Below are 57,671 nucleotides of genomic sequence, written 5' to 3'. Positions count from 1 at the left end.
CCAATAAAACCGGGGCCTATGCCGAAAAAGTCTTCCCCCGCATAAATTTCAATAGAGGGTTGAAACTCAGAGCGGTAGCGATAGCGATACTGGGCACGAAACTCGCTTTCCCATTCATTTTCAATATCAGCTCCCCACTCATAAACTAAAAAAGCATTCAACGTTAAGCTGGTGCGGCCAAACTCTTTCTCCCACAGAAAACCACTTGTCGCTTCATATGCATCTAAAGTGTGCTGTTTTTCAAGCTCAAATAATGCGCCCCAATCTGCCCATAAGCGACCTTGCTCTACTAGCTGCCAACGCAGTTCAAGCTCATAAGAAGCGAGACCAAAATCACCATTGTCATCACGCTCTCCTACTACATACCCCTCTAAACTCATAGTATCGTTAATTGCACCACCAAAACCGGCACGCTGAGCCAGCACATTACCTGAATCAGTTTGCCTTGATACAAGTCGCCATTCAACTTCTCGCTCAAAGGGAAGCACATAGGGGTGATATACTTTATCAACCACCATACCATCGGCATACGCGACTTGGCTAATGCCTGCTAATAGCAAGCAACTTAAGCTAATAATTAAGAACCGCATACTGGCTCCTCTATCTTTTTAATTTTTAAAACACGCACCAAGGCGATAAATGTAACTGCTGCAATCACATATACCCAAAGCGCAGTTTTACTGGGTGTTGCTTCGTAGCCTGCTAAAGCTTTTAATACACGGCCAAGCTCTGAGTTTTCGACTAAAAACCCACGCCAATCTAAATAATTTGCGGTCACGTCAATTAAGTCGACCTGACTTGCTAAATCAAGAAGTACCAATAACTTTGCCGTTGCATTTAAAGCTAACAACACAATCAAAGACTGCACGCCAGCACGTCTAACAATACTTTCAAGCAAAAAGAACAGTAACACCCCAAAACTAATACAAATACCAACACCTAAAAAGGTACCGAGTATTAAAGGCTCTGCGGTGTCTTTGCTATGCCAAAAACTCACTAAATAAATCATGTAATGGCTTAAATACAAGGTCATGGTAGCAATCAATGCGACCGCTGCTGCATGACTACGCTGCTGACAGCTAATTAACGCGGCAACATAAACCATGACACATAGCAGCATTTGCAGAAACTCTAAGCCACGATGGTCAAATAACTGGCTCACCCACGCAGCGCCTTGCACGAACACTAGGCTCACGAGGATACCAAAGACAGCATAAATACTGAGCTGGCGTTGATTTAAAGGCACAATCAAACTCAATAACACAGCTAAAATCACCACGGGCAGAAGTTGATTAATACTCATCAGTAAACTAGTTATCAGCATTATCTACCTCCGTAGCAACAACAGTTCCTCGGGCAGTATTAGGCGAGAACTCCCCAAAAAAATCATATCGGCCAGGGCTTAACGGGCCGATATAAATGACACTCGTGCGGCTAGGGTAAAGTACTTTTTCACGGTTTAAGTCGAAACTATCGAACTCTTCCGGAGTATCATCTTGATTTTCGATTAAGAGTCGTAGCTTTTTATTGGCAGGTACTTTAATTTCAGCGGGGTAAAATAGATGATCTTTTAAGATCAACTTGTACTCTTTGGCATAGGCGAGCCAAGACGACATACATAGTAGCAACATAGAAAGTGCCAGAATCCATTTATTCACTAACCTCTCCTTGCATAAAGGAGACGATCACTCGTAAACCACCGAGATGGCTATCAGCAAGTGCAATATCAGCGTTGTAAATCGATACTATATGTTCGACAATAGCCATACCAAGCCCAGCTCCTTGCTCACCGGATGGGTGTTTATCGCCACCCACGCGGTAAAAACGGTTAAAAATGCGCTGCTTTTGAGCTTCATCAATACCTGGACCCGAGTCATCAATTTGCCAGATAAAACGATTATTTTCGGTTTTCAGAGTAATACCTATTTCTCCCACAGCTGGGGTATATTTTATGGCGTTACTCAGTAAATTACCAAACAAAGTGACTAAGGTGAATTCATCTCCAGCAATAACAAAGTCATCACCATCAATGCTAATGCTATGCTCTTTTTCGTCTATACGATCATAAAGTTGTGCGACAACGTGCTGGCTAATTTCTAACACCGATACAGGACTAAATTGTGCCTGCCATTGCTCTGGATAAGTACGCCCTAAAATCAACATCTGTTCAACAATATTACTTAGTTTATCAACCCCTTTTTCCATCGCATTAAGTTCTACACTATCAATCCCCTGAGCGAGTAAATTATGTACATTGATTTTTAAACTACTGAGCGGCGTGCGTAGTTCATGGGCCGCATCTGAAGCGAAAAAGCGTTCTCGTAAATAGGCACTTTCAACACGTTTAAATAAATCGTTTAAGCGGCTAATTACAGGTTTAATTTCTTGTTCTGGGGTTTGCCAAGGAATCGCCGTAAAGTCATTTGCTTGACGATGTTTTAATTGATTAGATAATCGAGTCAGTGGCGCAAGCCCTTGTTTTACAAAAACACTAATAAGCACTGCTAGAATTGGCACGCTCCATAACAGCGGCGTCATGGCCGACAAAATCACGGTTTCGGTTAGTGCCACACGCTTACTTAGAGGCTCAGCAATAAGCACCCGCTTATTGCCTTCACTTAAACGATACACTTTGACTCGTTGCCCTGCCAGATTCTCAACACTAAACCCAGTTTGCCACTGACTTTTATTGATTGGATTATGCTGCAATGACTTTGAGCTTGAAGCCAAGCTACCATCAACCCACACCTGAAATAATAACTGCGGTAAATCACTTGTATAGGCAGGAGTTTCTTTACTTAGAGGTTGTTCAATCAAGACATGCGCCAGCGTAACTAGCTCGTTATCAAGCAGTGCTTCAGCCTGATTCATGCTTTCACGGTAACCTTTAGTAAAAGCCAAAAAGCAGGTTAAGATCACCATCGACAAGATAAGTAAGGTCAGTCTTTTACGGATTGACACTAGCGTTTACCCACCACATAACCAATACCGCGCAGGGTTTTAATAAATTCTTTCGGGAATTTTTTACGCAAGTGATGAATATGTACTTCGATGGTATTTGACCCCACCTCTTCGCCCCACTCATAGAGCTTATTCTCTAACTGCTGTTTTGATTGCACGCGGCCTTGATTTTCGAGCAACGCTTTGAGTAACATAAACTCTTTACGCGGCAAGTTCACCGGCTCTTTTTGAAAACTCACGGTAAAAGCTGCGGTGTCCATTTCAACATCACCGACTTTTAAAGTGCTAGTTTGTGCTTGGGTAAGACGCCTGCTGGCAACCCGAAGGCGTGCAAATAACTCAGCGGGATCAAACGGTTTTGCAAGATAATCATCAGCACCTAAATCGAGTCCCATCACTTTATCGTCGATACTCCCCCTAGCAGTTAAAATCACCACAGGCAGGTTTTTACGGTGCTTTTTGATGTGCTTTAGAATGTCGATGCCATCACCATCTGGTAGTCCTAAGTCTAGGACTACCAGCTCAATTTCATCGTTTTGCAGCCATTGCATCGCTGACTTAACGGTCGAACTATGTTCAACACTATAACCTTGTTGACGCAAAGAACGGCATAGGCCTTCTGCCACTAAGTGATCGTCTTCAACGAGCAATAAATGCATAACTTATCTCTTTATTTTTTTCTCTACCTTAGCCAATAGTTCAGTAATTTCTTGTTGGCGGTAAAGGTCTGCTTTTGGTCTATCAGGACGCGCAGGCGCTTGCTGAGCAACCAATAAAAATTCTTTAGCTGATTTATATTTGCGCTCATCATATAGAAATGACGCATATAAATAGTTGCTATCGATACCACGCGGGTTCAGCTCAAGCGCTTGTTTAAACAGTTTCTTCGCTTCATCGTCATCACCAAAACCAATTGGCCAACCCGGCACTTTACCGTATAAGGTGGCAAGACTGGTATACGCTGAACCTTCAAGTGCTTTTGGATCTAGACTTAGTGCTTTTTCGAATTGCGCTTTCGCATCTTTTGCAAGACCAAGCGCACCTAAGCCGCCTTTCGCACCTGCATAGCTCGATAGCACAATACCATACCAAATATGGCTTGCAGCTTGCTGGTCGTTCGCTTTTGTAAACTCTGCGGTTTCGCTCGCTAATTTTTCAAATGCATCCAACTGCGCATCGTCAACTAATTCGTAATTAACCACTGCCCACTGCTTCTGCACCGAACTTAAATCGCTATTAAAGTCGGCTTTTGCAGGCGTAGCCATGATAACACCTAACATCATTAGGGCTTTAAAATTTAGTTTAGTCATAATCATTCACCTTAATCAATTTAGTTCGCAAAAAAACTTTTAATTTTAGGAAGTTGTTTTGCTATTGCGTTATCAACAAGAGATGGAAATGCGCCGTTAATACGAGCAAATAATGTTTCTGGAAAGCCGATAAAACGGCGACGCTTTTTTGAGTTAATTAAATCTAATAAAGCATCCGCCACTTTTTCTGGTGGATCCATGGTGTTACCCAACGCTTTATTCATCGCCCGTACTTGTGGCGAATTAATCGCGGTATCGGTTGCACGAGGCGCTAAATATAATACTTTCACATCGCTGTGGCTAAGCTCTCTGGCAAGGGCTTCGGTCATCCCTCTTAAGCCAAACTTGCTAGCACAGTACAAGGTTTGATACGGATAGCCGATACTACCAAACGATGAACCTATGTTCACAATCGTGCCTTTATTGAAAGTGACTTGGGGTAAGAACAATTGACACAATTTAATTGGCACATGCAGGTTGATATTTAATAAGTGCTCAATTTGCTGCTCACTGATTTCACTAAAGCCCTGCATCACGTTAACGCCCGCGTTATTGATAAGTAGCGTTGCACCACCTAGTTGCTGAGCAAACTTGGCAAGTTCATCGCGAGATTCACTGTTACTTAAGTCAGCCTGAAAGTACTCCGCTTCATTACCACACTCCAATTTAAGTGCGGCAAGTTGCTTAATATTTCGACCTACCAGCAATAAACGCCACCCCTCTTTTGCAAGGCGAAGGGCAATAGCCCGGCCAATGCCGCCTGTAGCACCGGTTAGCACACATACTGGGCTATTCATGCGCTCTGCTCCAAATCAGCCTCACTAAAGAAAGGCTCAGTATCAAGGTCACGGAAAATATTGCCGTACAGTTTGTAAAAACATTTTGCGGCGTGAATGATGGCTTGCTGGTCGTCCTCGTTATCAATTTTGTTCATGAGATTTTCGAAGAACTTCACGTGTTCAATATCAAGTGCACCGTGCGAAGTAAGATAGGTAAATGCCTTTTTAGGTAAACCTACAACCTCACGGATTTGCCCTGCTGCATTATCGGCTAATGCAATCGAGGTACCCTCTAGAACATGAACCATGCCAAAAAATGCCAAAGGATTGCCACGATTAATTACATCATAAGCATACGACACCATTAACTCGGTCGAAAACTGTGGGCGAGAATGACGCACCAGCTCTTTATCGAACCCACATGCTGCAATATCATTTAACACCCACTCTTGATGGCCTAGCTCTTCTTCGATGTATTCTGCAACAGCTTCGCGTAGCCACTCTTGTTTATCGGTAAGCTTTGCACCTAGGGCCATTAATAGTGGGACTGTGTGCTTAACATGATGATAAGCTTGCGTTAAGAACGATGCATATTCACTCAGGCTCACTTCACCTTTAAAAACACGGCTAATAATCGGTGCAGCTAAAAGGTAGTCGCGCTCTTTTTGTGTTTCAGTTTGTAATGTATTGAAAAATTGACTCATGCTCGTTGCCTCTTGATAAAGTGCTGAAATCTCTGTAGCAAAAAATTGGTTAATAACATCGCGTTTAGGGCGGTTATTGCTGGTTAATAAGCCTTGCGTGTGGCTCATAGGCTCTGCCATTCGATGCCATTTTCTGATCTGTGCGTATTCGGGTAGTTGCGCGTTTTGTGCCGTAATATGAGCAGCAAGTTCAGCGTCACTCATCGCTTGATTTGCATAGATAAGCGCGGCTAAAAATGCCTGGCCTTCGCCAATCACCACCGCTTGCTGAACCTGGCTGTGGCTAAGCAATAACGACTCTGGCCACTCAGCGCTGATATTGCGCCCAAAGCTGGTGATCAGCTGGTTTTTCAAACGCCCTTGAATAACCAAGCGGCCTGCTTGCTCAGTGACCAGATCACCGGTTGCATACCAATCGTCAGCATTTTGTGCAGCTTGACCTAAATAACCCAAAAACAATGAACCTTTGATATAAAGCTGGCCATTTTCAATTTTATATTGAATGTGCTTAAGTACTCGCCCTGCGGTGTCGATGTCATCATCATCGCGCGTGTTTAAACTCACCACTGATGAAGATTCAGATAAACCATAGCCTTGATAAACGGGTAAACCGAGCTCACGGGCTTGCTTAATAAGTGCTTGGCTTACAACCGCGCCACCAACGGCAATAAACTTTAAGCTTTTAGGTGCTTGCCAGCCTTGCTTTGCAAAAGCCACTAAACACGTTAGTAGTTCTGGCACTAAAATAAGGGTATTTGGCTCAGTACGTTCAATTGCGGCTATTAATTTATGTGGTTCAAGTAGCTGCGCACCAGAAAAACCAAGTTCCGCTAAAGGCACTAAGTTAACCGTGCCACCCGCTAATAGCGGTGCATACACACCAGCTAAATTCTCAAGCAAAACCGCTAGCGGCAGTAAACACAAATGGTTTGGTTTTTCTAAACCTATGCTTTGATACAGTGATGTTGCCACTTGCAATTGACTCTCAAGGGATAAACACACCCCTTTAGGTGTACCCGTTGAGCCTGAGGTAAAGGTAATCTTTTGTGTGTTAGCAAAATAAGGCACAGGTTGTGTATTACTCAATTGATATACATATAAAGGGTAATGCTTACACACATCCACTAACGCCACTAATTTAGCATCCTCGCCTTCGTAAGCATGGTCGCATACAAATAGCCCTGCCCCACTGTTTTGCAAACCAAACGCTATTTGCTGCGCTGTAAAAAACGTTGGTAGTGGAATCGCCACTCTATTAAGCTCGCTAAGCGCAGCTTCTAAAACACACCAAGCAGGCGTGTTATCTAATTGATAAGCAACGCCTTGAGCATCAAACTCTGCCAAAGTAGGCAGCAAACGAGTCACTTGTTCAGTAAACTCTTGTTTAGTTAGTGAGCGCCCCCCCTCACTTTGATGGCAAACCATCAAGGTATCGCTATCCTTATGCGGTAATTGTGTTAACCAGCTCATAACACCTCCAAATGGACAGCCAATTCAAGGGATGACTGTAAACATTGCTGTTTGATATTGAATAAAACGGGGGTATTTAATACCCGTTGATGTGCTTCGTTTAGGTCAACCACACAAATGGTTGGTTGATTGTCGTAATAGCTACCCCAGCTTGCTGGATCTTGTAATGCGTGTGCATTGGCAACACCGATTTCTTTGCAATTTACACCCAGCATTTTTAATAGTGCTCTCACTTTGCGGGTTGCACAAAATACTAAATATTTTGCCCCTGCTTGATAGAGTGCTTCGTTCATCAAAACAAAATGTGCCAAGGTGGCTTTTCGATGCGTTGAGCATAAATTACCTAGCTCAAAAATGTGCTCACGCTTGGCACCGACAAAGTGCTCAATAGACGCAGGGAGGTATTGTTCAATAAACAAAGCTTGTGATGCAGAGCGAAGACCTAACGTACATACTTCATCATCAACATTAAGCTCACACAGTAGCGGCATGAACTGCGAAATTTTCGCATCATAAGCTGCAGCAAAACCTTGCTTGATATTACGCTCAAGACGATCACGGAATTGACCTCCTTCACGCGTGCAAACAAAGGCAGGCTCTTGAACTTGAGTTTGATGTGATTGCTTGACTGAAAGCATAATTGTTCGCTCCACTTAGGTTATGTGTAAAATTTATCGAGCGAAACTTAAATAAAACTTAAGAAAAATTAATTTTTATAAATATTTTTCAACCTTATGAAATTTAATGTTTTTATTTTTATAAAAACAAAAATGCCAGTCTGTTAGACTGGCATTTTAATACTTAAATTAATGTTAAACTTAGATTACTTAACGATAGTCATCTCTTTAAGTAGGTTTTGAGCATTATCAACTTTATCCATCACCCACAACATGTATCGTGAATCAACGTGAATTGAGCGATTTAAGTTTTCATCGTAATCCCAATCACCAATAATGCTTTCGTAAACACCATCAAATAACAAACCAACGAGCTCAGCATTACCGTTTAACGTTGGAGAGCCTGAGTTACCACCTGTGGTATCTACATTTGATAAAAAGTTAACCGGAACAGTGTTCATACCGCCAGTGTAATCGCCATAAAGCTTTTGCTTAATCAACTCATTTTGTTTCTCTGGTGAGTTGAATGGTTCAACACCCGTGTTTTTAGCAAGCAGTCCTTCTAAAGATGTAAAGGGGGTTGCCACTAAGCCATCTTGCGGGGAGTAGCCGCCTACCGTACCGTAAGTTACACGTAAGGTGCTGTTAGCGTCCGCGTAAACCGGCTTATTAAGTGCTTTGTTGTAAGCAATGATTGCTTCCATTAATGCAGGGCGAGCGGCTTGCTGTTTACCAGCCAGTTCTTTTTTAGAATCTTCCATGTCTTTAGTAACAGCAAAAACAGCATGTGCATATTGAATAAATGGATCGCTACTTTGCTTTAACTGAGCAAGGTCAAGGCCTGCCATCCATAAACGTTTGCTTTCATCTGCAAGAACCGATTTAGCATACATATCATCAAGCAAGGCTTGTTGTTCTTGCTTATCAAAGCCGTTTGTTAAACCAAGCGCCTTATCAACCTCAGCAACTCGCTCATCGTTTGGTAATGCGGCATATTGCTCAATAAAGTACAGTAAAATAGCTTTATCTACAGTTTCGTCGTAACGACGGCTCATGCTTTCTAAACGTGACTTAATGCGTGGCATATCACGCTCTTGATAACCACTTTCACGCTCAGCATCTGGCTTTTGTTTTTCATAGGCTAAACGATACAGCATACGTGCCGATGACATCATTTGTGAACGGTGTACGTAGCCTAACATGCGGTCGCGCTGGTTATGCTCTTGAGACTCAGCAACTAGTGTCGTTAAATCAGCGAGTACATGTCCGTATTTAGCTTTGCGCTCGCTATCTTCATTGATCCACGCAGTGAGATCTTTTTCGAATTGTTGCTTGCGGCTATACATTGAACCCTTGTTAAAGCTCTCAATCATTGAGCCATAGTTTTTAATGTAATTGTTGTAACCAGCAATCGTGCTTTCATAAGCGATTCGTGCCTCTGAACCCTCTGGCGCATTTTCTTCAATCAACGAGACATATTTAGAGTTATATTTACGCGCTAATGGGTAAGCTGTGTTAAATACATAGTCAACTTCAGGCGAAATACGGTAACGGTTTGTGCTGCCTGGGTATCCGGTCACCATCACAAAATCGCCTTCTTGTACGCCTTTAGCACTTACTTTTAAAAACGCATCACTTTGGTATGGCACGTTATCTTCTGAATATTCAGCAGGCTTACCATCTTTACCTACATACGCGCGATAGAACGAGAAATCACCGGTATGACGCGGCCACATCCAGTTGTCAATATCACCGCCGTATTTACCGACGCCCATAGCGGGTGCATACGCTAAACGCACATCTTTAATTTCTAGCGATTTGATCAGGTAATACTCAAGACCACCGTGGAAAGTATACACATTACAGCGGTAGCTCTCGTCTTTCTCACACTCACTAACAAGTGCTTTTTCATTTGCTTGAATAGCATCAAAGCGTGCTTTACCTGTTAGCTGTTCAGTCCCTTGGTTTACTTTATCAGTTACTTCAACTACTTCCTCGGTTACATAAACACGAGAGCCAGGGGCTGCAGGCACTTCATCATTGTGCTTTTTTGCTAAAAAGCCATTTTCTAAAATGTTGTTCTCGGTGGTCGAGTTATATTGAATCGAACCGTAGGCACAGTGGTGGTTTGTTACAACTAAACCTTTTGGTGATACAAACGAAGCCGTACAACCACCAAGGCTAATTACCGCATTCATCGGGAACTCAGTCAGTTTTGAAATTGACTCTACATCAATACTCAAGCCTTTCGCTTTTAAGACTGATTCAAGTTCTGGCAGTTGATGAGGTTGCCACATGCCTTCGTCGGCAACGGCAACATTTGCGACAGCAATACCCACTGCAGCAATAAATTTAAAACGCATAGTCATCCTTTTTTATAATATTTTTGGTAGGCATATCATTCACCTTGTTTTTATTAATAGCAATGATTTGCGACTATCTTTGTCAAAATTTGTAAACACTTAAGGTTATGAGATCTAATTCTTAGACTCATGAACCACTGCATTGTGGCCATGTAAACTTTCTTGATGCTCAACCTTAAATTGGTAGTCAGCAATACTCGGCATAGTTTCGAGGCGTTGTTTTAATCGCCTTGCTGCATCTTCACAAAATAGTAAATTTTTCGCGTTTAGGGCTGCAAATGCTTGTTCATCTTCACGTTTTACGGCGGTTTGCACAGGAGTGCCAATAGCTTGCTCACAGGTACTAATAAAAGCACTCAGATCAGGCAGCTTTTCATTACTAAAAGTGACATCTATATAAGCATAAGAGCGCTGACTATGCGGCGTTGCTATTGAGCCCTGAGCACTTGCAAGCCAATTAAGTAAAGATGCTTTATCAATAGCGGCATCGCTAAATTGTTTATCGACCGCCTCACTCAAAAGCTGCCTTGATAATGCTGCAGAGCATGGGCAAGTACTACTATAGGCAATATCGACCTTTAAGTTAATAGTGAGCGATTGCTGCTTAGTAATTGTTAAAACAACAGGGTAAGCATTGTAACCTGCATTATCGCTAAGGAGTGCTGGTTTAAGCAGTGGTAAATCAAAATGCAGCACCAGTTTTGCGCCTTTACTTAAGCCTTTTTGTGATGTTAAAACAGCATTCATAAACTCGTTAACACCCTGACTCGTTAAGTTCTGTTTTGCCAATAGCTGATTTAGTAACAAATAAAGACGCGACATATGAATGCCTTTTGCATTACTATCAAGGCTAACGAACACATCCGCTTTGGCATGAAGATGTACATCAACATGAGGTTGTGCAAGCTTTAAAGGCAGTGCAATTTTTTCCATGCCAACCCATTTCAAAGGCGACTGAAAATCTACATTAGAGTGCGAGGTAATATCCGGTAATTGCATATCGACTTCTTTTTAACGATTGAATATTAAGGCCATAGCGGCCTGCTTATGCGGGTAAACATGTGTGCCATCAAACACACACTCTCCATTTACAAAGGTATGTGTAATTCGGTGTGAAAAAGTGGTGCCATTAAAAGGAGTCCATTGGCATAAATAACGTGTATTTGTGTGCTCGACGTGCTTTTCAGCGTTTGGGTCAACTAGGACTAAATCAGCAAAATAACCTTCACGAATGAAGCCCCGCTCTTCGATAGCAAATCGCTTTGCTACATTATGCGCCGTTTTTTCAACGACTTGCTCAAGACTTAACGCACCGCGTTTTACCTGCTCAAGTAACGATAATAACGCATGCTCGACTAATGGGAGACCTGCTGGTGCAACACTGTATTGTTGCTGCTTTTCTTGCCAAGTATGAGGTGCATGATCGGTGGCAATAATATCAATGCGCCCATCGCGCACTGCTGCGAGTAGCGCTTGGCGATCTTGCTCTGATTTTATTGCCGGATTACATTTAATTTGATTGCCATAGTTTGCGTAATCATCTTGGTTAAACCACAAATGATGCACGCAAGCTTCGGCAGTTATGTGCTTTTGCTCTATGGGTGCGTTGCTAAATAGCGCCAACTCTTTTGCTGTTGTAAGGTGTAAAACATGCAGCTGCGAGCCATAGCGTTTTGCCAACGACACGGCATACGATGAAGATGCATAACACGCTAATTCATCACGAATTAACGGGTGATGTTCTATTTGTAACTCGCCATAACGTTTTTCTAAACGGCGCTGATTTTGTTGAATCACTTCACCTTGCTCACAATGGGTTGCAATAAGTACAGGGCTTTCGCGAAAAATGGCCTCAAGAGCATGAGGATGCTCAACCAGTAAATCACCTGTTGATGCCCCCATAAACACTTTAACGCCGCATACCTTTTTGGCATCAAGGGCTTTAATTTCATCGAGGTTATTAGGGGTTGCGCCAAAGTAAAATGCATAATTCGCAGAGCTGGTTTGCGCCGCTATTGCGTATTTATCTGCCAAGGCTTTTGCTGTGGTGGTCGAGGGTGAAACATTAGGCATTTCCATAAAGCTGGTAATGCCACCGGCCACAGCAGCGGCCGATTCACTGGCAATTGTACCTTTATGGGTTAGGCCTGGCTCTCTAAAATGAACTTGGTCATCGATCATGCCGGGTAACAGCAATAAACCGTTTGCATCAATCACCTGATCATTCACTTTAGCTGTGATATCTGTAGCGATTTGAACTATTCGTTTACCAACAATTTTTATATCTTGTGATCCGCGCTGTCCTTCATTAACAACGCAGGCATGTTTAATTATGATAGCCATACGACTCCTTGCTTATTCAGCAACATTTGCAACTTATCGTAAAAAAATGCACTCCATGGCAAGATTGATTGCAGATTAAGTTGTTACAATATAACATACCATAACATTATTCTTAGGTAATAGTCGTAGATGAAAATAATTAAACATTCGCATTTGACTAGTTTGGCATTACTACTGCTATCTGCTGTAAATAGTAATTTTGCAAATGCCAAAAGCTTACGCGTGGTTACTTGGAACACCGAACACTTAGCAGCCCACAATGGTACAGGCTGTAAAGCCAGAGACACTGAAAGTTACACTCAGATGCGCCAATACGCGCAATCACTTGATGCAGATGTAATTGCACTTCAAGAAGTTGGCTCTTTGGCAGCTGTTAAACGAATATTTCCTGCCTCACAATGGCAAATAATCATGTCATCTCGAACGGATTCACCCAGTTACACCTGTAGAGAAAACAAGCAAGCATCAACACAACAAAAAGTCGCCTTCGTGGTGAGAAAGCCCATTTTAATAAAACAGGTTAATCATCTAAGTGAGTTAGCTAACGCAAAGGTGGGTGCAAGAGAAGCGATTCATTTACAAATTGAACAAGCGGGTAAACCATTAAACTTACTTAATGTTCATATGAAAAGTGGCTGCTTTGTTGAAAATTATGCAGTATCAAATAAATCAAATTGTGTAGTATATGCTAAACAAGCTGAGTATTTAAAAGGCTACCTAGCCAAGCATAACTTAGCTCGCGAAAACTGGCTTATACTGGGTGATTTTAACCATCATTTGACAGCCATAAATAACCATTTTAGAGTTGAGCTTTTAGCAGCTTCTGACCATAAAAATAAAAAAGATTATAATGATGGTTCGCCACTTATCGCAGCTAATAACCTTTTTATCGCAACAGATGGTGTAGTAGGTTGTCATCCAAAGTACCCTTTGCCCATTGATCACATTGTGATATCAGCTTCCATGAGGCGCGCTTTGGTGCCATCTTCTGTGAAATTTCACAATTACAACACAGATCATATGTTAAGCGATCACTGTGCTTTATCAGCGCAATTTAATTTTTAAAACAAAGAGAAAACAATGAAACACGTACTCGCAACCGCGATTAGCTCAGCGTTATTATTAACGGCCTGTTCTGAGCCACAAACAACTGAAAATAAAACAACAACTGAACAAGTTGCAACAACCGCTGACGTTGAGCAAGCAAACCCATTATTTACAAAAAGCGTATTACAATACGAAACACCTGACTTTAGTGTCATCAAAGATGAGCACTTTATGCCTGCTTTCAATAAAGGCATGACTGAGCAAATGGCTGAAGTACAAGCTATCATTAGTAATCAAGCTAAGCCTGACTTTCAAAACACCATTGTTGCCCTTGAGCTAAGTGGCGAATTACTGACTCGCACCCGCAGCATTTTTTATAATCTAGCAGGGAGTGATTCAAACCCTAAGCGTCGTGAAATACAAAAAGAGCTCGCACCAAAGCTTGCTGCACATAACGACAATATCTTTTTAAATAAAGACTTATTTGAGAAAGTCTCTGCTGTATATGCTGAGTCAGATAAATTAGCATTAACCGCTGAAGAAAAACGTCTTTTAGATGTTTACTACAAGCGTTTTGTACGTGCCGGTGCGAAACTAACCGCGGAAGAAAAACAACAGATCCGTGATATTAATACAAAACATTCAAGCTTAACGACTCAGTTTTCGCAGAACTTATTAGCACTGACTAAAACGAACGTTGTGCTTGTTGATGACAAAGCTGAACTTGAAGGTTTACCTGCAGGTCAAATTGAACAGCTTGCTAATGCAGCAACAGAAGCGGGCCACTCTGGCAAATACCTAATTAAGATCACCAACACGACACGCCAACCTATTTTAGCGACACTTAAAAATCGTGATTTACGTGAAAAAATTTGGCGTGCCTCAGCTGAGCGCGCACTTTCTGGTGAAAACAGTAACCGTGAAATCGTTGCAGAACTTGCTCAGTTACGTGCTCAAAAGGCTAAGCTACTTGGTTATGATAGTTGGGCGGCATTCGGACTAGAGTCACAAATGGCGAAAACGCCGCAGGCAGTATTTGATATGTTTGCAGGTATGATCCCTGCGTTAATGCAAAACGTTAATGCAGAGGCTGAAGCGATCCAAGCTAAGATCGATGAGTCAGGTGAACAGTTCAAACTACAACCTTGGGATTGGTTATTCTACGCAGAACAAGTTCGTAAAGATAAGTACAATCTAGACGAAAATGCAGTGAAAGAATACTTTGAATTTAATCGTGTGCTAGAAGACGGTGTATTCTTCACCATGAACCGTTTATACGGTATTACTTTCAAACCACGTAACGATATTCCAGTTTACCATCCTGATGTTAAAGCCTATGAGTTATTTGATGAAAACGGTAACAGCTTAGCCATTTTCTTTGCTGACTACTTTGCTCGCGAAGGTAAGCGTGGCGGTGCATGGATGAGCTCATTTGTAAAACAATCAGGCCTTAAAGAACAAAAGCCTGTTGTTGTTAATGTAATGAACATTCAAAAAGGCGCAAATGGTGAACCTACGCTTATCAGCTATGATGAAGCGACAACTATTTTTCACGAATTAGGCCACGGCTTACATGGCATGTTCTCTAAAGTAAAATACCCTATGCTTTCAGGTACGTCGGTATCACGCGACTTCGTTGAGTTCCCGTCAACGTTCGAAGAAGACTGGGCAATGTACCCTGAAGTTATCGCAAACTATGCGAAACACCATAAAACAGGTGAACCAATTCCTGATGAGTTACTGAAAAAAGTAATCCAATCACGTAGCTTCAACCAAGGTTTTGATACGTTAGAATATGTTGCTGCTGCACTTCTTGATATGGAATGGCACTCACTGCCTGCAGATGCACCATTGCAAGACATTGAAGAGTTTGAGCAACAAGCACTTACAAAACATGGTGTAAATGTACCATTTGTACCACCACGTTATAAATCAGCATTCTTCTCACACTCTATGGGTGGCGGCTACTCAGCTGGTTACTACGCATATATGTGGAGTGAAATTTTAGCAGCTGATGCGTTTGCTTATGTACAAGAGCAAGGCGGTTTAACTCGCAAAATGGGTGACAAATACCGTAAAGAAATTTTAGAAATGGGCAACTCGCGCGACTTAATGGAATCGTATAAAGCATTCCGTGGTCAAGAGCCTGACACTTCAGCATTATTAAAACGCCGCGGTTTAAAAGCGACAGTTCAATAGTTTTGTAATGCCACTTTTTACTTGCCATGACATGAGCAGGTAAGTCCACAGAAACTAAAAAAGCCCTTACAGAGAACTGTAAGGGCTTTGTTTTTATCACTGTCTGATAATTAACTTAACGTTTGCGACGACGGCCTACTAACGCTAATGGAGCAAGTAGTAAGGTCAAGAAACCAAAACTACCACTGCTTGATTTTCTAGGCTCTGGGGTTTCAACCACAGGCTCTGCTTCATTTGTAACAGCAACCGTTACTTGCTCTGACACGGATGCAACACCATCGCTAACAACAACCTCAAAGACGACCTCTTCATCTGCTGAGATTGAGCCTGGAGTGAAACTTAATGTTGCAGTATCTTCGCCTGATAATGTTGCTGCTGAACCACTTACTTGCGTCCAAGCATACGTTAATTCATCATCACTATTGCGATCAGTTGCAGTTACACTTAACGTACCGGTTGCAGACTCAGAAATACTTTCATCGCCAGACACGCTAATCACTGGCATTGCATTATCACATGCAAAAGTATCACCCGCGATAACGTTTGATAGTATCGGTGTTGTTACATTGGTAAATGACACATTATCAATCCACCAACCAAACTCTCTCACTGCATTATCCGATGATAAACGGAAACGAAGCTTCGCACGGTTACCATTTAACTCAGTACCAAATCGAATTGTTTCGTAATTACCATACGCACCATTCTCATCAATATTATTGCCTGTAAACGTATCACGGTCTTGAATTGCCTGTGCATCATTTTCAGTCAGCGGACCATCATAACCAACATCAAATGTGCCCCCCATTTCAGTTACATCAACCCAATTACCACCATTTACGCTGATCTCAACGACACCACCATCCCAATTTTCTTCAATTAGATAGAAATGCCAGAATGACACTGCAAACTCGCCAGCAAAACCAATCTCAAACTCTTTAGTTTCAACAGCAACGTCAGATTCAAAATCATTGTTATTTAGGTACATGGTTTGCTCACCAAGCCCAAAACCAAAAGTATTGAAAAAGGCTACGTTGCCATCATTAGCCATGCTTTGAGTGCCCTCAGCTAGGTCGCCACCCGTCATTACATTTTCTTTAAAGTCATGAAGTGACGTAGCAGCGACTTCCATGTTATCTGAAGTTTGAGAACCAACAGGTGCTTTTGCTTCAAAGTCCATGTTAACCGTATATGAGAGTGTCTCACTTGCCGCTTCAACAATTTCATCATCAGCAGAAAGCTCTGGGAATGACACTTGAATCTCAAGGGTATCTGCCGTACCAGCGTCATTAAGTGTAAACTTAATCGGCGCACTTGTAGCCGATGTGAATGGGGTCATCTCATCAAACGTGATTAAGCCATCATTTTCAAAAGTAACATCATGGTTACTAACAACACTCAACTGTGCTTGTGTACCTGTCAGTGTTTCACTACCTGTATTGGTAATGCTCACGGTTAGTGTGCCGGTTTCACCTTTATCTAGAATGTTATCATTCGAGCAATAACCTAACTCTGCACCGTTAAAGTTATTATTTACGCTCACATCTTTAAGAGTAAAGCTAGCAAGCTCCATATCATCAGATTCAACCACACCGGTTAAGTCAGTGCTGAAACGCTCTGGAGCAACAGCGCCTAAACCCATACCACGCTTAGCAAACGCACCTAGAATTAGCTCGTAGTCGTTTGTATCAACAGCATAAGCAGCAGCTAAGATAGCATCACGTGCTTCTGTGTATAGCGGCGCAATTGGTGTTAGTTTATAACCCGCAACAAGGTAGTTTGCCATGCGATTTTGTGCTTCTTCAAAACCATGCTCGTTGATTAGTGCAACATAGCTTTCCCACAACATTGTTGCCCAAATTTCACCGGCAGCATGAGGCGAAGCCACATTTGTTGGCGCGATACCAACGTCCGTTCCTGCATTTTCAGTAATGTGGCGGAAAGACAGTGGGTTTACTTCCATGTTTGTAGAGTATGGAACACGGCGAATACCAAAATAGAAGTCTTCTACGAATGTACCGCTACCGTAAGCTTTTTGGAACTTGTCGTTGCCAGCAATGTTGATATCGCCTGCTTTGGCAATAAACATAAGTGAGTGGAAATCACCCCAGCCTTCACCCATGGCACGGCCTTGGAAGTTGATAAGACCAGACGAGTTACCGACTAAACGGTTACTAATATAGTGACCCCATTCGTGTGCAATAATACCGTTATCTAACGTGCCATCTTTTAACGTTGCTTTGTTAAACATGTTTACAGTTACAACATTACCTGCATCTATCGCGTCATACATTTTATGACCATCGGCAAAGTTAAGTCCCATGTTTGGAATAAGCACGGCATCATCTTCACCGCCCATAGGTGCAGGATCATCGGTATTAGGATCATTATTTACAACGATTGCACCAATAGCGCCCGCTTCTTGAGCGTGGAATACTTTTGCAGTGAAGTTACACGAACCACGGTCAACTAACGCAATTTTACCAGCTAAATCAGCTGCATTCGTTGCAGGCTCACAACCATCCGTTAGACTCCCTGAATCAACATCATTACCATCGATTAGACGTACAACTTCAGCGGCTACGTCTGCAAACTGACCTTGACCAAAACCAGAAACTTGCGTTGACTCAAGAAGACCAATCGTTTCATCAGATGTAACTACAACACCAAAATCGACACCTACTTTCGCATCTTTTGAGTTGTATAAATACATTTGCATACGAGGGCTTGCACCATCTGCTGGTGTAGACATATTTGCGTTGTTTAGACCGCTGTTATCTTGTGCTTGCGCTTCAATAGGATCGCCTTCTACACCACCACGGCCATAGTTAGATACTTGTGCAACATTTGATGTTTCGTCAAAACCATGATCATAAAAGAAATCGTGTAAGAAGTTGTTCATGTAGAACAAGTTAACGATTGCTGCCTTACGGTTATCATAACTATTAGCGACCTGATCAACTTGATATGGGTAGTCAAAAGTAAAATCAGACGTTGTTTCAGCGGTAAAGTCACCCTCAGTAAAACCTTGCGGTGCAATAACATCAGCATACGCAAATACGTTATTACCTGATGTAGTCGTTGCATCATCCTCAAGCCACGGGTCCATTGTGCTCAGCTTACTGTAGTAAGATAAGCTAACTAAAGGTGCATCTAGGATTTCAGTTTCATCAACTTGATCAGGGCCATCTGCTGGGATTACGTCACCGTGTGGACCTTCCCATGGGTAACCATCTGCATCAGCCCATACACGATAGTTAAAGTCTGCCGCGTGTGCTTTTAAGTCTTTTTTGAAGTAAACCTTATTGTTGTCAGCACCAATAACATAGCTGAAATAGTCGCTATCTAGACTATTTTTATCGGCAACTTCAACTTCAACATAATAAGCTGACTCAAGTTGTCCATTAACTTCAAAAAATACTTTCTTCGCACGTGGTTGACCAACGACAACTTTTTCACCATTTTGGTTAGTTACATTGTACTTAACATAGTCGCCTTGCTCTGTAGACTTAACCAGCGAAACATTGATATCTGCTAGCTCTTTAATAGCACGCTTAATACTTTGCTCAGCACCCACAAATTTAGCAAGTGGTGCAAATGATTTAGTCGCATTTGAACTAACGTTGGCAAAGTAACCAGAGCCAGCTACTAAGTTTTGCTCTTTATCCATGATTAAATTGTATTCACGGTTGAATACTTCAATATCATGTACTTTTTGCTTGTATTTAGCCGTGATTGAGCCCAGTTTTTGCTCAGATAAATCCGTTAATACGGCGCTTGATATACCTTTCTTAGCTGTACTTACACCCGTTAGCGCATTCAAATAAAAATCTGCAGCGTAAGCATTGCGTTGCTCTGGTAAAACAACTGACATATCTGGTTTTGCTTGACCAACAGCCTGCCATAAGAATGTTGCTTTACCTAATTGAGCATCAAAAATAGATTTATGACCCGATACAGTGCGGCGCTCAGCTAATGCACGTTGCTGAGTTATTTGTGGATTGAATTGCGCGTGTGAGCTTGTACTAGCGGCACTGTAGAAGCGAGTTTGTTCACTTGCTTGTACTTGTGATGATGCCAAAATAGCCGTTACTAATGTTGCTACAGCGCTTACTTTAAATTTAGCCATGCATAAGTTCCCTGTTGTTATATTTTTAATTTTGGTTAACAATTTAACCAACTATAATGTACCTAAAGCTGTTAATAAAAAACAGTAAAAACTGTAAACAAAAGTAACAATAGTAGGAGATTAGATGCACCAAATTAATAAAATACAACTAATTATAGTGTTATCCTTGTTAACATTAGGTTGTCAAAAAGATGAAAATATAAATAAAAAGGAAGACACACCTAAAAATACAGCGCTTCAAAAAGAGCAAAATACACCACAAACCACAACAAAAAAAACTGAAGAGTTAACGAAAACGAGTAATAATTCTGTTAATAACAATGGTGAAAAACTAACTTACAACTCTGAGCAGCTTTTAAAAGGAACCATCGTCTTTAACCACGCAAATTCAGAACAAGGGACGGTGACTGGTACTGTGTTTATTACACTAAAAACCGAAGAAGCATCTTTAGCACTGCTAGACACCTATCAGTTAAAAAGGGTAGCTGAGCATACGTACAGCTTTTTTGTCGATAAAGATACTGATTTAAAAGTAGTTAAAACTGAATTAGAAAAATACCCAGAAGTGGGTATTGTTGAAATTGCGGTGGATTACACACCCATTAGCGAAGTACGTTAATTATTTTATTACAAAGTTAAAATAAGTCGCAGGGTAAGCCTGCGGCTGATAAGTGAAATGCCACCACTCCATTGAATACGGAGCAAAACCCGCATCACTCATAAGTGTTTTAAGCTTATAACGATTAGCTTTTTGAGTGGCACTAATACGTGGATCATCCGTATTTGAAAGCGTATCAAACATGTCAAACGGTGATGCCATATCAAGCTCAACACCATATGCATCAACTAACGTTAAATCAATGGTTGAGCCACGGCTGTGGCCTGATTTAGCAGCAATATAATCACCTAACAGCTGATCTTTATTAAGGTTAGGATAAAACTCAGCTTTGGTGCGCGTATCACTTAAATCATTAACCCAACGTACAAAATGATCAACAGCGCGCTGTGGACGATAACAATCGAATATTTTTAAATTCAACCCCTCTTTCTGAGCTGCCTTTTGTACATTTTTAAGCGCATTCGCTGCGGTTTTGTGCAATAAACATTTAGGCGCAGTGTAACCATCAATAGGAGCGCCCACAAAGTTATGACGCCCAAAGTAGCGAATATCTAAAACCGCATTAGGAAGGAGTTCACCAACATCAATAAACTCACTACGCTTATTCTCATTCGTCTTAGCTTGCACTGGCGATGTATGGAGTAAAATGACACTCAACACACAAGCCATTTTCATTAAACGAGACGAACTAATGGATACCATGTGATTTTCCAAAATAACCTAATGGTGTTTACTATTGCATATAAAATAACTTATTCCAACACTGGCACTTCAGACACAAGTGGAAGATCTTGGCAAAATGTAGCATCAAGTACACAACGATTTCGACCTGTTTTTTTAGCTTTGTAGAGTGCTTGGTCAGCTAATTTCATCACGTCCTCAATACTAAGCTGCTCCAGAGGCCAGCCTGAAATACCAATCGACACATTAATACAACCCACAGGTTCTATATAATATTCAGACACTTGCATTCTTAAGCGTTCAGCAAGCTGATAGGCACGTTTTGCCGTAACCTTTGGCATAATAACGATAAACTCTTCCCCACCTGTGCGAGCGACAACATCCCCTTCTCGCGTTGCATCAACCAATAACTTAGCCAATGATTGCAGCACTAAATCTCCAATATCATGACCAAACTCATCATTGACGCGCTTGAAATGATCTATATCGATTGCTAATACTGCAAATGGGCATCGCTGTGCCATCAAATGGCTTAATCTGATATCCAAACTTCTTCGATTGTGTAGGCAAGTCAAAGGATCCGTCTGTGCTTCATGCCTCAGTAGGCCTATTTTACTTTGCAAAAGCCCCACTCCCTTGAGCATCGCATTTCTTAACTCGTTACTTTCATAGTACCAAGAGCGAAGTTGCTTAAGTTCTTGCGATGTTGTTGGTCTATCTAATGTGCTCGCTGTTTCTGCCAGCTGTTTAAGTGGCTGCGAAATAAGTCTTGCTAATACCCAGATGAGTAGAAAAGTAAACAAACCGATTGGAGCAGTACGTAAAAAGACCTGCCACATAAGCGTATCAAGCGGCGCAAGTGTACTTTGGAGGGGTCTTTGCGTGACGACTCCCCAGGGAGCCACCGACAAAGGTGCGTACCCAGCAAGCATTTCAATACCCTGACTATTTTTAACGACCTGTGTGCCAGCGTGACCACTTAAAACCGATTCAATAACTTCATTATCAAATACTTGCTCGCCTATACGATGTTTATTCGGGTGGTAAAGTAAACGATTATTCTCATCCACGACATACAAGTACGAGCCATCTTGATAGTAGTGAACTTGCAATAATTCATTCAAAATACTGGCACGTTTTAAATATAAAGTACCGCCAACATAGCCGATAAACTCCCCTGTTTTATCAAACAATGGCTGTGACATAAAAATAAGCAGATTACCAGCCATGGAAATGTATGGCTCACTTATCATTGGCCTACGGTATGATAACGCGGCTTTAGTACCAAAACTGTCGACCTTGAGGTTTTGTAAGTTTAATGAGGCTGGAGAAACGCCTAAAATATTGCCTTTTTTATTTACAATAATCGTAGAATTAAAACTATTGGTTTGTAACCTTAAGCGTTCGGTTTCAGCATTAATTAACCCTTGATTATTAAAATCTGCCTCTAATATTTTACCAACATAAGCAAGTTGTTGTTGAGCAGCTAGTAAAAAGTTATCTGTAGCTGACACCAGTTTAGCTGCATAAGCTTTATGGTTATTTAGAGTTTCATTGATAAGTTGCTGTTTTTGAACTTGGTAACTTGAATAATAACTGTTAAGGAAAGTAATCAGCGTTGCCGAAAACGCTAGCAACAAAATTAAACGATGCAGGTTTAAACCTGTTCTAAGACTATTAAGCACGGTATTTTTCTCACATTAAACCCAATATCCGTATCGGGTACATCTAATACCTTTATATTAGCAACTACTACTTTGTACCTCTATAGGACTTTTGTCATAATTTGATTTAGCGCAAGAAAAAGAGCAAATACTCTACTCGTTACTTTGCTGATCTAACAAATACAAAATTGACTGATAACTAACGCCACTGTGCTCAGTTAAACCAATTTCACAGCTACGACTATTTGACACGCCGCGACGACAGTTCTTTGGTACTTGTTGTTTAAGGGTTTTTAAGGCGTTGCTATTTAGTTCAGGCAAGTTAAAGCCCTTATCACCAGCAAATCCACAACACTCTATATCTGCTGGAATAATCACCTCATTACTACATGCCTTGGCAAGTGATACTAGGCTTTGTTCTTTACCTAATCGCTTTGAACTACAGGTAACATGAAGCATCACAGGCTCATTTACGGGCGTAACCTGTAAATTAGGCAGTAAATGTAGAGCCGCAAAATCGGCACTTTCGTAAATTGTGAGTGCCGTATTTTGTGCGGCATTAAGAGTGGTGAGCGCACAAGGGCTGGCATCAAAAACGATTGGATATTGGCCCTTATTTGAAAGTGCCTCAAGCTCAGTAAGTAACTGCTCACTCTTATTTTTAGACTCTTTGTTAAAGCCTTTACTAGCAAATGGCATACCGCAGCAAAGTGAATCAGCGTGCTTCGGTAGCACCACATCATAGCCTGCTTTTGCAGCGAGTGAACAGATTACATCAAGCAGTGAACGCTTATCATCGGCAAGTTTATCAGCCGCAAAAACCCGACTTGCGCAGCTTGGCATATACACCAACTTTTTTGCTTGTTGGGATTGTTGAAACTGCCTATTAATTGGCTGCTCTGCTCTTGGCCATGCCGAGTAATACAGCGGCGTACTAAGCAACTTATTAGCAGATTTGCTCAGGCTTATTAGGTTACTACTGCCAATTGCTTTTTCAAGCACCTGCGTGACGGTTAAGCCAAACCGTGTACCAGAGGCAACAACCGCAAAATGCTTGCTGGCAAAACGTGATAATGACCGCGCAATCTTGTTTGATGAGGCTTGCTCAGCTCTGAGTGATTTTATAAATTCGCCCGTGTTTATCCCCACGGGGCATTTAAGGCCGCAAAGACCGGTTGCCGCGCACGAATCAATACCAAGGTATTTAAAATCGGCCTCAATAACACTAAGTTTTTGATTTAACTTCTGCTTGTTCGCTACATCGTCGGTTGTTAGTAATTGATTGTGTAGCTCGGTGCGATGTCGCCATAAGGTAATACGCTGCCTAGGTGTTAAGGTAAGTCCTTTTGATGGGCAAACAACTTCGCAAAAACCACACTCAATACAGGTATCAATAATATCATCACTTTTAGGCATAACTTTTAAATGCTGAGTGTGGGCATTTTTGTTGTGATTAATAATAACCCCAGGATTAAGAATATTCTGCTTATCGAATAATGCTTTAAGTGCAACCATCACCGCAAAGCCATCGTCTCCCCATTCAGTGGCAACAAACGGCGCCATGTTGCGGCCTGTGCCATGCTCTGCTTTTAATGACCCTTTTAGTTCAACCGCCACTAAGTTCGCCACATCAGCCATAAATTGCTCATATCGGTTTACTTGCTCGTGTGTGTCGAAGGCTTGGGTGAATACAAAATGCAGGTTTCCGGCCAATGCATGACCAAAAATAATGGCTTCATCATAATCATATTTGATAAATAATTGATGCAGCGCATTCACACCTTCAGCTAATTTATCAAGGGTAAAGGCAACATCCTCAATAATCACTGTGGTGCCTGTTTCGCGCACCGCACCAACCGCAGGAAATGTGCCTTTACGGATATTCCAAAGTGCCGCATTACGGGCAGTGTCTGCAGAAAACTCAATCGCTGCCAGTTGGCTTTGCTTAAACTCGGCAAGAAGTTGCTCGGTGATCTTAGTGAGCGCATCAAGAGCCTGTGCATTTTCAGCTCTTAACTCAATTAAAAGTGCCGCTGCCTGCTCTGGGTAACTGGCCACTTCTTTTGGCATTATGGCATGTTCAGACACCGACATCAGGGCGCGTTTATCTAGTAGCTCAACCGCAGCAACATCAAGTTCACTCAGCCTTTGTACCAGCTCACACACCTTGCTTATATCGTTAAAAATAAAGAAGCCTGTGTGTTTGTACTTATGCTCAACCACGGTGTGGTAGGTGATATCTGCAATAAAAGCTAACGTACCTTCAGAGCCAATAATTAAGTGCTTAATGATTTCGATTGGCTCAGCAAAATCCAGCAGCGCATTTAAACCATAACCTGTGGTATTTTTTAAACGGTATTTATGGGCAATGCGCTCACTCAAGTCTGGGTTTTGCTTCACACTGTCAACCAAACTCATTAACTCATCAACAAAGCGACTATGGCTTTGCAAGAAGGCATTACAGCTTTGACTATCAGCCGTATTAAGCACAGTGCCATCAGCAAAAATTAGGGTCATATCTTTTACTGTGTGGTAGCTGTTTTGCGCCACCCCACAGCACATACCCGATGAATTATTTGCCGCCATACCCGCTATTTTACAGCTATTAATTGAAGCGGGATCAGGGCCAATTTTTTTACCAAATGGGGCTAACACTTGATTTACTCGAGCGCCAATGATCGCCGGTTGTAAGCGTATTGCATCGGCATCATCAATAATCTCAAACTTGCTCCAACTATCGCACAATAAAACCAATACCGAATCGGTAATTGCTTGCCCAGATAAACTCGTTCCGGCGGCCCGAAACGTGATGGGGACTTGTTGCTCGTTGGCAGCCATGATCACGTGTCGTGCTTGATTCTGATTGCTAACTAATACAATTAACTCAGGAATTAATCGATAAAAGCTCGCGTCTGTCCCAAACGCATAACGGCGCGAGTAATCTTCTATTAATGCAGACTCTGGTAAAAAAGGTTTAATTTGCTGTTTAAATGCGTGCAATCGAGCTAAAGCCATCTCGCCCCCGAGCTTGTCATATTTACGCTGATGAATATGGAATATATTATTACTTTAAATTGACCTAAAAAGCGACCCATTAAATTGATAAATTATCAACTTGCCAAGGTTTTTATCGGTATAAAGGGTTGGTTATTTAAGCCTATTAGCCCAATTTGGTGATCTAACTTAGCTTTTTGCAGTCGGACAGAAAAACCGCTAGGGTAGCAAAAAAATACTGTATTTATATTTAAAAACCCATTAATATCAAGAATAATTTATTCTAAAAACTAAATAAGCGTTTTGCTTTGGAGCTTGCTGTGTTAAATAAGTTTGCACTATCGTCACTGGTTATCGGATTAGGATGTTTCATGCCATTACAATCATCATTTGCTGAGTCTGCATTAACTTTAAAACAACAGTTAGGGCAAAAGCTCATGCTTGACCTGCGCTATTACTGTAAACAAGACCCAGGTGAGCAAAAATGCCGTACACCGGTGACAGAGCTGCCGGCCGATTTAGCGAATATCATCACTAAGCATAACATTGGTGGGGTGATTTTATTTGCAGAAAATATCGATACCGTGCCGCAGGTGATCAAACTTAATAATGATCTACAAAAAGCCGCTGCCAAGTCTGAGTTAGGCTTACCGCTGTTTATTTCAATAGACCAAGAAGGTGGTCGAGTCGCCCGTATTCCGCGTGATGTAGGCACGTCGTTTACCGGTAACATGTCGATTGGTGCAACCTATAAAGAACATGGTGCATACTTCGCGACAGAGTCTGCACGTATTATCGCCGACGAGCTATTGGCACTGGGTGTGAATGTTAACTATGCACCGACGGTCGATGTAAACATGAATCCAGACAATCCAGTTATTAACGTGCGCTCTTACGGTGAAGACCCGCAATTGGTTGCAAAACTAGGTGCTGCACAAGTCGCAGGGTTCGAGAACAACGGCGTTATTTCATCACTAAAGCACTTTCCAGGGCATGGCGATACCAACGTAGATAGCCACACTGGCCTGCCAAAAGTAATGCATGATAAAGAAACTATTTGGCAGCAAGACCTACCTCCTTTTAAAGAAATTATTAAAAACCAACAACCGGGTATGATCATGACGGCACATATCCAATACCCAGCCCTCGATGACAGTACGTTTGTCAGTAAAGAAGGCAAAACCATGATCAAACCTGCGACGATGTCGCGCAAAATCATCACCGACTTACTGCGTGATGAACTCGGTTATCAAGGTGTTGTAATCACTGATGCATTGGATATGGCGGGGATCAGTCACTTCTTTGAACCAATTGAAGCGGTAGTAAATACCTTTGCAGCGGGTGTTGATATTGCCCTTATGCCAATCGAAATCAGAAGCCCAAAAGACTTAGCTGTACTTGAAGCCCTTATTGAGCGATTAGAGCAAGAAGTACAGCACGGCACTTTAAATGCCGACGAAATGAGTGCTTCTGCAACGCGTATTTTAAAACTTAAAGAGAAATTTAAACTCAGCTCTTCACTTGATGACGAAGCAGCCACCAAAAAAGCGCAGCTGTTACTTGGCGATCAAAGCCATAGAAAAGTAGAAGCAGAGTTAGCATTGGCTGCGATTACCGAAGTTAAAAACGAAAATAATACCCTGCCGCTTAGCATTAAGTCGGGTAGTAAAGTGCATATTATTATGCCAGATACACGCAAATGTTATGCCTTACAGCAGGCGTTAGTTGATAACACCAATAAGTTAATCAGCTTTAGTTGCACCAGTTTGCAAGGCTATGAAAAGCTTGCAACATTAAAAGAAATTAACGAAGCCGATATCATTATTGCTGCAAATGCGTCACCAAAACAAAGTGCTGTTGAAGTGGGCGGGATGGATGATTTAGCCGATAATCCAGAGTTTGCGATTGCTAAGGCTGATCAATCAGCCGCATTAGAATCATTGCTCAAACAAGCGAGGTTAGCTCATAAAAAGACCGTATTTGTAAGCTTGCGTGCCCCTTACGATATTGCTCAATTTGGACAATTTGGCGATGCAGTACTTGCCACTTATGCTTACAATATCGATGTAGACACTAATGAAAAGATTGCTGGCCCTGCTTTCACTGCACTGGCAAAAGTATTACTAGGAAAAGCCCCTGCAAAAGGACAGTTACCCGTTACTATAAATGATCTAAACTGAGTGTTATTGTAATAGCCTCAGCTAGGTTTTAATTTTCAAGGAGAGGCACTTGCAAAAAGATGCATCATTAACCACCCCAGCAGCTATCCGTAAAATGGTACGCGCGGGTGACTACAGTGGTAATACGTCTGGGTTTGCATCTGGGTTTGTACAAGCAAACTTAGTGATTTTACCTAAACAATACGCGTTTGACTTTTTGCAGTTTAGCCAAGCCAATCCTAAATCATGCCCGATTATAGCAACCAGCCGTTTACCAGGCGTTACCGATATGCCAACTGTTGGCGAAGACATTGATATTCGTAGTGATTTGCCGCGTTATCGTGTTTTTAAAAACGGACAAATGATTGAAGAAGTGACTGATATCAGCAACCATTGGCGCGACGATTTGGTTACTTTCTTAATTGGTTGCTCATTTTCATTTGAAGAAGCATTGATTGCCGCTGGCCTTGAAATTAGAAATATCAGCGAGCAAAAAAATGTGCCTATGTATGTGACCAATATAGCGTGTCAGCGTGCGGGGATTTTCCATGCTAATATGGTTGTTAGCATGCGCCCAATGAAACCCGCTGATGCTATTCGTGCAATCCAAATTTGCAGCCGTTTTCCAAGCGTACATGGTGCGCCAGTGCATTTTGGCGACCCTGCAGCAATCGGCATTAAAGACATCAACAAACCTGAGTTTGGCGATGCAGTGACCATTAAAGAAGGCGAAGTGCCGGTATTTTGGGCCTGTGGTGTTACTCCACAAGTTGCGATTGCCAATGCTGCACCTGATTTTTGTATTACCCATAGCCCAGGGCATATGCTGGTAACCGATATTCCTAATAGTAAAATGGCAGCTTTTTAAATGACGATGAAACTAAACTGCGACTTAGGCGAAAGCTTTGGTATGTGGAAAATGGGCCTAGACGAACAAGTGATGCCACATATTGATATGGCCAATATCGCTTGTGGCTTTCATGCGGGTGATGCCGATGTAATGGCAAGCACCCTCTCTCTTGCAAAGAAGCACAAGGTCACTATAGGCGCACACCCAAGCTATCCAGATAAACAAGGTTTTGGTCGTCGCTCGATGGCAATGAGTGAAAAAGAACTCACTAACTGCCTTCATTATCAAATTGCTGCAATTGATGGTATGGCTGCTGTGCATGGCTTAACACTGGAATACGTTAAACCACATGGTGCCCTTTATAACGATATGATGCGCGAAGAACATACGTTAAATATCGTTATGCAAGCAGTTGCTCGTTATCCTAAACCACTAAAGTTAATGATTTTAGCCACCAATCAAGCAGCCAAACACAAAGCGCTAGCAACTGAATTAGGTATCGAACTCATTTTAGAAGCGTTTGCCGATCGCCAATATACCGATGAAGGAAAGCTGGTCTCACGCGCTCTTGCGGGGAGTGTTTTAGAAAAGCCCGCTCTTTTGAAGCAAGTAAAACAATTAATTGAACATGGTACTGTTACCACTCAAAGTGGCCAGCAGCTCACACTCCATGCCGACAGCCTTTGTGTTCACGGCGATAATGATGCAGGCATTGCCCTGATTCAAGAGATCAACGCATTATGCCAAGTCTAAGTGATGAAGCACTCAGTCTAAAAATAGAAAGCATGATGGTCGAACTAAATCCACGAGGTATGCAGTCTTTATATGCCAAGCAAACCAAGGGCACTTATTTACGAGCCGCACAGTCACTTCACAACGCGCAACATACTATTCTGATTGGTACAGGCTTTGCGGTTAATAACACCTTTGAAACTGACGGTCCTGTTGGCGCTATAGCACTTTACAAAGTACTTGAAAAGCTCGGTAAACAGCCAATTTTGGTCACTGGCAACCCCCTTTACAGTATCCTAAAAAAAGACTTTAACTGTTTTGAGCTGCCAATTAACAATATTGATAATGCGCGCACTTTTAGCATTAAAGCCCTTGAGCAGTTAAAGCCTGATTGTGTTTTATCAATAGAGCGCCCAGGGCTTAATCAGCATCAACGTTATTACAATATGCGCGGCATTGATATTTCTGAACATTGTGGCTGCTTTGATTTTTTTGTGACAGAAGCACGTTGCCCCACTATTGCAATTGGTGATGGCGGTAATGAAATAGGCATGGGTAACCTTGCACAACATATGCAAGATCTTAGCATCACACCCTGTTTAACACCCTGTGATGAGTTGTTGTTGGCAGATGTGTCTAATTGGGCCGCTTATGGTCTCATTGGATTCTTAAGCCGCTGGCACAACACAGACTTATTGGCAGCTATTGAGCCTCTAGACATTCTACATTACCTAAGTGAGCGCGGTAGTGTTGATGGCGTCACCCATAAAAATGAGCTCACCGAAGATGGCTTGCATGCTATGCATGGTCAACAATTAATAACTCGGCTTCGCCAACTTGGCGGCTTTATTACACAGAATGAGGTTTAACAATGGGCACGGTATACCTAAACGGTGACTACCTTAGCGCTGATGAAGCAAAGATTTCACCAATGGATCGCGGCTTTTTATTTGGCGATGGCATCTATGAAGTGATCCCATCTTATAACGGTAAAATGCTAGGCTTTGGCGCACATATTGAGCGTATGAATAACGGTTTAAACGAGCTTGAAATTAAGCTCGATTACAATGCCGATAAGTGGCGAAAAATCTGTAACGACTTATGCGAGAAAAACCAAGGTGACAACTTAGGGATTTATTTACACGTGAGCCGTGGTGCCGACACTAAACGCGCCCATGGCTACCCAACTAACATTACCCCAACGGTATTTGCATTTGCTTTCGAAATTCCAGCAGAACCTGTTAGTGACATCGATAATGCGACAGCATATACCGTATCACTTGAGCAAGATCGCCGCTGGCAACGTTGCCATATTAAATCAACTGCACTACTTGGTAACGTTATTCATTACCAACATGGTGCCGTAGCAGGTAACAAAGAAACGATTCTATTTAACCGCTTGGAAGAAATTACCGAAGCCAGTTCAAGCAATGTGTTTATTGTAAAAGAGGGTGTGATAAGCACGCCACCACTCGATAATCAAATTTTACCTGGGATCACCCGCTGGTTAATCCTCAATATTCTACACAGCTACAGTGACTTCAAAGTGCAAGAACGTATTATTAGTAAAGATGAGTTACTTGATGCCGACGAAGTATGGATCACCAGCGCCACTAAAGAAGTTGGCCCTGTCGTAAAAGTAAATGGCAAGTTAGTTGGTGATGGTAAGCCTGGTGCTGTTTGGCAACAAGTGCAAAGCCTGTTTACCAAGCATAAGTTTGATTACTAATTTAATTGCAGTTTAAAACAAACGCCTACTTAAAGTAGGCGTTTTTGTTTTAGCTGTTATTTAGTGCTTATTTTATCAAATGGCCAAGCTTGCAATAGGCCGTCACTGGTTTCTGAATATAGCTGGTTACCATCGTACGCCACACTCAGTACTGACGTACGTTGGCGCTGTTGTTTAGCTTCGTATTCAGCGATTAGTTCACCATCTGCAACGCGATATAAACGCATTTTCATTTTTGGTGAGCCGGTTAATAGCCATTTATCTTGGTTGATAAATTGCGATGCGGTGAACTCAATAAAGTTAGCGTATGAGTCCACTTCTGATAGCTCTTTTTTATTGGCCAAATCAAAGAATACACGATCATCAACCGAATCAATTGCAAAGGCCAAGCTTGCTGATTTATTTAAAGTAACGTGATTCACTCTGGTCGCTAGACGCTCTTCAAAGCGAATGCTGCCATCACTCGTTGACCAAAGCTTAACGTACTTGTCGCTGGAGCCGGTAAACGCCCACTGGCCATCAGCCGATAGCGCCACGCTATTAATATCTAAGCGATGAATATCAAAACGCTTAGTATCACCTGTTCGGGTATTTATTACCTCAGCCTTGCCGCTACGATAGGCAATAACCAAGGTATCACCAGAGGCTGATATAGCGATGTCTCTGGCGATTTCCTGCCCGGTGAGCCAAGTGCCGATACTACGCCCCGTGCGAGTATCGTATAAAGTCACCGATAACCGATTTGAAATAAAAAAATGAGATTTGTTAGCACTAAAACCCACAAGCTCAACATGCTCAGCGCCCTGCCCTGTTATACAATCGTATAAACGCGCTTTTAACTGATTATCCCAAATACACACTTTAGATTGAGTTGCCACTAAAGCGTGACTCGCATCTTCGGTTAGCGCAGTGGCACTTAATAGCTCATCGCCATGAGCAAACTCATTGCTAGCAGATGCTGTAAACACCTCATTTGTGCCACATCCAACCAACGCTAATGTAACAACACATGAAAGTGACTTAAACAGTTTCGACATTATTCTAACTCGCTTATTTTTATAGTTATTTTTTATAGCTGTAGTTTAATGAAAATAGGGAGAAGTTGGTAGGTGTGCTTAAGAGCCTAATAAGACTTTCTATTCACTGATAATGCTTTCTTTGAGGGATGCATGTAGGCGCGAAATTATTTCGCGCGGGACTGCATAGATATTGTGCGATGTTGCAGACGCGCCACGCAAGCATGACGCCAGCAATAAGCTACTGCTTGTCTGTTCTGCTAACAATTTCGTAGCCTTGGGCTTCATAATCGTTAATACATTTTTGAAATTTATTCTGAAGTTTTATTTCATCAAAAAAGCCAAACGAGTATGCATCACACTTTACTTTCATATGTTCACTGTTTTCCAATACTGCATTAAGTTTAAGCTCAGCAAAGCCAAATTTATAAGCTAATTCTGAAAATTGAGAGTACAAAACCAAAAGCAGTACAGCAAGAAGGGTAAGCGTTAAGGTATTTTTCATTTTTTATTTCCTTTAAAAGAGTTGTAAAAATAAAAAAAAGCAATTAATGAACCAACAATATAACTTTATATAAATCAAAACAATGAGTAACTCACACAAAAGCAAGGTTAATATTTTCGCCAAAAAATAGTGAAAAAGGCAGTTTTTTTGAAAACAAATACAACTTTGGAATGTTGCGTATTTATGATGGGGCATGGTTCGAGAAAAGAAATAGGAAGGGCAAGATGCTAGATTTGAGAAGCAAGGGTTTAAAGTCAGATGCGAGTTAGGAGATGCTTTAGCTTCGAACAAGAATCTCCCGATTCACCACTTGAGTAAATTAATAGCATTCATGTAGGTGTGAAATTTATTTCGCGCGAGACTACCACATATTACGAGGTGTAGCAGGTGCAGCACTTGCTAACTTCCCTCACCCATGGGTAAAACAAAACACATTAAGTTTGTTACCGTCTAGGTCTCTGAAGTATCCCGCATAGAAGCCAGGCATTTCACGTGGGCCGGGTGCACCTTCGTCTGTGCCGCCAAGCTCTATGGCTTTTTTATAAAAAGCATCTACTTGGGCTGGGGTTTCGACTGCCAACGCAATCATGGTGCCGTTACCTACGGTCGCTTTTTCATCATTATAAGGTTTGGTTATCGCAAAACCAGGTTTATCTTGCCCAGTGTTCCATGCGACAAAGCGGTCAGTTTCTAAAAAGCGCTCGGCGTTTAGGGTGGCGAATAATTCATCGTAATACTTTACTGCTTTAGCTAGGTTGTTAGTGCCTAACATGATGTAACCTATCATTGTGTGTTCCTTACGTTTAAAAGTGTCTGTACTCAACATAAAAGGGAAATGACCATCTGTCTATTGATTTCTCCATTCATCGCAATGGACTGTATTTCGGGTGGTTGTTACTTTATAACAGGATAACAGGTTAAACACCGCTCACTAACAAGGAAATAAAATGAAGTTTAAAACGTCTTTAGCGCTGCTTGCAGCAGCTAGCTTTTACGGCCACGCCGAAGCTAGCAATACCTTTGAGCTTGAAAATGTTTTTGATCTTGAATACGCCAACCAAATAGAAATGACAAAAAATGGCGACACAATTTATTTTGTGCGTAACCGAGTGGATATCAAAAGCGACCGTAAAGTTAGCAATATTTGGTCAGTAAACCCAGATGGCAAAACCATGCTACCGCTTACGTCTGGTGTACATATGGATTACTCACCAGTACTGTCGCCGGATGAAACTCGCCTAGCATTTATCTCGACTCGTGATGGTAGCAGCCAAATCTATGTAAAATGGTTAAAAACCGGTAATGTAGCGAAAATCAGTAACCTAACGCAAAGCCCTAGCGGATTAACTTGGACGCCAGATGGCAAACAATTGGTGTTCAGCCAGTTTGTGCCAGCTAAATCAGCAAGCCCAGTGTCTTTACCAGGTAAACCTGAGGGCGCAAAATGGGCGGAGCCAGCTACCTATATTGATGATACCTATTATCGCGCCGATGGCGGTGGCTACTCTGAAAAAGGTTATCGTCACTTTTTCATCATGAGTGCAACGGGCGGCAATGCCCGCCAATTAAGCTCAGGTGATTTTGATCACGGCGGTGCTATTAGCTTTAATGAACAGGGTGATGCGTTTTATTTTTCAGCTAATCGATATGAAAACAACGAGTTACACCCAACTGAATCTGAAATCTATAAACTTAGCTTAGCGGATCGTTCAATCAGCCAAATAACAGACCGTAAAGGCCCTGATTCAAGTCCTAAAGTCTCTCCAAATGGTCGTTATCTCGCTTACACTGGCTATGATGACAAAAAGACTAACTATGAAAATAACGATATTTATTTACTTGATTTAAAATCAGGTAAAAGCTCGGTACTCACTGCTGATTTAGATCGCAGTGTCGAAAGCATTAAATGGGATGATAGCGGCCAAGGCCTTTATTTTAGTTACGATAGCGAAGGTAAAACACACCTAGCTTACCAACCGCGTAGTGGTAAACATAAAGTGATCACCTCAGAGATTGGTAGTGTCGCCTTTGGCCGTCCCTATTCAGGTGGTGACTTTGACGTGAGCGAAGATGGTGAAGTTGCATTCACACTCGCTGATACACAACGCCCAGCTGATGTAGCATTAATTAAGCGCGGTAAAACGGCTCGTTTAACGCAATTAAACGAAGATGCACTGGGCGACAAAGAACTTGCCAAAGTTGAAGAAATTTGGGTTAAATCAAGCCATGACGGCTTAGCCGTTCAGGGTTGGATTGCATACCCACCGGGTTTCGATAAAAACAAGAAGTACCCTCTTGTTTTAGAGATCCACGGTGGCCCTGTTGCAAACTACGGCCCTCACTTTAGCCCTGAAGTGCAATTATACGCAGCCAAAGGTAATGTTGTACTTTATATGAATCCGCGCGGCAGTGACTCGTACGGTAAAGAATTTGCGCAAACAATTCATCATAACTACCCAAGTAATGACTTTGATGATTTGATGACAGGTGTTGATACTGTCATCAATAAGGGCTTTATTGATGACAGTAAACTGTTTGTTACCGGCGGCTCAGGTGGCGGTGTATTAACAGCATGGATTGTGGGTCATACAGACCGCTTTGCAGCAGCTGTTGTTGCTAAACCAGTCATCAATTGGATCAGCTTTGTACTAACTGCTGACTTCTATCCTTTCTTTGCTGATTATTGGTTCCCAGGTAAACCATGGGACAACATTGAGCATTATATGAAGCGCTCACCAATTAGCTATGTGGGCAATGTAAAAACACCAACTATGCTGTTAACTGGTGAATCAGACTATCGCACGCCGATTTCTGAAACTGAGCAATTTTACCAAGCGTTAAAGCTACAAGGTGTTGATACGGCTATGGTGCGTATTCCTAATGCCTCGCATGGTATTACTGCTCGCCCATCAAACCTGATGACCAAAGTAGCCTATATTCAATGGTGGTTTGATAAAAACAGTGGAAATGATTAACGACATCGAGCGAAGCGAGAACGTTTCATTTGCGCAAGGTGAACGGATTTCGTGACGCAGTTTCGTTTAACTTATCTCACATCGTATTTGGCGCGATTTTATATCGCGCCTAATCCGAAACATCATTTAATAAAACCATAACGCGGGGCAAACCCGCTGCTACTTGCTAACTTTACTCTTTCTTACTTCCCCCTTGCTAGCTCCCTCTCTGTAAACCCCCTTTACAGTTTAAATGTGAGTAACTCCTTACATATTTCTAGTAAATATCGGACATTAAATAAAAAGCAGTTAGTAAAAAATCGGTTTATAGCCAAAATCAGTAACTTGAGTTAGTAAAAAATCGGTTTGTGCCGCTAAAAACCTAGCTTCAGTTAGTAAAATTTTGGTTTGTAAGGATGTTGAGTTGGTAAAAAATCGGTTTATGGCTTAGGTGAGTTAATAAAAAATCGGTTTGTAAATCGCAATATTCTACAAAACAGCCCTAAATTACCGTTTGTATGACCTAATTTTAGCCATTCTAAAGGTGGTTTTTAGTCAATGAGTGCATATTTTCTGCTTATAAGACGAAGCTAGTTAAATCCTGATCTAAAATTCTGAGGCTGGTAAATGCGTGATCTGTATTTTTACAAAGCTAGTAAATGGCTGATCCAAAACTTAGTTAAACTCTGATCCAAATATCTAAGCCCGCACTCAAAAAATGAAAAAGGGCCCGAAGGCCCCTAACAACATTATTGAATAGCTATAAAGGTGTTACATCATTACTTGGTTAGAACTGATTCATAGTATTTGCTTCACCACCGGCTTTAAGCGCATTTTCACCAGAGAAGTACTCTTTATGAGTATCACCAATGTTAGAACCTGCTAGGTCTTGGTGTTTCACTGATGCTTGCTCACGGCGAATTTCTTGACGTTGTACGTCGCGAACATACGCCAGCATACCTAGGTCGCCGAAATAGCCTTCTGATAGAATATCAGTACTTAGCGCCGCTGTATGGTAAGTTGGTAACGTGATTAGGTGGTGGAAGATACCCGCTTCACGTGCACCATCTTTTTGGAAGTTTTGTACAAGTACGTCTGCTGCCGCTGCAAGCTCTGTGTAATCCATTTCTGGTGCCATTAATGCTTTATTATCATCGATGCTTGGGTAAGCTGATAAGTCTTTACCTTGTTCTTGCCACTCAGCGTATACTTGCTCACGGAATTTAAGTGTCCAGTTGAACGACGGTGAGTTGTTATATACCAACTTAGCATTGGGTACTTGCTCTTTAACGCGATTCACAAGCTCAGCGATTTGTTTAACATTTGGTTTTTCTGTTTCAATCCACAGTAAGTCTGCGCCAGACTGTAAGCTAGTAACACAGTCTAGCACTACACGGTCTTTCTCTGTGCCTTCACGGAACTGATATAAACCATTATCTAAACGTGTTGGCTTGCAAAGCTGACCGTTGAGCTTCATTGCTGTGTCGCCTTCGTTTAAGTCATCAACACTGTTTACTGGTGTTGTTTCAAGGAACGACGTGTATTGGCTCGCAAGGTCACCTGGTGTTTTAGATACAGGCACTTTTTGAGTAAGGCTTGCACCTAATGAATCAGTACGCGCAACGATAATGCCGTTATCAATACCAAGCTCTAAGAATGCGTAACGAACTGCGTTAATTTTTGCTAGGAAATCCTCATGCGGTACAGTTACTTTACCCGCTTGGTGACCACATTGTTTTGCGTCAGATACTTGGTTCTCGATTTGGATAGCACATGCGCCTGCTTCAATCATCTTTTTAGCAAGTAGGTAAGTGGCTTCTTCGTTACCGAAACCCGCATCAATATCAGCAATAATTGGCACAACATGACTCTCGAAGTTATCGATTTTATTTAGCACGGCTTGAACATCACCGCCGTTTGCTTTCGCTGCATCTAGGTCTTTGTAAAGGTGGTCAAGTTCACGTGCATCTGCTTGCTTTAAGAAAGTGTAGATTTCTTCGATTAGCGCTGGAACAGACGTTTTTTCATGCATACTTTGGTCAGGTAATGGACCGAACTCAGAACGAAGTGCCGCAACCATCCAGCCGCTTAGGTATACATAGCTGCGTTTAGTTGTTTTGTTATGACGTTTAATTGCCATCATCATTTGTTGTGCAGTGAAACCATGCCAACAACCTAATGATTGTGTGTATTGGCTGTGGTCAGCATCGTAGGCTGCCATGTCTGCACGCATGATGTCTGCAGTGTATTGAGCAATGTCTAAACCCGTACGAAAACGGTTTTGTAAGCGCATACGGCTTGCGTATTCTGGGTTGATTGACTGCCACGTTTTGCCTTGTGTTTGACATAAAGTAGCTAGGTTATCTGTTTCGCGTTGATATGTTGTCATAATAAAAATCCTTCGAACGGGTTATCTATTTTTTGTTAGTGAGAGTGGCTACTTGGCGTTCGCTTCGTAGCGCTTAATCCAACATTAGGCGGATTTTTTGGATTTAGTAAATTTATAGTTGTTATTGCCACTATATTTTTAGTGAATGGTAAATAACCTGCTTATTAGCTTTTTTTACGATATGGTTAGGCCATGAATGATCACATTAAGCTCGTTTAAAGGACATTACTATGACCACTCTCTCACTTAACGGTTTAAGCGTTGATCAACAACTAGCACAGTTTGTTGAACAGCAACTTTTACCAGGAACAGGTATTAGCACAGACACTTTTTGGCAAGGTTTTGCTGATATCGTCACTGAGTTAACGCCAATCAATCGTGCGCTTTTAGAAAAACGCGAACAACTGCAAGCAAAGATTGATGACTATCACAAGCAACAACCGGTATGGGATGCAGCTAACTATCAAGCATTCCTAAAAGACATTGGCTATCTCGTTCCTGAGCCAGCTAGCTTCAGCATAGAAACAGAGCAAGTTGAGCCTGAAATCGCAAGCACTGCGGGGCCGCAGCTCGTTGTGCCAGTGAGCAATGCACGATTTGCCTTAAACGCAGCGAATGCCCGCTGGGGCTCACTGTATGATGCGCTATACGGCACTGATGTATTAAGTGAAGATGACGGCGCTGAGAAAGGCGCTACATACAACCCTGTACGTGGCTTTAAAGTCATGGCTTATGCCCGCCAGTTCCTAGATAAAGCATTGCCTTTAGCAAATGGCTCGCATATCGAAAGTACCAGCTATTCAGTGGTTAACAATGAACTTTTAATCACATTACGTGACAGCAGCCAGGTTCGTTTAGCTAATCCTGAACAACTTATTGGTTACCAAGGTGAAGCGCAAAATCCGAGCGCTATCTTACTGAAAAATAATGGCTTACATATCGAACTGCAAATCGACCATCATCATCCAATAGGTCAAGCAGATAAAGCAGGCCTTAAAGATGTGCTACTTGAAGCAGCCCTCACAACGATTATGGACTGTGAAGATTCCGTTGCTGCTGTTGATGCACAAGACAAAGTAAACGTCTATCAAAACTGGCTTGGTTTAATGCAAGGTAACCTAGTAGAAGCATTTAACAAAGGCGGTAAAACCATTGAGCGTCGTTTAGCACAGGACCGCCAATATCAAGGTGTGAATGGTGAAACACTGACGCTAAAAGGCCGTAGCATGATGTTTGTGCGTAACGTTGGCCACTTAATGACAAATCCAGCTATCCAAGATAGTGAAGGCAATGACGTGTTTGAAGGTATTATGGATGCCATTATCACCAGCACCGCAGCACTTCATGACTTAAAAGGTACAAGCAGCCTTAAAAATTCAACGGCCAATAGCATTAATATTGTTAAACCAAAAATGCATGGCCCAGAAGAAGTGGCCTTCACCAATACCCTATTTACCCGCGTTGAGCAGCTATTAAGCTTACCTGAAAACACCATTAAAATGGGGATTATGGATGAAGAGCGCCGCACTTCAGCTAACTTAAAAGCGTGTATTTTCGAGGCTAAAAAGCGTGTTGTATTCATTAACACAGGCTTCTTAGACCGTACCGGTGACGAAATTCATACTTCAATGCAAGCAGGTGTTGTACTACCAAAAGGCGCTATCAAACTTGAGCCTTGGATCAGCGCATACGAAGACCGCAACGTAGATATTGGTCTTGCTACAGGACTCAGTGGCAAAGCACAAATTGGTAAAGGTATGTGGCCAATGCCAGATAAAATGGCGTTAATGATGGAACAAAAAAGTGGTCACCCGAAAAGTGGTGCAAATACCGCGTGGGTGCCCTCTCCTACTGCTGCAACGCTACATGCAATGCATTATCACGATATTGATGTATTTGCTTGTCAAAAAGCGCTGATGGACCGCAAAGAAGCAAGCCTTACTAGCTTACTCACTCCACCGCTTATGAAAGATGCCAGCAGCTTAAGCAAGGAAGATATTCAAGCCGAACTTGATAACAATGCACAGGGTATTTTAGGCTATGTTGTGCGTTGGATTGACCAAGGTATTGGTTGCTCAAAAGTACCTGACATCAACCATGTCGGTTTAATGGAAGATCGTGCCACACTGCGTATTTCAAGCCAGCACATGGCCAACTGGCTGTATCATGGTGTTTGTTCTGAAGAGCAAATTAGAAAAACCATGGCGCGAATGGCAAAGGTTGTCGATGGTCAAAATGAAGGGGATCCGGCCTACAAGAATATGGCTGATTCAGCCGAAACCTTAGCACAAAGTATTGCTTATCAAGCTGCGCTAGCCCTTGTATTAGAAGGAGTTAAACAACCTAGTGGCTATACTGAACCATTACTGCATGCGTTCCGTATAAAACATAAGTCGTTAAATTAAGCACAATTTAACTCCCTTCGAGTTTGATGTGTCGTTCCTAGCAGCCTTTGGCTGCTTTTTTTTTAACTAATATCAATTGATACCAATCCGCAATAATTCTTAATTATTTTGAGGGATTAAACCTGTCGCTACCTGCGTTAAAAATTTCTGATTTAGAACAACTAAATAACGAAATTTTTGCCTTGTTATCAACGAGGTTTTATTGCCTCAAAATAGACCACTAAATTAAGCGTATTGGTATAAACTCATAACGACAGTGAATACTCATCATTCACAGCATAATAAAAATCTATTAAAAAAGGGCATTTGTTACCAAATGCCCCTTTTTACAAATTAGCTTTTGACAATCGCATTGTGATAAACGTTTTGAACGTCATCACAGTCATCAAGCATAGAAATAAACTTTTCAAAGTTTGCTATGTCATCTGGATCAGTGATGTCTGTATGAACTTGTGGAACAAACGTAATCTCGTCTACTTCAAAGTTAATACCTTCAAATGCTTCTTCAAGTGCTGTTTTTGCTTTGTAGTACTCAGTGTGAGGAGCGAATACTGACACTTTGCCGTCTTCGACTTCTACATCAGTTACGTCTACATCAGCCATCATTAGCGCTTCAAGTACGACTTCGTCGTCATCACCTTCAAAGCCTAAAACAGCTAAGTGATCGAACATATGCGCTACGCAACCGGGTGTGCCAATTTTTGAATCTGTTTTTGTAAACGGTAAACGTACATCTTTAATAGTACGGTTAGGGTTATCAGTTAAACAGTCAACAATAACCATACAGTTACCTGGGCCGTAGCCTTCGTAACGTGCTGGAGAGTAGTCTTCCCCTGCCCCACCGGCAGCCTTTTTGATTGCATTATCAATTACATGTGCTGGAACTTGATCTTTTTTTGCACGCTCAATAATACGTTTTAGCGCTTGGTTAACTTCTGGATCTGGTTCGCCATTTTTAGCAACAACGTAGATTTCTTTACCGTACTTAGAATTTACTTTTGTTTTTGCATTGGCTGTTTTAGCCATGGCGTTTTTGCGGACTTCAAATGCTCTGCCCATCTTATGCCTCTATGAATACATTTGATAATTGCCGATATTTTAACAAGTCATGACCGCTTGGGCTAGTACTAGGGCGTGTTAACCTTCAGGATTAAAATTTGTTCACTCTAGGGACGATTTTATTAACACCTTGGGATGTATAACCGATTAGGTAAAGTAAAAAATGAGCAAAGATCAAATCGTCCCTAGGAAACTTAAAAAAATAAAAAGCTAACAATTAATATCAGGAAAAATAAAAAACAAGGCTATTTAACATAACACCTTACTTTCTTGGAATGAATCAACCAAAATTGGCAGTTCTGAAAAATGATGCAGTACATAGTCTGCTTGATTTGCATATTCAGGAATTTCATGTGGTGCGTATAAACAAGCTCGCATGTTAGCGTTGTGGGCTGCTTGTATGTCAAATAAATAATCACCAACATAAAGTAACTCTGACTGGTCAAGTTCCCAGAGTGTGGCAATGGCATTTAAAGCACTTGGGTCAGGCTTGGCTGGCGCATCTGAGCGAGTCAAAACCGTTTCTATCGGCAGAGGATTATTTTTTAGCTTAATGGCAGCTGCACGGTCGTAATTACGAGTCACAATGGCCATTGGAATATTACTTTCTTTTAGCTTGGTAATCGCATCAGCCACACCAGGCAATAAATGTGCGTGCTGCGCATCAATAAGCTCATGTTGATGGACAATATTCATCGCCTCTTCGCGCATGTAAGGCGAGGGAAGCGTGGCAATATACGCCAACAAATCCTCCTCAAGAGGACAACCCACTTGTGCTTTGATCAGTGAGAAATCCAGCTCTGACGATACCAAAGTGCCGTCTAAGTCAAAAATCACACCACGAATATTGTTATCATAAATACTCATATAAATCCTTGTATATGGCGATTGGGAAATGTTTATACCCACTAATAAGATAGTGTACGATATAGCTTTATTAAAGGATCAAAGGATTAAAAAGCCAAGTTTTTTAATCCTTTTGTATAAGTCTATTGAGGTTCTAACGCCTCAAACTTAGCTTCAAGCCAGGTATCATCTTGGCTAAAGGTCAGTGTTTTTACTTTCCCTTTACCCTCAATATTTACCATATTCACTTGTGCAGGCCAAAGGTCGCGAAGTGCTCCGTTGCTCATACGAATGCCATGAATTCCCTCTGGGATCGTGACTTCCTGATAAACCCAAAAGAATTTACCATCAACTTGTGCACCCACTTTTTTAAGTTCAAGTGGCTTACCATCTAAAGTTTGCAGGGCAATATGTGACTCAACATAATCAGCAAAACGCTTTTGGTCGTCTTTATTACTTAAGATATCAGCATTACCGTCGAACAAATATTCAACAGCATGCTCCGTATCATGCAAATAAAAGCGATGCATAAGCTCTATGTTGTTTGTACGTTTATTAAACAGCACAGTTGTCACAGACGCTTTTAACTGGTGCGCCATACTAGGCGCACTCAGTAATAAAGCAAAAACAATGGCTACAAAGCGCATTATTGTTGCTCCTGGGCATCTTTTTCATCGCCCTTTTTCAGCTCTGTTTTAATATCTTGCATGATATCGCGGCTGACTTTCGCTTTACTCTTCTCACGCTTATACACTTCAATACGTGATGGAATAATACGACGCGGGTAGTTATTGTTTTCTACATCTACATCCGCAGTTTCCCAACGAGGGTCAACCGCAACAGACACTAGGTTTTTACCCTTCTCAGTTACAATTAGCTTTTGAACATGCTTATGGTTACGACGCCAAATTTCAGCCGGAATGTACTGCTCTTCTTTCGTACCATCTTCATAAGTAAGCTCTAGTAAGATAGGCATTACTAAGCCCCCCAAGTTTGAGAACTCAAGTACGTAGTAGTTCTTATCTTCTTTGATTGCACGCTCAAATGTTTTACGTTCCCAAGGCTCTAGGCCTTTTAGGAATTTATTGTACGCGTTGCGCTCTTTATTAGTTACCGTAAAGCGGTCGTTTTCATCATAGAAGTCAGTGACATCTGGGTTTTCTTCAACCCACAGTTTTTTACCTTCTTCTTTATTACGTTGTACGAATAATGGCATTGGCTTGTCAGCTTCGATGTCACGCAAACGGTTAAAGTCGATATCAGGGTTTTTGGTGTCTAAACGTAACTGATAAACTTTATCTAACGAGATATCAACGTGATCTGTGGTGTAGAACCAACCACGCCAGAACCAATCAAGGTCAACGCCAGACGCTTCTTCCATTGTACGGAAAAAGTCAGCTGGAGTAGGGCGTTTGTATTTCCAACGCTGCGCATACTCTTTAAATGCAAAGTCAAATAACTCACGACCAAGGATCACTTCACGTAATATGTTAAGTGCGGCAGCAGGCTTAGTATAAGCATTAGGGCCTAAACGTAATACACTGTCTGACTGTGTCATAACCGGCACTTGGTTTTCTGACTTCATGTATTCAACGATATCGCGAGGCTCAACACCCCAAGGAATTGTGTGGTCCCACTCACGACCAGCAACACCATCTAAGAAGCTGTTAAGACCTTCATCCATCCACGTCCATTGACGCTCATCAGAATTCACCACCATTGGGAAATAAATATGCCCAACTTCATGGATAACAACGCCGATTAAGAAGCGTTTTTCTGCTTGAGAGTAGGTACGTGTTCCGTCATCTTGCAAGTCTGTGCGCGGACCATTGAAGGTGATCATGGGGTATTCCATACCACCGACAGGGCCATTAACTGACTGTGCCACAGGGTAAGGGTAGTCAAATGAGAAGCGCGAATACACTTCCATCGTATGAACAACAGCTTCTGTAGAGTATTTCTTCCAGAGATCGCCACCCTCTTTCGGGTAGAAAGACATCGCCATCACTAACGGCTGGTCTTTACCACCTTGATGGTAGCCCTTAGCATCCCACATAAATTTACGTGATGAGGCCCATGCAAAGTCACGGACATTTTCAGCTTTAAAATGCCATGTTTTAGTTTTGTCTGTGCCTTCTTTTTCGTTTTCGAGTGCCTCTTCTTCAGTCACGATAAAAACAGGGCGTTTGGCATCTTCAGCTTGCTCTAAGCGTTTACGCTGCGTACTAGTTAGAACGCTGCTCGGGTTATCCAGCTTACCTGTTGCAGATACAATGTGGTCTGCAGGAACCGTTAATTCAACGTCGTAGTTACCAAATTCAAGGGTAAATTCACCACTCCCTAAGAACGCTTTGTTCGTCCAAGCTTCATAGTCAGTATACGCAGCAAGACGAGGGAACCACTGCGCTAATAAGAAGATATCGTTACCATCTTCTTCAAAATGCTCATAACCCGAGCGTGCACCAACGGCATCTTCTTCAACAATGTTAAAGGCGAAGTCCATGCTGAACTCAACGTCTTTACCCGGTTTAAGCGGTTCGTTTAAGTCGATACGCATTAATGTATCTACTACAGTAACTTTAAGCTCTTTTCCGTCTTCGTCTTTAACATTGGCGATTTGATAACCCAGCTCGTTGTCGGCCATGAATTGCTGACGACGTAACTGTCCTAAACTCAATTTAGTTGATTTTGGCTGAGGGTCACCTTGCAATGTTTTACCATTAAAAGTCGATGTCATTTCAGCAATTGAGTCAGATTTAAAGATATTTTGGTCTAGTTGTAACCAAAGGTACTTTAAAGTGTGAGGCGAGTTATTTTTATATTCAATTGTTTGGCTTGCTGTTAAACGGCGTTTCTTTTCATCAAGCTTAGCATCAATGTCGTAGTTTACCTGTTGCTGCCAGTAGTTTTCGGCAGGGGCACCCGCCGCACTTCTATATACATTTGGGGTAGGGAGTGCTTCATCTAACTGACGAAACTTATCAACAAACGAGCCTTTAGTTTGCTCTACCGATGACGCCATGACTGCTGAGGACACTGCCAAAGGCAATACCAAAGCACTCAAATGGAGAACTGCTTTTTTCATTGTTAATCCTGTAAATTAAGTGTAAGCCTACCATCTCAAACAGCTAACAAGGTTGCAATAAAATCACGATAAAATGCTAGTTTTTCAGGTTAGTATTCACCTTTGTGCAATGAACTATTTTTGCAGCTACATATCCCTACTTTCAGGCAATGTAAAGGGGGTTTACAGACGCATTGGTTATTTTTAATTCAGCACGAATTCATTACAAAGTATTACAGTTAATTTTAAGCCAACTTGGTCAAATTTTGTTTAACAGTAATAAAGGTGATTAGATGAAGTTTTATATTGTAAAAAAAGACTCTCGTTTAGCCGCTATTCCTGCGCAAGAATCAATTTTAAACGAGTACAAAGAACGTGGCTTTGAATATATTGAAGTGATCAACGCATGTGATGAAGACGATGCGTTAGCACGTACATCTCCCAGTTCAAAATGGACTAAAAAAGGACTGTTTTTAGGCTCATCTTTAGTAATTTTGACTCTAATTTTCATTATTTTCGCAATAAATTAATTTTTGCGGCATTTTCTATTGAAATTTACTGCCATTTGTATTTAAAATCGCCCACTTTTTTGATTTTGGGTCAATGCAGAAGCTGTATTTATCCCAAAAATGTGTCGGTAAACAGCTTAGAATTCGGTGGGCTTATGGATTTCTATATCCTAAAAAAACAACAAGAACTAATTGCAATTCCAGCGGACGAACAAAATTGTAAACAGTACCTAGATTCAGGGTATTTTTATATTGATAAAGTAGCGGCATGTAACGAAACGAATGCCCTAAAGATTTTACAAGCAAAACAAACTAAAGCGCTTAAAGTTCCATTGATTATGGCGTTGCTAGCTCTACCTATGGTGGTTTTTGCTTGGTATAGCTTAAGTTAACAAACCAAGCTGGGCATCTTGGCTCAGCTTAGGTATATTGACGCTCTTAATAAATAATAAGAGCGTTTAATGAAAGTCCTTCATACATCTGATTGGCATTTAGGCCAACAATTCTACGAGCACTCCCGATTCGATGAGCATCAAGCATTTCTAGCTTGGTTAACCGATACGCTTGTCTCAGAACAGATCGACTTATTACTGGTTGCGGGTGACATTTATCATACGGCAACGCCACCTACCAGCGCAGAAAACCAACTCTACCAATTTATTAAAACCACTAAGCAGCATTGCCCTGACTTACACATAGTGATTATTGCTGGTAACCATGATTCAGCAAATCGAATTATGGCGGCAAAGCCTTTATTGGCTCAGTTTGATACGCATGTTGTTGGCCGCTTTGATAGCAATGCTCCTCATGAAGTAGTCCTGGCAATCAGCACAAAAAACGGCGATGCGAATGTTGTTGCCATGCCATTTTTACGTAACAGTGATTTAAGCAGTTATAACCGCCAACAAGAGCAACCGTTAAGTTACAACCAAGCCGTTGCCCTTGCCTACAAAGATGCATTACAAGCAGCAAGCGAATTACCAAACGCGCCATTAATTGCCATGGGCCACCTGCATGCAAAAGGCGGAGACATCTCATCTGATTCTGAACGTAACTTAGTGATTGGTGGTGAAGATGCGATATCGGCAAGCATATTTACTGATCAACCCGATTATGTCGCGCTAGGGCATCTTCATAAGGCCCAAACCGTCGCGAAGAAAGAGACCATTCGCTACAGTGGCACGCCAATGCCAATGTCATTTTCTGAAAGACGCTATCAGCATCAAGTTGTGCTAGTCGAGCTTAGTGACTCAGGAACTTCTGTAAACCCCCTTTACATTCCTAGCTTTTGTAAAGTCATGTTGCTACCGGAAAAAGACTGTGTGCCACTAAACGAACTCTGTGAGCTTATAAAACAGCTCGATTTAACAGATGAAGATTTAGCGCCATACCTGCGGGTTAAATTGAGCGCCCATGACACTGACACCACTTTCAGAGAGCAAATAGAACAAGCCCTTGAAGGTAAGCAGGTTAAGTTCTGCGGCATTGAAAGGGTGAGACAGCAGAGTAATCAGCAAGACGATGAGCAAACCCTATTTGAAGATGTCTCGCAAATTGAAGCGCTAAACCCACATTCACTTTTAGAGCAAGCATTTGCAAACAATAAAGATATGGCAGGGCAGGCGGTGCCAAAAGAACTAGAAAGCTTATTAAGCCAAGTGATCGATGAATTGAATGCGGAGGATCTACTATGAAAATTTTAGCAATTCGTGTTCATCAACTCGCCTCTATCTTAGACGCCGAAGTCGACTTTAGCACTTCGCCTTTAAAAGAGGCGGGACTATTTGCCATCACAGGTGATACTGGCGCGGGTAAAAGTACTTTACTCGATGCCGTTTGCTTAGCACTGTACAACAAAACCGCACGACTACGAGGTGATACAGGCAATAAAATTGACTTTAATGGCGACAACATCAAACTCAATGACTCGCGAAACTTATTACGCCGCGGGGCAGGGCAGGGGTTTGCCGAAGTCGACTTTATAGGCCAAGACAAACAGCTTTACCGTGCAAGGTTAAGCTTTAGCCGCGCTCGTAATAAAGCTGATGGTAAATTACAGCCCGCACAACATAGCCTCTATTCATTACCTGATGAAGCCCTCATCGCTGATAGAAGCGCAGCAGGTAAAGAAATTGAACGTATTATTGGTTTGAGCTTTGAACAGTTCTCACGAGCTGTACTGCTTGCACAACATGAATTTGCCGCCTTTTTAAAAGCAACCGGTGATGAACGTGCGCAATTACTTGAATGTTTGACAGGCACCGATAAATTTAGCCGTATTGGTCAGCGAATTTTTGAACGCCATCGTGAGCAGCTGCAAGCATTAGAGCAGTTAAAGTTAAGTTTAAGTAATTATCAGGTTTTAAGCCCTGAAGAGGTCGAAACTAAACAAGCAGAACACAAAGCGCTTGAGGCTAAACTTGCTGAGTTACAAAAACAAATAAAACAATTTGAACAGTTCCAAGCGTGGTATAAACAAGCATTGCAGCAGCAACAACAGCTAAACCAAGCTGAGCAAGCAAAGCAAGAGTTACAGCAACAAATGCACGCGCTTGCTGAAAAAGCCACTGAAGCAAAACAAGCCCAGCAATGCTTAGAAATAAAGGATAACCGTGAACGCGTCACTTCGATTACAGCTCAACATGGGCAACTTATTAAAAACCGGGAGCAGCTTTTAAACGTTGACCATAAAACACTAATCAAAGACGCTGAGCAAACGCTTGAGAAGCAAACTGCGCAACTAAACCAAGCAAAGCAAGCACAAAAAGACGCGCAACCTATTATTAGCCAGGCCCGTGAGTTAGATAAACAACTTGCGGTTTTAAATCAGCAAGCAACGGCGCAAAAAGTACAAGCAGAAAAAGCAAAGCACCATCATCAAGAGCTGACTAATACACTAAATAGCCATAAAGCCGAGCAGCAAAAACAGCTCGAGCAGCAAGCGCAAATAAATAGCTATTTAGAGGCACATGCACAATGGCAACCATTAGCGAAAGACTGGTCATTCTATAAAAGTGAGTTAAGCCGCTTTAGCCAGCAACAGCACACGATTAGCCAATCACAGCAAAACGTAAACTCTCTTCAGCCTAAAATTGATGAGCAGCAAGCAGCCGCGCAGCAGTGCAAAACTCAATTTCAAATCCTTGAACAAGAAATTCAGCGCTTAAATGAGCAAGATACCGCCTTTAAATCGAGTTTAAATACCCAATCAATGGCTGATATTGATGCGGGGCTTGAGGCGATTAAACACCTGATTGAAAAACGCCAAGTGTGGCAAACTAATCATCAGCAGTTAAAAAATTGGCAAACCCAGCTAAACACATTAAGCCAAACTGAGCAGCAACTACAAACCGCACTAAAAGATGCGCAGCAAGGGGCAGAACAAGCACAGCAACAGGTTTCGCTTTGTGAGCAAAACTTACAGCAAGTGCAATTAAGAGCCAGTGAAGGAGTCAGCCAGTTACGTGCCACCTTAAAAGCAGGGGAGCCGTGCGCGGTATGTGGCTCAAAAGAGCACCCATTTATGCATGAAGAAATGGTGAACGAGCAATTTAGCCAGCTTATTAACGACTTTACCAAGGAGCTAACTAACGCCAAACAGCATTTAAAAGCTCAGCTAACATTACAGCAAGCTAAAAGTAATGAGCTGGCGGCATGCAGCCAACAGATAAGCTCATTAAACGGGCAAATCTCAGAACTGAGTGCTCAACAACAGAGCCTCAAAGAAACTATGGCAGCAAGCCGTACTGAGCTAAATGATTTAACCGAAGCTCAGTTAAACGAGCGTCAGCAACAGCTCAGCCTGCAAAAACAGCAATACTATAAAACTCTTGAGCAGCAACAACAGCTGCAAAATACGCTTGCAGCTAAGCAAGCTGAGTACAATAAGCAAGGGCAAACGCTGCATAGTAAAGAGCAGCAACTAAACGAATTGCAGCAACAGCTAAATAATCTGCAAACACGCTTAAATGAGCTCAATGATGAGCATCAGCAGCTACATGCCACACTGAATCAACAGTTCACCAGTGCACCTTGGTGGCAGGCACTCAATACACAAAACATTTCTTTAGAGGTCATTGCAGAGCACGTTGAGGCTTATCAGGCGTCGCTGCAAACTGCGGATGAGCTTAAAGCTAGTTTAAAAGCCATTGAGCAGCACCTTGCGCATGTAACACCGCAGCTTAACGAAGCACATACCTCTTTAACTCAGTGCAACGAGCAACTAAGCCAAACTCAAACCGAATTAACGCAGATACAATCAAAGCGCGAGGGCTTATTGAGTAACGCAGCAATATCGGTAGATGAGTTTATAGCAGAGCTTGAAAAGGCGGTAGATTCCGCGCAGCAGGCACTGCAACTTGCCCTGACAACCCATAGTAATGCGGTGAAGGCGCGTGACGAACAAGCCATTCAAATAGCAAATCTTGACGAACGTGAAAAAGAACTAAACGCTGAACATGCGGCACTTAATGAACGCTTTAGCCATTGGTTTAGCGATTTTAAAGCGCAGCACACAAGTTTGGATGAACAAGCAGTTAGTCAGCTATTAACGATAAACCCAACTGAGATCAAGAAAACATTGGCTGATCACCACACTGCCGAGAGTAGCTTAAAAGACGCTGAGGCACTGTTAAAACAGTTACAAAAAGCTCAAGCTCAGCACCAAAAAGATAAACCTGCACTGAGTGAAGATGAGCTGCAAATACAGCTTAATCAAACAACAGAGCAACAAGTGCAAGCTAATAACGCATTATTGCAAGTTGCGACGGAGCTTAAAACCCATCAACAAAATAGCCAAGCGCTGGCAGATAAACAAAAGCAATTAGTAGAGCAGCAAAAAAGCTATGAACACTGGCATCTACTCAATAAGGTATTGGGGGATGCCAGCGGCAAAACCATGCGTAATTTAGCACAAACGCAAACCTTAAAAATACTGTTGCACTACGCGAATAGTCACTTACAGACACTAAATAAACGCTACAAATTAACCGCTATAGGACAAACCCTCGATATCGCAATTATCGATAGAGATATGGCCGATGAGCAGCGCTCTGTTAATACGTTATCGGGTGGTGAGTCATTTTTGGTGTCGTTAGCCCTCGCATTAGGGCTTGCCTCCTTATCGTCAAATAAAGTGCAAATAAACTCTTTGTTTATCGACGAGGGTTTTGGTACGTTGGACAGTGAAACGTTAAGCATCGCGATGGATGCTCTTGATTCTCTGCAAGCACAGGGCCGCAAAGTCGGGGTGATTTCTCACGTCTCAGAAATGACCGAACGCGTTGCCACCCAAGTGCATGTGGCGAAAAAACCAGGTGGTTATTCGACCATCTCAGTTATTTAAAGGATTAGCATGCCAACTTTTAATCATGAAGAAGCAAGTCACTACGACGAACGTATTTTGCGACTAGTTCCAGGTTATGAGCTATTACATCAAGCAACCGCAGCCCAATTAGCAACAACGCTGAACGATAATGCGTGCATTTTAGTGGTTGGTGCCGGAACAGGTAAAGAAATCATTGAATTAGCGGCGTTAAAACCAGGCTGGCAGTTTATTGCTCAAGATATCTCACAAGACATGCTCGATATTGCCGAGCAGCAGTTTGGCCAGCATAACATCAGCGACCGAGTAACAGTGCATTGCGGTGATATCAACGGCATCGACAGCCAGTGTGACGCCGCACTGTGTTTACTAGTCATGCACTTTGTTGAAGATAACGGCGATAAAAAAGCACTATTAAAAGCGATTCACAGCAAGCTCAAAAAATCGAGCAACTTATACATTGCCGATTTAATGCGCCCAGAATCTGCTTTTGAGCGCGAGTCACAACTACAGCTTTGTTCACAGTTAGGTTTGACTGAAGCCGGCACAGAGCGCATGCGCCACAACCTAGAGCACGAGTTTTACCCATTAGACCGAATTCGTTTTTCTGAATTAGTAAATGAAACTGGATTCAGCACCCCTAAACAGTATTTTAAAGTGCTTGGTTTTACAGGGTATGTGGTTGGGAGTTAATAGCTGTAGGCGCGATTTTGCATCGCGCCACATGCCAAGCAGCATATCAATAATTACACGGTAAACCCGCTGCTACCACGTCGAAATTTGCTCTCTTAAGGGGTTCAATCTGAGAGCTCAAAGCTTGTAACTTTACTTGATCTGCCACATTTGATTATTAGAGTTGAATCTTACCGAGAATAACAGCTTTGTGCCTTGAGTCGACGAACTCATTTCTGGACAAAATGTTTCAGAGCCGAATGACGGCTCTATACCAGACATTGGTAACGTCCATAGTTGTTTGGGGGTCGGTTGCCTTTGCTTGTTAGTGGTTATCCAGCTTTTGCATCAGTACTAAAAGCTCATTTAAAACCAGTTCTGGTTCATCAATCTGCACAAAATGACCACTTTTTCCAGTCAACACAGATTTACCCTGTGGGAAAGCACTCGCCCACTCCTGCCATAGTTCACCCCACATTTTTCTGCCCTGATCCGTGAAAAACAAATTGGCTGGTTTTTCTACTTTTCTTACAGAGGTAATCACTGTTACGGGCATATCTTTGATTTGTGGGTAATCAGGTAGCGGTCTTTTACTCCAGAAATCTAGATATTGGTTCGACATACCATCGGCCATGTCATCCAGTTTGATCTGAGCAATTTCTCGATTAGCTTTTTCTAAATCAATAGCACGCAATATATCAACATCATGTTCGGAAGACGGGTCTAACATTAACAGTGCTTTTATTTGTTTTGGGTAAGCTGCGGCGAACTCTCTCGCAACGCTGCCACCATATGAATGAGCAACTAAAATGACCGGCTGGTTAACATCTAATGCAACTAAAAACTCGCTGGCGTATTCTGCATAATCACTTGATGTAAAATGCCTCTTAATAGCTGTGGAGTTGCCATTTCCAACTCTAGAATAACGAATAACCGTGGCATGCTCAGCTATTTGGTTAAAAACGGGCTCCCAGTCAGACATGCCAGCACTACCACCGGCCTCCAAAAGAACTATATGCTTACCATTACCTGCAACTTCATACTCAAGTTCAAATTCATTGACGTTGATAAGTGTCGGTTGAGCTGAAACAGTAAAAGATAATGCGATACCAATAAACGTGATTAACTTCAAAACTACTCCTTAAAACATTAACATTTTAGCTTTTATGCGGCACGCAGTTTGTGTTGCATAATCGCTTGTTGGATTGAGGCGCTACCTGCTCGGTGTGTGAGAATTGGTGTTTTTATGCTATGGGAATTTGCTTTTATGACCTAAGCTACACCAAGCCTGCTTAATCGGCGCGCCTGTCGCATCTATGCTGTCCCTATATTGCTCAGTGTTTGTCATGTTGTTATTACAACTAAATTAGGCTTTATAAGCAACCACTATAGGCTATTTCAGTATTAACTTATTTAATGAGTTTATTCATGACTTGCCTTCCAGTAATGGAATAACCCTTAGGTAAGTGTGGCTCAAATGTCCTGAGTAGGCTCTCCACATAGCGGCTAAGTTCAACAACTCTCTTAAATGACTGGTTCTCGCTCAGAGCCGACCTATAGAGTAATTACGCTAACGCACTTTGGGGCAAAATGCGTTACAAGAACGTCCGCTTTATAAAATAAAGTCATTAGCACTAACTAGCTGTGACCGCCTTTTATCCGCTCATAGCCGCCTGTTAGACGAGGTTTATACCTTCTCACCTAAACTGTAAGATCTGATACGAGCTAAGACACTTAATTCACAACCTACTAACTTGTTGGGTATCACTCCTCTCTACCCAACCCACGAGCTATGAATCATCGCGCGAAATAAATTTCACGCCTACGCGATGTAAAATCGCTGCGACCTCAAAGCTCGTAATATTACTCTTTATCTTTATAACTCGCTAACTTGCGAGCCTAATACCCAGCTGCTTGACCATCTTTACGGGTTTCAGATGCACCATAATAAACACCGGTTTTAGGGTCTTTCAATATAGCTTGATAACCACCATAGGGGCCAACGGCGTCTTGCAAAGTGTGGCCTTTCTTTATTAGCTCACGGCGGGTTTCCATTGAAAAACCTGACTCTAAGCTAACAAAACCACCATCCTCCATGATTTCACCAGTTGGTTGCGATGACCCCGTATGCAGAATACGTGGCGCATCACCGGCTTCTTGCAGGTTCATGCCAAAATCAATCATGTTGATAAGTATTTGAGCATGCATTTGTGGCTGCGTCGCACCGCCCATCACGCCATAACTCATATATGGCTTACCATCTTTGGTGACAAACGCAGGAATGATTGTATGAAATGGTCGTTTACCTGGCTCATATTGGTTCATGTGGCCTTTTTTAAGCGCGAACATTTCGCCCCGGTTTTGCAATACAAAGCCTAATTTAGCAGGTGTCATACCAGAGCCCATACCACGGTAATTACTTTGAATAAGCGAAACCATGTTGCCGTCTTTATCGGCGGTCGTCATATAAATAGTATCGCCTTCTACTGGGCCTGCATGGTCACGTTTTGCGGCCTTGTTAGGGTCTATCAGTTTGCGTCTTTGGTCAGCATACTGCTGCGAAATAAGTGTTTGTACAGGAATCGTGTTAAACGCTGGATCCGCGTAATATTTTGCACGATCTGCAAAAGCGAGCTTTTTCGCCTCAACAAAGGTATGGACGTATTCTGGGCTATCAAAGCCCATTGCTTTGATATCGTAACCCTCAAGAATATTAAGAATTTGCTGTGCAGCAATACCTTGGCCATTTGGTGGCAATTCCCAGAGCGTATACCCTCTATAATCAGCGCTCACAGGTTTGACCCACTCGCTATGGTGCGCAGCTAAATCTTCATAGGATAAGTAGCCGCCGTTTTCTTGCATGTAGCGACCAATTTCTTTAGCAATATCGCCTTTATAAAAGGCATCGCGGCCGTCTTTGGCAATTTTGCGATAGGTGCTTGCAAGGGCTGGGTTCTTAAAGATTTCCCCTTTTTCAGGCATGGCCCCATTTGGCATATACACATCTTTAAAGCCCGGATATTTGCCACGAGCAGCAACACTTTTTTGCATGTAATAGGCAATCAGTTCAGACACTGGGAAGCCATTTTCAGCGTAGTCGATAGCAGGTTGGAGTAAGGCTTTCATTGGTGTTTTGCCAAACTTTTTATGTAACTCAAACCAACCATCGACAGCACCAGGAACCGACACTGGTAACGGCCCATAAGCAGGAATGGTGTCGCCTTGTGCTTTTAAGGCATCGAAAGACAAGCTTTGTGGTGAACGACCAGAGGCATTTAAGCCGTATAGTTGCTTGCTTTTATTATCCCAAACAATGGCAAATAAATCCCCACCAACTCCACATCCAGTCGGTTCAACAAGGCCAAGCACTGCGTTTGCCGCAATCGCCGCATCAATGGCATTACCACCATCTTTTAGTACTTGTAAGCCAACCTGCGTAGCTAACGGCTGTGATGTTGCAACCATACCTGATTGTGCGATGACTTCTGAACGGCTAGCAAAGTTATGGCCTGTGATGCGATCGTAAGCTTGGGTAGAGCCTGCTGTAGCTAAGCATAGAGCTAACACTATCCTTTTAATGAGTGGAGTTGGTTTCATCGTTATTGCCCTTTTATTGTTTTATTCACTATAAAAAGCAATTTAAAGCTAAGCAAAAGCTTTGCGTCCGAAGACCAAAAAATACGACTATTGCCAACAACCGAGCTAAATTAGACTTTCATTAAGAAAAACTAATAAATAGCGTTACCGGTAAAACACTCTTTTAACATAGCGGATGCATAAGGGTGGCTTTGCTGAGCCGAAGGTATAAACTGACTAACAATATCGTCAACTTGCTCGGTTGCTTTTAACTGCTTTAAATGACTTTGTAACTCTTTTACGGTTTCAATTGATGTGCTTTTATTCAGAGCTAAGTAGTTTCCAGCCAGTGCAGGATGGTTAAGCGCAAATACGGGGGCTAGCTGTTCGGGACTTAACCCCACTTTTTCTAATTGAGAAGCCAGTGTTAAGGCCGAGCCAATTAATAAGTCGTGCTCGCCTCTTTTAAACATTTTTAGCTCTTCAAATTTTTTTGAGTAAGTTAAAAAATGCTGACCTTCTTCCAGATTTAAATCCATTAAAACTGAGTGATATACATCTCCCCGTGCCACACCTACGGTGTAATTTCGTAAAGACGCCATACTATTCACAGTTATATCTGAGCGAGTCGCTAACTTATAAAAACATGTTTGCCCAGAAGCTAATGGACCAACCCAATAAAACTTCGATTCTCTTTGTGCTGTGCGTGAAGTTGAAAAGATGCCACTATTGGCTCTCGTTGAAACTAGTTGCATCGCTCTTTTCCAAGGGTATAAGTCAATAGTACAGTGTAAATTTGCGTTTTCGCAAAGAAGCCGAACAATCTCTGTGTTGATTCCCGTAATTTGGTCTTCTTTTTCGAAATTATAGGGAGGGAAAGACTCAGTATACAGTGTCAGTGTTTTTTGTTTAGCAAGCACATCCCCTACAAACATAAAAAACAACACGCTTAGCAGACGTATTAACATAGTCAACTCCACACGAAACCTATCACTTTAGTCATGCTTAACAATGCGGCTCAGCTGTTTATTTAGGGTATTCAGGCAAAATGGTTTAATAATAAAGCCATCAACTTTAGCACTAATCATATCTGTCACGGTCTCTTTACTGTCTTCGCATGTGACCATTAAAACAGGGATACTCTTAAAATCAGGTGTATCTCGCATTTGCATAAGTAAGCATTTACCATCCATTTTTGGCATATGCAAATCAGTAATGACTAGGTCAAAATGTTGCTTTCCTAATAACTCAATAGCTTGATTGCCATCTGTTGCTTCTGTGATGTCATCATAATCAAGGCGGCGCAACATGTTTATTAAAACATGGCGCATTAAAGGCATATCATCGACAACAAGAATTTTCATACTAAGCACACTAGCTTTTATAATATCTTAAGCTTAGTTTGCATACTCAATAACGCAATGGAGTATTCAAGCTAAGATATCAGCCACTAATTGGCTTAGTCGAGCAATCTTACTATTACTCAATTGCCGATAATCGAAGTAAGGGCATACGATAACCTTATCACTCTTGCTAATGGCAAACTCATCATCTATCCAAGTTAGTGGCGAATTAAGCTGCCCTGATTGAATCAGTTTTTTAGCATGAGTACGACCTGCAATAATATGCAATTGGTTACTTACATCTAAAAGTGGCGGACTAAACAAAAGCGCAGTGCAACTGTTAGCTTGCAGTAATAAATCATCTCGGAAGGTTTGCCAGTCACACGCTTGCTTTGCAAATTTAAAATGCTCACTAGGCAGAGCAAATAACACCTTAGCATATACGTTAAAAACTTTTCTCCAGCCATTGCCGCAAGCTTGATTTATGCTATTAATTTCGCCTGCTTGCATTGCATGCAAAAAATTGAGTGTTTGCCACGGCGCCATGGGTGGGCGCTTTTCAATATATACTGCAACGGTGAATTTGCTGTCTCCAAAACCCTGTAGCCGTTTCTTTGTGTCCATCATAATTTTTTTGCAAGAATGCGATCTAAATTATTG

Annotated in this window: 45 protein-coding genes and 1 pseudogene (2 of these 46 cut by a window edge); 15 read left to right on the top strand and 31 right to left on the bottom strand. The window is 41.9% G+C overall.

Annotated features, from left to right (window positions below):
• The 13 genes and pseudogenes from L3V41_RS08250 to L3V41_RS08190 all read right to left on the bottom strand — a co-directional run.
• Positions 1 to 590, bottom strand: the 5' portion of a protein-coding gene (locus tag L3V41_RS08250) for a hypothetical protein (protein ID WP_062567794.1). The gene continues 115 nt to the left of window position 1, outside the view; the window shows 590 of its 705 coding nt (coding positions 1-590); the start codon lies at positions 588 to 590; its stop codon lies off the left edge, out of view.
• Positions 578 to 1,324 carry a hypothetical protein gene (locus L3V41_RS08245; protein ID WP_062567795.1) on the bottom strand — a complete coding sequence of 249 codons (747 nt, stop codon included), beginning with the start codon at positions 1,322 to 1,324 and terminating at the stop codon, positions 578 to 580. Before L3V41_RS08245 ends, L3V41_RS08250 begins: the two co-directional genes overlap by 13 nt.
• Positions 1,311 to 1,631, bottom strand: a complete 321-nt coding sequence (locus tag L3V41_RS08240) for a cupredoxin domain-containing protein (RefSeq protein WP_062568161.1) — start codon at positions 1,629 to 1,631, stop codon at positions 1,311 to 1,313. The genes L3V41_RS08245 and L3V41_RS08240 overlap by 14 nt, the downstream gene beginning before the upstream one ends.
• A 19-nt stretch (positions 1,632 to 1,650) precedes the next feature.
• A complete protein-coding gene (locus tag L3V41_RS08235) occupies positions 1,651 to 2,961 on the bottom strand; it encodes an ATP-binding protein (protein WP_237127530.1) in 1,311 nt (436 codons plus the stop codon).
• Positions 2,961 to 3,620 (bottom strand): response regulator transcription factor, encoded by a 660-nt coding sequence (locus L3V41_RS08230; protein WP_062567797.1) that lies wholly within the window; start codon positions 3,618 to 3,620, stop codon positions 2,961 to 2,963. The genes L3V41_RS08235 and L3V41_RS08230 overlap by 1 nt, the downstream gene beginning before the upstream one ends.
• A gap of 3 nt (positions 3,621 to 3,623) precedes the next feature.
• Positions 3,624 to 4,244 carry a hypothetical protein gene (locus L3V41_RS08225; protein ID WP_237115698.1) on the bottom strand — a complete coding sequence of 207 codons (621 nt, stop codon included), beginning with the start codon at positions 4,242 to 4,244 and terminating at the stop codon, positions 3,624 to 3,626.
• Positions 4,245 to 4,291: 47 nt separating this feature from the next.
• Positions 4,292 to 5,068, bottom strand: a complete 777-nt coding sequence (locus L3V41_RS08220) for an SDR family oxidoreductase (RefSeq protein ID WP_062567799.1) — start codon at positions 5,066 to 5,068, stop codon at positions 4,292 to 4,294.
• Positions 5,065 to 5,754 (bottom strand): iron-containing redox enzyme family protein, encoded by a 690-nt coding sequence (locus tag L3V41_RS08215; protein WP_209438168.1) that lies wholly within the window; start codon positions 5,752 to 5,754, stop codon positions 5,065 to 5,067. Before L3V41_RS08215 ends, L3V41_RS08220 begins: the two co-directional genes overlap by 4 nt.
• A gap of 474 nt (positions 5,755 to 6,228) precedes the next feature.
• A pseudogene (locus L3V41_RS08210) lies at positions 6,229 to 7,179 on the bottom strand (AMP-binding protein); the annotation flags it as partial.
• 41 nt (positions 7,180 to 7,220) lie between these two features.
• Positions 7,221 to 7,862 carry a thermostable hemolysin gene (locus L3V41_RS08205; RefSeq protein WP_237127529.1) on the bottom strand — a complete coding sequence of 214 codons (642 nt, stop codon included), beginning with the start codon at positions 7,860 to 7,862 and terminating at the stop codon, positions 7,221 to 7,223.
• A gap of 185 nt (positions 7,863 to 8,047) precedes the next feature.
• Complete coding sequence (locus L3V41_RS08200; RefSeq protein WP_237127528.1) at positions 8,048 to 10,204, bottom strand: S46 family peptidase; 2,157 nt, start codon at positions 10,202 to 10,204, stop codon at positions 8,048 to 8,050.
• Positions 10,205 to 10,318: 114 nt separating this feature from the next.
• A complete protein-coding gene (gene folE2 / locus L3V41_RS08195; RefSeq protein ID WP_237115508.1) occupies positions 10,319 to 11,203 on the bottom strand; it encodes a GTP cyclohydrolase FolE2 in 885 nt (294 codons plus the stop codon).
• Positions 11,204 to 11,215: 12 nt separating this feature from the next.
• On the bottom strand, positions 11,216 to 12,547 hold the full coding sequence (locus L3V41_RS08190) for a dihydroorotase (protein WP_237115509.1): 1,332 nt from the start codon (positions 12,545 to 12,547) through the stop codon (positions 11,216 to 11,218).
• A 129-nt stretch (positions 12,548 to 12,676) separates the two neighbouring features.
• Between L3V41_RS08190 and L3V41_RS08185 the strand changes: the two genes are divergently transcribed.
• Together L3V41_RS08185 and L3V41_RS08180 are read left to right on the top strand one after the other, a co-directional pair.
• Positions 12,677 to 13,612 (top strand): endonuclease/exonuclease/phosphatase family protein, encoded by a 936-nt coding sequence (locus L3V41_RS08185; protein ID WP_237115510.1) that lies wholly within the window; start codon positions 12,677 to 12,679, stop codon positions 13,610 to 13,612.
• 15 nt (positions 13,613 to 13,627) lie between these two features.
• Positions 13,628 to 15,793: a M3 family metallopeptidase gene (locus L3V41_RS08180; protein ID WP_237115511.1), complete on the top strand. Its 2,166-nt coding sequence runs from the start codon at positions 13,628 to 13,630 to the stop codon at positions 15,791 to 15,793.
• Positions 15,794 to 15,908: 115 nt separating this feature from the next.
• Here the strand turns inward: L3V41_RS08180 and L3V41_RS08175 are convergent, their stop codons facing one another.
• The gene (locus L3V41_RS08175) at positions 15,909 to 19,922 is read right to left on the bottom strand and encodes a rhombosortase-dependent M36 family metallopeptidase (RefSeq protein WP_237127527.1); all 4,014 of its coding nucleotides are present in this window, start codon (positions 19,920 to 19,922) and stop codon (positions 15,909 to 15,911) included.
• Between the two features lie 124 nt (positions 19,923 to 20,046).
• On the opposite strand from L3V41_RS08175, the gene L3V41_RS08170 reads away from it, so the two are divergent.
• A complete protein-coding gene (locus L3V41_RS08170; RefSeq protein WP_237115513.1) occupies positions 20,047 to 20,541 on the top strand; it encodes a hypothetical protein in 495 nt (164 codons plus the stop codon).
• On the opposite strand, the gene L3V41_RS08165 is transcribed toward L3V41_RS08170, so the two are convergent.
• From L3V41_RS08165 to L3V41_RS08155, 3 genes are all read right to left on the bottom strand, one after another.
• On the bottom strand, positions 20,542 to 21,243 hold the full coding sequence (locus L3V41_RS08165) for a M15 family metallopeptidase (protein WP_237127526.1): 702 nt from the start codon (positions 21,241 to 21,243) through the stop codon (positions 20,542 to 20,544).
• Between the two features lie 50 nt (positions 21,244 to 21,293).
• Complete coding sequence (locus tag L3V41_RS08160) at positions 21,294 to 22,907, bottom strand: sensor domain-containing diguanylate cyclase (protein WP_237115515.1); 1,614 nt, start codon at positions 22,905 to 22,907, stop codon at positions 21,294 to 21,296.
• A 132-nt stretch (positions 22,908 to 23,039) separates the two neighbouring features.
• Entirely contained in the window at positions 23,040 to 25,901 is a 2,862-nt protein-coding gene (locus L3V41_RS08155; RefSeq protein ID WP_237127525.1) for an FAD-binding and (Fe-S)-binding domain-containing protein, read from the bottom strand.
• Between the two features lie 350 nt (positions 25,902 to 26,251).
• Here L3V41_RS08155 and L3V41_RS08150 point away from each other — a divergent pair, with 350 nt between their 5' ends.
• From L3V41_RS08150 to L3V41_RS08130, 5 genes are read left to right on the top strand one after another with little or no spacing between them, the layout of a single operon-like run.
• A complete protein-coding gene (locus tag L3V41_RS08150; RefSeq protein ID WP_237127524.1) occupies positions 26,252 to 28,060 on the top strand; it encodes a glycoside hydrolase family 3 protein in 1,809 nt (602 codons plus the stop codon).
• Between the two features lie 49 nt (positions 28,061 to 28,109).
• The gene (locus L3V41_RS08145) at positions 28,110 to 28,907 is read left to right on the top strand and encodes a putative hydro-lyase (protein WP_083515249.1); all 798 of its coding nucleotides are present in this window, start codon (positions 28,110 to 28,112) and stop codon (positions 28,905 to 28,907) included.
• Positions 28,908 to 28,913: 6 nt separating this feature from the next.
• Positions 28,914 to 29,642 (top strand): 5-oxoprolinase subunit PxpA, encoded by a 729-nt coding sequence (locus L3V41_RS08140; protein WP_062568164.1) that lies wholly within the window; start codon positions 28,914 to 28,916, stop codon positions 29,640 to 29,642.
• On the top strand, positions 29,630 to 30,490 hold the full coding sequence (locus L3V41_RS08135; protein ID WP_062567812.1) for a glutamate cyclase domain-containing protein: 861 nt from the start codon (positions 29,630 to 29,632) through the stop codon (positions 30,488 to 30,490). The genes L3V41_RS08140 and L3V41_RS08135 overlap by 13 nt, the downstream gene beginning before the upstream one ends.
• Before the next feature lie 2 nt (positions 30,491 to 30,492).
• The gene (locus L3V41_RS08130) at positions 30,493 to 31,350 is read left to right on the top strand and encodes an aminotransferase class IV (RefSeq protein WP_237127523.1); all 858 of its coding nucleotides are present in this window, start codon (positions 30,493 to 30,495) and stop codon (positions 31,348 to 31,350) included.
• Positions 31,351 to 31,406: 56 nt separating this feature from the next.
• Here the strand turns inward: L3V41_RS08130 and L3V41_RS08125 are convergent, their stop codons facing one another.
• From L3V41_RS08125 to L3V41_RS08115, 3 genes are all read right to left on the bottom strand, one after another.
• Positions 31,407 to 32,387 carry a WD40 repeat domain-containing protein gene (locus tag L3V41_RS08125; RefSeq protein ID WP_237127522.1) on the bottom strand — a complete coding sequence of 327 codons (981 nt, stop codon included), beginning with the start codon at positions 32,385 to 32,387 and terminating at the stop codon, positions 31,407 to 31,409.
• A gap of 220 nt (positions 32,388 to 32,607) precedes the next feature.
• Positions 32,608 to 32,871, bottom strand: a complete 264-nt coding sequence (locus L3V41_RS08120; RefSeq protein WP_062567815.1) for a hypothetical protein — start codon at positions 32,869 to 32,871, stop codon at positions 32,608 to 32,610.
• Between the two features lie 409 nt (positions 32,872 to 33,280).
• Positions 33,281 to 33,658: a VOC family protein gene (locus L3V41_RS08115; RefSeq protein ID WP_062567816.1), complete on the bottom strand. Its 378-nt coding sequence runs from the start codon at positions 33,656 to 33,658 to the stop codon at positions 33,281 to 33,283.
• Positions 33,659 to 33,818: 160 nt separating this feature from the next.
• Between L3V41_RS08115 and L3V41_RS08110 the strand changes: the two genes are divergently transcribed.
• Complete coding sequence (locus tag L3V41_RS08110; protein ID WP_237127521.1) at positions 33,819 to 35,846, top strand: S9 family peptidase; 2,028 nt, start codon at positions 33,819 to 33,821, stop codon at positions 35,844 to 35,846.
• A 766-nt stretch (positions 35,847 to 36,612) separates the two neighbouring features.
• On the opposite strand, the gene L3V41_RS08105 is transcribed toward L3V41_RS08110, so the two are convergent.
• On the bottom strand, positions 36,613 to 38,214 hold the full coding sequence (locus L3V41_RS08105; RefSeq protein WP_237127520.1) for an isocitrate lyase: 1,602 nt from the start codon (positions 38,212 to 38,214) through the stop codon (positions 36,613 to 36,615).
• A 230-nt stretch (positions 38,215 to 38,444) separates the two neighbouring features.
• On the opposite strand from L3V41_RS08105, the gene L3V41_RS08100 reads away from it, so the two are divergent.
• Positions 38,445 to 40,619, top strand: a complete 2,175-nt coding sequence (locus L3V41_RS08100; protein ID WP_237115521.1) for a malate synthase G — start codon at positions 38,445 to 38,447, stop codon at positions 40,617 to 40,619.
• 333 nt (positions 40,620 to 40,952) lie between these two features.
• Here the strand turns inward: L3V41_RS08100 and L3V41_RS08095 are convergent, their stop codons facing one another.
• The 4 genes from L3V41_RS08095 to L3V41_RS08080 form a co-directional block, all read right to left on the bottom strand.
• On the bottom strand, positions 40,953 to 41,678 hold the full coding sequence (locus L3V41_RS08095) for a YebC/PmpR family DNA-binding transcriptional regulator (RefSeq protein WP_058584380.1): 726 nt from the start codon (positions 41,676 to 41,678) through the stop codon (positions 40,953 to 40,955).
• Positions 41,679 to 41,927: 249 nt separating this feature from the next.
• Positions 41,928 to 42,545 carry an HAD family hydrolase gene (locus L3V41_RS08090; protein ID WP_130152010.1) on the bottom strand — a complete coding sequence of 206 codons (618 nt, stop codon included), beginning with the start codon at positions 42,543 to 42,545 and terminating at the stop codon, positions 41,928 to 41,930.
• A 122-nt stretch (positions 42,546 to 42,667) separates the two neighbouring features.
• The gene (locus tag L3V41_RS08085; RefSeq protein ID WP_062567821.1) at positions 42,668 to 43,171 is read right to left on the bottom strand and encodes a DUF6702 family protein; all 504 of its coding nucleotides are present in this window, start codon (positions 43,169 to 43,171) and stop codon (positions 42,668 to 42,670) included.
• Positions 43,171 to 45,609 (bottom strand): M1 family metallopeptidase, encoded by a 2,439-nt coding sequence (locus tag L3V41_RS08080; RefSeq protein WP_062567822.1) that lies wholly within the window; start codon positions 45,607 to 45,609, stop codon positions 43,171 to 43,173. Before L3V41_RS08080 ends, L3V41_RS08085 begins: the two co-directional genes overlap by 1 nt.
• Positions 45,610 to 45,881: 272 nt before the next feature.
• Here L3V41_RS08080 and L3V41_RS08075 point away from each other — a divergent pair, with 272 nt between their 5' ends.
• The 5 genes from L3V41_RS08075 to L3V41_RS08055 all read left to right on the top strand — a co-directional run bounded on the left by L3V41_RS08075 (position 45,882) and on the right by L3V41_RS08055 (position 52,113).
• The gene (locus tag L3V41_RS08075) at positions 45,882 to 46,118 is read left to right on the top strand and encodes a hypothetical protein (RefSeq protein ID WP_062567823.1); all 237 of its coding nucleotides are present in this window, start codon (positions 45,882 to 45,884) and stop codon (positions 46,116 to 46,118) included.
• Positions 46,119 to 46,252: 134 nt separating this feature from the next.
• On the top strand, positions 46,253 to 46,489 hold the full coding sequence (locus L3V41_RS08070; RefSeq protein WP_062567824.1) for a hypothetical protein: 237 nt from the start codon (positions 46,253 to 46,255) through the stop codon (positions 46,487 to 46,489).
• A gap of 69 nt (positions 46,490 to 46,558) precedes the next feature.
• A complete protein-coding gene (locus L3V41_RS08065) occupies positions 46,559 to 47,791 on the top strand; it encodes an exonuclease SbcCD subunit D C-terminal domain-containing protein (protein ID WP_237127519.1) in 1,233 nt (410 codons plus the stop codon).
• Complete coding sequence (locus tag L3V41_RS08060; protein ID WP_237127518.1) at positions 47,788 to 51,441, top strand: AAA family ATPase; 3,654 nt, start codon at positions 47,788 to 47,790, stop codon at positions 51,439 to 51,441. Before L3V41_RS08065 ends, L3V41_RS08060 begins: the two co-directional genes overlap by 4 nt.
• Positions 51,442 to 51,450: 9 nt before the next feature.
• Positions 51,451 to 52,113 (top strand): class I SAM-dependent methyltransferase, encoded by a 663-nt coding sequence (locus tag L3V41_RS08055; RefSeq protein WP_237115525.1) that lies wholly within the window; start codon positions 51,451 to 51,453, stop codon positions 52,111 to 52,113.
• 304 nt (positions 52,114 to 52,417) lie between these two features.
• Here the strand turns inward: L3V41_RS08055 and L3V41_RS08050 are convergent, their stop codons facing one another.
• The 6 genes from L3V41_RS08050 to L3V41_RS08025 form a co-directional block, all read right to left on the bottom strand.
• On the bottom strand, positions 52,418 to 53,215 hold the full coding sequence (locus tag L3V41_RS08050) for an alpha/beta hydrolase (RefSeq protein WP_237127601.1): 798 nt from the start codon (positions 53,213 to 53,215) through the stop codon (positions 52,418 to 52,420).
• Between the two features lie 776 nt (positions 53,216 to 53,991).
• Positions 53,992 to 55,689: a gamma-glutamyltransferase gene (gene ggt / locus L3V41_RS08045; RefSeq protein WP_237127517.1), complete on the bottom strand. Its 1,698-nt coding sequence runs from the start codon at positions 55,687 to 55,689 to the stop codon at positions 53,992 to 53,994.
• Positions 55,690 to 55,820: 131 nt separating this feature from the next.
• Positions 55,821 to 56,636, bottom strand: coding sequence for a transporter substrate-binding domain-containing protein (locus L3V41_RS08040; RefSeq protein WP_062567830.1), 816 nt, complete (start codon positions 56,634 to 56,636; stop codon positions 55,821 to 55,823).
• Positions 56,637 to 56,663: 27 nt separating this feature from the next.
• Positions 56,664 to 57,032 (bottom strand): response regulator, encoded by a 369-nt coding sequence (locus L3V41_RS08035; protein WP_062567831.1) that lies wholly within the window; start codon positions 57,030 to 57,032, stop codon positions 56,664 to 56,666.
• 66 nt (positions 57,033 to 57,098) lie between these two features.
• On the bottom strand, positions 57,099 to 57,635 hold the full coding sequence (locus L3V41_RS08030; protein ID WP_062568165.1) for a hypothetical protein: 537 nt from the start codon (positions 57,633 to 57,635) through the stop codon (positions 57,099 to 57,101).
• Positions 57,635 to 57,671: the 3' portion of a YaiI/YqxD family protein gene (locus tag L3V41_RS08025; protein ID WP_062567832.1), read on the bottom strand. The gene runs 413 nt beyond the window's last position; the window shows 37 of its 450 coding nt (coding positions 414-450); its start codon lies beyond the right edge, outside the window; it ends in the stop codon at positions 57,635 to 57,637. Before L3V41_RS08025 ends, L3V41_RS08030 begins: the two co-directional genes overlap by 1 nt.

It is taken from the genome of Pseudoalteromonas sp. L21, assembly GCF_021728035.1.
GTDB lineage: Bacteria > Pseudomonadota > Gammaproteobacteria > Enterobacterales > Alteromonadaceae > Pseudoalteromonas > Pseudoalteromonas arabiensis.
The sequence above is the reverse complement of the archived record's forward strand: the minus strand, read 5'-3'. Positions and strand labels throughout refer to the sequence as shown.

Coding starts and splice junctions, on each gene's coding strand:
- L3V41_RS08070 (WP_062567824.1), top strand. CDS start 46,253: ATGGATTTCTATATCCTAAAAAAACAACAAGAACTAATTGCAATTCCA.
- L3V41_RS08080 (WP_062567822.1), bottom strand. CDS start 45,609: ATGAAAAAAGCAGTTCTCCATTTGAGTGCTTTGGTATTGCCTTTGGCA.
- L3V41_RS08200 (WP_237127528.1), bottom strand. CDS start 10,204: ATGCGTTTTAAATTTATTGCTGCAGTGGGTATTGCTGTCGCAAATGTT.
- L3V41_RS08190 (WP_237115509.1), bottom strand. CDS start 12,547: ATGGCTATCATAATTAAACATGCCTGCGTTGTTAATGAAGGACAGCGC.
- L3V41_RS08230 (WP_062567797.1), bottom strand. CDS start 3,620: ATGCATTTATTGCTCGTTGAAGACGATCACTTAGTGGCAGAAGGCCTA.
- L3V41_RS08095 (WP_058584380.1), bottom strand. CDS start 41,678: ATGGGCAGAGCATTTGAAGTCCGCAAAAACGCCATGGCTAAAACAGCC.
- L3V41_RS08055 (WP_237115525.1), top strand. CDS start 51,451: ATGCCAACTTTTAATCATGAAGAAGCAAGTCACTACGACGAACGTATT.
- L3V41_RS08175 (WP_237127527.1), bottom strand. CDS start 19,922: ATGGCTAAATTTAAAGTAAGCGCTGTAGCAACATTAGTAACGGCTATT.
- L3V41_RS08120 (WP_062567815.1), bottom strand. CDS start 32,871: ATGAAAAATACCTTAACGCTTACCCTTCTTGCTGTACTGCTTTTGGTT.
- ggt (WP_237127517.1), bottom strand. CDS start 55,689: ATGAAACCAACTCCACTCATTAAAAGGATAGTGTTAGCTCTATGCTTA.
- L3V41_RS08085 (WP_062567821.1), bottom strand. CDS start 43,171: ATGCGCTTTGTAGCCATTGTTTTTGCTTTATTACTGAGTGCGCCTAGT.
- L3V41_RS08240 (WP_062568161.1), bottom strand. CDS start 1,631: ATGTTGCTACTATGTATGTCGTCTTGGCTCGCCTATGCCAAAGAGTAC.
- L3V41_RS08165 (WP_237127526.1), bottom strand. CDS start 21,243: ATGGTATCCATTAGTTCGTCTCGTTTAATGAAAATGGCTTGTGTGTTG.
- L3V41_RS08075 (WP_062567823.1), top strand. CDS start 45,882: ATGAAGTTTTATATTGTAAAAAAAGACTCTCGTTTAGCCGCTATTCCT.
- L3V41_RS08185 (WP_237115510.1), top strand. CDS start 12,677: ATGAAAATAATTAAACATTCGCATTTGACTAGTTTGGCATTACTACTG.
- L3V41_RS08130 (WP_237127523.1), top strand. CDS start 30,493: ATGGGCACGGTATACCTAAACGGTGACTACCTTAGCGCTGATGAAGCA.
- L3V41_RS08215 (WP_209438168.1), bottom strand. CDS start 5,754: ATGAGTCAATTTTTCAATACATTACAAACTGAAACACAAAAAGAGCGC.
- L3V41_RS08155 (WP_237127525.1), bottom strand. CDS start 25,901: ATGGCTTTAGCTCGATTGCACGCATTTAAACAGCAAATTAAACCTTTT.
- L3V41_RS08030 (WP_062568165.1), bottom strand. CDS start 57,635: ATGGACACAAAGAAACGGCTACAGGGTTTTGGAGACAGCAAATTCACC.
- L3V41_RS08180 (WP_237115511.1), top strand. CDS start 13,628: ATGAAACACGTACTCGCAACCGCGATTAGCTCAGCGTTATTATTAACG.
- L3V41_RS08170 (WP_237115513.1), top strand. CDS start 20,047: ATGCACCAAATTAATAAAATACAACTAATTATAGTGTTATCCTTGTTA.
- L3V41_RS08065 (WP_237127519.1), top strand. CDS start 46,559: ATGAAAGTCCTTCATACATCTGATTGGCATTTAGGCCAACAATTCTAC.
- L3V41_RS08090 (WP_130152010.1), bottom strand. CDS start 42,545: ATGAGTATTTATGATAACAATATTCGTGGTGTGATTTTTGACTTAGAC.
- L3V41_RS08035 (WP_062567831.1), bottom strand. CDS start 57,032: ATGAAAATTCTTGTTGTCGATGATATGCCTTTAATGCGCCATGTTTTA.
- L3V41_RS08040 (WP_062567830.1), bottom strand. CDS start 56,636: ATGTTAATACGTCTGCTAAGCGTGTTGTTTTTTATGTTTGTAGGGGAT.
- L3V41_RS08140 (WP_062568164.1), top strand. CDS start 28,914: ATGAAACTAAACTGCGACTTAGGCGAAAGCTTTGGTATGTGGAAAATG.
- L3V41_RS08220 (WP_062567799.1), bottom strand. CDS start 5,068: ATGAATAGCCCAGTATGTGTGCTAACCGGTGCTACAGGCGGCATTGGC.
- L3V41_RS08110 (WP_237127521.1), top strand. CDS start 33,819: ATGAAGTTTAAAACGTCTTTAGCGCTGCTTGCAGCAGCTAGCTTTTAC.
- L3V41_RS08135 (WP_062567812.1), top strand. CDS start 29,630: ATGCCAAGTCTAAGTGATGAAGCACTCAGTCTAAAAATAGAAAGCATG.
- L3V41_RS08205 (WP_237127529.1), bottom strand. CDS start 7,862: ATGCTTTCAGTCAAGCAATCACATCAAACTCAAGTTCAAGAGCCTGCC.
- folE2 (WP_237115508.1), bottom strand. CDS start 11,203: ATGCAATTACCGGATATTACCTCGCACTCTAATGTAGATTTTCAGTCG.
- L3V41_RS08115 (WP_062567816.1), bottom strand. CDS start 33,658: ATGATAGGTTACATCATGTTAGGCACTAACAACCTAGCTAAAGCAGTA.
- L3V41_RS08100 (WP_237115521.1), top strand. CDS start 38,445: ATGACCACTCTCTCACTTAACGGTTTAAGCGTTGATCAACAACTAGCA.
- L3V41_RS08245 (WP_062567795.1), bottom strand. CDS start 1,324: ATGCTGATAACTAGTTTACTGATGAGTATTAATCAACTTCTGCCCGTG.
- L3V41_RS08125 (WP_237127522.1), bottom strand. CDS start 32,387: ATGTCGAAACTGTTTAAGTCACTTTCATGTGTTGTTACATTAGCGTTG.
- L3V41_RS08105 (WP_237127520.1), bottom strand. CDS start 38,214: ATGACAACATATCAACGCGAAACAGATAACCTAGCTACTTTATGTCAA.
- L3V41_RS08060 (WP_237127518.1), top strand. CDS start 47,788: ATGAAAATTTTAGCAATTCGTGTTCATCAACTCGCCTCTATCTTAGAC.
- L3V41_RS08225 (WP_237115698.1), bottom strand. CDS start 4,244: ATGATGTTAGGTGTTATCATGGCTACGCCTGCAAAAGCCGACTTTAAT.
- L3V41_RS08150 (WP_237127524.1), top strand. CDS start 26,252: ATGCCATTACAATCATCATTTGCTGAGTCTGCATTAACTTTAAAACAA.